The following is a 44,012-nucleotide window of genomic DNA, read 5'->3' on the forward strand; positions in this document are numbered from 1 at the left end:
ACCCCTGGGGTGGGGATCGCGATCCGGACGGGAAGCGCCGGATGAACATCTTCCCCGGCGAGTTCCCCGAGGGGGTGGCGGGAGAGATGGGGACCCGTCCGGCGGAGTCCTTCGCGCCGAACGGGTACGGGCTCTACAACACCACCGGCAATGTCTGGGAATGGACAGCCTCGGTGTTCAGCACGGGAGCAGCCGGAGGGCGGGAAGTCTCAGCGAGGGTCTCAGCAAGGTCAGGGACTGGGCGGCCGGGGGCTGATCCGGTGATGCGCGGAGGCTCCTACATGTGCCACCGCTCGTACTGCCGGCGCTACCGCACCTCGGCGCGGACCTCGGCCTCGGCGGACACCTCGCTGGGTCATACCGGGTTTCGGCTGGCGTTCACACCGGCCACGCCGGGCTGACCACGGCGTCGGGACGGGTGCGGCGCAGGTACTCCTGCAGGTCCGCGGACTGCCCGATCTTCCACCCCGCCTGGAGCCGGTGCAGCTCCGGAGCCGGGATCTGCAGCTGCGGGAACCGCTCCGCCTGTGCGCAGGCCACCTCCACGGCGGCCCAGGCGTCCGGGGTCGCCGAGTGGGCGGCCTCGAGCTCGACCTCGTAGTGCAGGCACATCTGGGTCAACGTGCGTTTGCCGCGACGGTATTTGTCCACCTGCTTGTCGATCACCAGCGGATCGATGACCCCGAGCGGCTCGGTGAACTCCACTCCGTGGCGCAGCGCCTCCTGCTGCAAGACGGTGAAGTCGTACGGGGCGTTCATCACCACGACGGCGCTGCCGGCGGCGAACTCCTGCGCCAGCGCGGTGGTGATCTGGGCGACCGCCTCCGCCGCAGGCTGCCCGTTGGTCTGGGCGTATTCGGTGGAGATGCCATGGATCGCAGTGGTCTCGGCGGGGATCTCCACTCCGGGGTCCACCAGCCATTCGCGGGTGCGCACGCGCTGACCCTGAGGCGCCGAGGTGTCGACTGCACCAGCCTCCACGTCGGAGCCGACCTCGGTGTCATCGAAGATCACCAGCGCTGCGGAGACGATCCGCGCCACCCGGGGATCCCTCGACGTGGTCTCCAGATCGAAGCCGACCCGGCGGCGGGTGTGCCAGGACTCGCTGCTGGGGGTGATCTCGAAGAGGGTGGGAGTCTCGGCCATGGCACTACGGTAGCGCGCAGGTGGGACATGACCGCGGACATCACCCTGCGCCGCTGGGTCGTGGTCGCAGGCGATTGCACCGAGTCATGTCCGGGGGCTCTGATTGAATGATCCCCATGGAGTTCGATCAGTCCCAGCATCAGGTGCTCGCCGCCGCCGAGCGCCCCGGACATGGGCCGATCCTGAGTTTCGGAGGTCCCGGCAGCGGCAAGTCGACGCTCGCGGCGGAGCTGGCGCTGCGCCACCTCGAGTCCGGACAGGACTCCTCCCGGCTGCTGCTGCTCTCACCCACCCGCGCCACCTCCGCGGTGCTGCGCGAACAGGTCGAGGCCGCCTGGGCCGCCCGAGACACCAGCTCCCGCGGAGGGTCCCTCTCGGAGCAGCCCTCCCGCTCCTTCGCCTCGTACGCCTTCTGGCTCCTCGGGGAGGCCCGACGCCGGGAAGTCCTCAGCTTCACCGCCCGCCGGCCGCGGCTGCTCTCCGGGGCCGAGCAGGACAGCATCATCCGTGAGCTGCTGGCCGCTGACCCTGCCAGCGGCCTGCCGCCGATCAGCTGGCCTTCCTCGTTGGAAGAGGCCGCCGGCACCGACGGATTCCGCAAGGAGATCCGCGAACTCTTCGACCGTGCCGCCGAGTACGGAGTCTCACCAGAACAGCTGCGCGGCCTGGCCGAGCAGTGCCGACGCCCGGAATGGGCCTCCGCTGCCGAGCTCTACCAGCGCTACCGCGAAGACCTTGACGCCGGGGCCAACGCCGACGCCTTCGACCCGGCGGGCCTGATCAACGAGGCCTGTAACCTGCTCGAGGAGAACCCCGAATTCCTCGAGACCGAGCGCCAGCGGTTGCGCCGCATCGTCGTCGATGACCTGCAGGAGGCCACCCCGTCGGTGTATCGACTGTTGCGCCTGATCGGGGCCGGGGCCGACGTGCTGGCGTTCGCCAGCCCCGAGACCGCGGTGCAGGGCTTTCGCGGGGCACGCCCGGACAAGCTGCGCAGCTGGACCGTGGCACCCCGCCGAGTCGCCGCCGAGAGCGTGCTCGGTCTGAATCCCGAGACCGACGCCGAGATCGAGGGCATCGTCCGGCGCAGCATCTCCGGCGCGATGACCCCGGACCCCCATGGCGGGCTGCCGGGGGTCGAGCCCAGCGTCATGGTGCTCGAGGGCAACCACCGGATCACTCCCGAAGTGGGCCGGGCCTACGCCCGGGCTCTGCGCCGGATCGCTCCCGCCGGGCCCCAGCAGCCCCGCCAACGCTGGCTGCAGCTGCTCAGCGAGACCACGACTGAACGGACCGGCGCAGCGCAGGGGTCAACTGTGCCGACCTCCACCGTTCCCCCATCCGCAGCGTCGACACCCAATGGGCAGAGTTCCGACGGCCAGGCAGCTCTCAGTCAACCACTGACCGAGCTGCCGGTCTCGACGCCGACGGGCACCGGGTCCTGCGCGGTGGAGATCGTGCCGGGGGACTATCTGGCCGAGCAGTTCGTCCTCCAAGAGGTTCTGGACCGGCACCATCGACACGGGGTGCCCTTCGATCAGATCGCGGTCATCGCCCGCAACGGCGCGCTGCTGAAACGACTGGTGCGGATGTTCCAGACCCAGGGCGTCCCGGTGCGCCAGTCCATGAGCGATGTGATCCTCAACCAGGAGTCCGCCGTGGCCCCGCTGCTGCGCGTCCTGCGCCTGGTCACCGTCCAACAGGACCCCGAGACCGAGCACCCCGTCGCGCTGCCCGAGGTGCTCGCGCTGCTGACCAGCCGCTACGGCGAGACCGACTCGATGACCCTGCGCAGCCTGCGCCAGGTGCTGCGCAGCCAGGAGCGTCGCCGGCTGCGTGCCGACTCAGACGTCTCCGACTCCGGCCCGGCGGAGCCGCGCAGCTCCGACGAGCTACTGGTGGCCGCCGCGAACAATGCCGACGACCCGGTCTTCGCAGAGGTCCGCGCCCAGTCGCGCTTCCAGCACCTCACCCGCGGGATGGAGCGAGTCGCCGCGATGCTCGCCGCTGGGCATGCCGCCGCGGGTCCCTCCAGCGGTCCCGAGGAGCTGCTCTGGGAGATCTGGAACGCCGCCGACGTCAGCCGGCACTGGGCCGGCCTGACCCGCTGGGCCAGCGCGGAGGGTCGCCGTGCAGACCATGATCTTGACGCGGTGATGGCGCTATTCCAGGCCGCAGAACGATTCTCCGACCAGAACCCCGGGGCCTCGGCGATCGCGTTCGTGGACCATATCGAACGCCTGGAACTGCCCATGGACACCCTGGCGAAGACCTCCGCCGCCGATGTCGCGATCGAGGTCCTCACCCCCGCCAGCGCGGCAGGCCGCGAATTCGACACCGTCATCCTCACCGGACTCCAAGAAGGCGCCTGGCCGAACCTGAACCCCCGCGGACAGCTGCTGGGCAGCGGACACCTGGTGGACGTCGTCGAAGGCCGCGCCGACGCCTCCGCCCAGTCACTGCTGGTCAAACGGATGAACGTGCTCCAGGACGAGTACCGGCTCTTCGCCTCCGCGGTCTCCCGAGCCAAGAACCGGCTCTACGCGGTGGCCGTGCACGCCCAGGAGGAGAGCCCGTCGATGCTGCTGGACCTCGTGGTGCCGCCCGGGGAGCGCGAGACCCGCAGCGGCGCCATCCCGCGCCCGATCACCGCCCACCGGCTTATCGCCGAGCTGCGCCGGCACCTGGAGATCAGCATCCAGACCGAGCTCGACGACGACGCTGGGTCCAGCGCCGCCGAGCCTCACAGCGATGGGACCACTGAGACCCAGCGCCGGGCGGCGGCCCGCGCGCTCGCTCTGCTCGCCGAGGGCGGACTCATCGGGGCCGCACCGAAGACCTGGTGGGGCCTGCCCGAGCTCAGCACCACCGCACCGTTGTTGGAGCCCGAGGACATCGTCCGGGTCTCCCCATCCTCAGTGCAGAGCGCCATCGACGCGCCGCTGCAGTGGTTCACCGGCGCCGCCGGAGGCGTCGAGGCCACCGATTTCAGCCGGATGCTCGGCTCCCTGATCCACGAGATCGCCGAGCACCACCCCGCCGAGACCGACCGCGAGGTCCTGTCCGCTGAGCTTGACGCACGCTGGGACAGCCTGGGACGCGAGGAGGGGTGGGAGACCGAGAAGGACCGCTCCCGTGCCCGCGTGATGCTCAAGAAGCTCGCCGGCTACTTCGGCCACGTCCAGGGCCAGGGCCGCCAGGTCATCGCCCGCGAGCTGCAGGTCGAAGCCAGTCTGGAGATCCCGCTGCCGCCGGAGGAACCCGGTGGGCCCGCGCAGACCCGGTCCGTGCTGATCCGCGGCGTGATCGACCGCGTGGAACGCACCGAGGCAGGCGAGCTCTTCGTCATCGACCTCAAGACCGGTCGGCACAAACCCGCTCAGATCGAGATCCCCACCCACGGGCAGCTCGGCTCCTATCAGTTGCTGGTCGCGCTCGGCGCAGTGGACCGCGCCCTGCACGAGGCGCAGGAGACGGCAACACCTGCGGCCGAGTCCAGCGTCGTCGCACCGTCTCCGGGTCGAGGGGCCGCGCTGCTGCACGTCGGCACCACCGTGGCGAAGACAGACCTCCAGGAACAGCCCCCGCTCGGACCGGATGACACCTGGCCGCTGGAACAGCTGACCCAGGCCGCCCAGGTGATGAGCGGTCGAGTGTTCTCCGCCTACCACTCACCGAATCAACAGCGTTGCCTGGTCGGCTCGCTCTGCCCGCTCTGCGAGAACACGAAACACGTGACCCAGCCATGATGACCCTGGAGACCATGCGCTACAGCGCCCGCGACATCGCCGACGCGCTCCAGCGGGACACTCCCGCCGAGGACCGGAATTACCCAACGGCCGAACAGCAGGCCGTGATCGAATCCGGGCTGGACCCGATGCTCGTCGTCGCCGGCGCCGGGTCGGGCAAGACTGCCACGATGGCTGACCGGGTGGTCTGGCTGGTCGCCAACGGGATCGTGCGCCCGGACCAGATCCTCGGGGTGACCTTTACCAAGAAGGCCGCCGGAGAGCTGCGCGAACGGATCACCCGGAAGCTCGAGCAGCTCCTGGAGGCGGAGCTGATCTCCCCGGCCGATGTGGTGCCCGTGGAGGTCTCCGACACCGTGGAACATGCCGACATCTCCGAGCTGCTCGCCCCGGCGGTCTCCACCTACCACTCCTACGCGAACACCTTGGTGACCGAATACGGTCTGCAGATCGGGCTGGAACCCGAGACCCAACTCATCGGAGAGGCCAAGGCCTGGCAGCTGGTGCACCGATTGGTCAGTGCCTATGACCGCGCCGAGGTGCTGGTGGAGGCCGAACAGTCGGCCGGTAACCTCGCTGGATACGTGATGCGCCTGGCCGGAGACTGCGCCGAACACCTGCAGACTCCGGAGGCGGTGGAGGCCCACCTCGACATCGAGCTGGCCCGGGTGGACGCCTGGCAGGAAGCCGGGGCGGCACTGAGCAAGGATCAGACCACACTGGTCCGTGCACTGCGGGTGCGCCGCGAGATGGCCGAGCTGGTCCGCCGCTACCAGGAGAAGAAGCTCACCGAGGGGCTCATGGACTACGGGGACCTGCTCCGCTTCGCCGCGCAGATCGCCCGGGACGTCCCCAGCGCCGGGGAGGCCGAGCGGGAAAAGTACAAAGTGGTGCTCCTCGACGAGTTCCAGGACACCTCCTACGCGCAGCTGGCGCTCTTCAGCAGCCTCTACGGCGCCGGCGGATCCGGCGGCGGGATGGGCCACGCGGTCACCGCCGTGGGAGATCCCAACCAGTCGATCTACGGGTTCCGCGGTGCCTCCGCCGGGCAGCTCTTCGACTTCCCCCAGTCCTTCCCCGCAGTAGATCCCGCCACAGATCAGCGCCGGCCCGCAGCGTTGCTGCAGCTCACCATCGCCTGGCGCAACGGCGAGCGGATCCTCGACGTGGCCAACCGGCTCGTGACTCCGTTCGCCCCGGACGCCGCAGACTCCCTCGACAAGCCGTGGCGAGGTCACAATGCCCACCTGCGCGGGCAGCTGAAACCACTGAGCCCGCCCGACGGCGCACACACCGCCACCGTGCGCTACGGCTGGTACACCTCAGACATCGAAGAATCCCAAGCGATCACCGAGCAGCTCCGCACCGCCCTGCAGCCGGAGACCCACCGAGACCCACAGCATGAAGCCCCGAGCTGCGCGGTGCTTGCCCGGACCCGTGCCCAGCTCGAGACCATCGCCGAACAGCTGCGCCTCGCGGGACTGGACTATGAGCTGGTCGGACTCTCCGGGCTGCTGAGCACCTCGGAAGTGGCCGAGGTGCTCGCCTACCTGCGGGTCATCGCCGACCCCGGACGCTCCGACGCGCTGATCCGGATCCTCGCCGGCGCCCGCTACCGGATCGGGCCCCGTGACCTGCTTCAGCTGCAACGCTCCGCCCGCGACCTCGAAGGCCTGCGACTGCGCGCGCCCATCTCCGCGCAGCATGAAAGCACCGTTGCGTCGGCGGACGGGGTGACCGACGCGGAAGACCGGTATGAGTCCACCGAACTGGAGATGGACGAACGTGCCTCCCTGGTCGAGGCGTTGGAGCGGCTCAAGGATTCCCCAGAGCACGCCGAGCAGCTCGGTCTGTCCGCTGAAGGGTACCGGCGGCTGCTGTTGGCCAAGGAGCAGATCCGCCGGCTGCGTCAGTGGGCGACCCTGGACCTCGGCGTGCTGATCCAACGCATCGTGAGCGACACCGGTCTCGACATCGAAGTCGCGGCCCGCCCCTGGGAGGAGCAGCACTACGCGGCCCGCCAGCTCGACGCGCTGATCGATCAGGCAGAGAGCTACGCGGCCACCGAGACCACCCCGGACCTGCGCGGCTTCCTGGACTGGCTGGACGCCGCTGAGGAGAAAGAACGCGGCCTGGAGCAGGCCGATGTCGAACCGACCCCCGGCGCGATTCAGCTGATGACCATCCATGCCTCCAAAGGACTCGAATGGGACGTGGTCGCCGTCGCCGGGCTGCGCGAGGACAAGTTCCCCAGCGCTAAGGCCGACCGGTGGACCGGCAGCAACGGCATGCTGCCAGCACGGCTGCGCGGAGATCGACGCAGCATCCCGCAGTGGGAGTCCGAACAGTCTGATCTGCGCTCCTGGGCCGTGTCGGCCGGCGTGGGCAGGTCTAAGCAGTTCACCGAAGACAACCGGGTCTTCACCGATGACGTGAAGGACTTCAGCCGAGAGGAAGAACGGCGCCTGGCCTATGTCGCGGTGACGCGCGCAAAGAAGCTGCTGCTGTGCACCGGCGCCTGCTTCTATGGCACCTCTGCCGGCAAGGAGCCCTCAGAATTCCTCGAGGAGATCCGCGAGGTGGCTGATGGCTTCGGCGACGCCTCGGCGGCGTTGGAGTGGGCCGAGGTCCTCGATATGAAGAACAACCCGGTGGGCAATGACCTCTTTGGCGCCCAGTGGCCCTATGACCCGCTGGCTCCGCTGCCGATCGGCCGCTACCGGCGGCAGGTAGCGGAGGGGGAGCAGACCACGCTGCCGGAGATCCATACGGTGGAGTCACCGAAGGAGCAGCCCGGTCGCCGGGCCGCTCTGACCCGGGCCGCCCAGCTGGTGGAACATGCCATCGCTGACCACGCGCAGCCCGATGCGCCGTCCGCCGAGGTTGGTGCGGCGGCGCTGCCGCTGACTCCGTGGGAGCAGGAGGCCGAATGGGTGGTGGACCGGGCGCGTGAGCAGCAGCGCGGGACCGGGAAGCCCCATTTCCCGGCGCACATCAGCGTCTCGAGCGTGGTGGGCATGGCCCGCAACGCCGAGTCCATGGCCGAGTTTGCTCGCCGGCCCGTGCCGGTGAAACCTTCGCAGGCCGCACGCCGCGGGACCGTCATGCACGAATGGATCGAGGAGTTCTACGAGACCCGGAGCAGGCTGCCCGGGATCGAGGAGCCGCACCGCGGCGATGAAGACCTCGACGATGCCTTCGACCTCTCCACGGTCAAGGAGCGCTTCACCCAGACCGAGTGGGCGCAACGCCGCCTGTACGCCGCAGAGATCCCGGTGGAGACGACGTTGGACGGTGTGGTGGTTCGTGGCCGGATCGACGCCATCTTCGGCAAGGACGACGCCGGCCAGGACCTCACTGCTGCTGACTTCGAGCGCTGGGAGCTGAAATCAGCGGAGGACCGGAATGCTCAAATGCAGCAGTGCACCTGGGCCCTGGTCGACTGGAAGACCGGCATGGTGCCTACCGGCAAAGACCTGCGCGAGAAGCAGATTCAGCTCGCGGTCTACCGGCTGGCCTTCCACCGGCTCTACGGGGTGCCGCTGGAACAGATCGGAGCATCCTTCTTCTACGTGGAGCACGGGGTGACCGTGCCAGGGACGGATCTTCCGGAGGAGGATGCGCTGGTGAATTATCTTCGGAACGCTCGTCAGCACTTCGGCGGGTGAACGAAGAAATTCAATAGGATGACTAGAACACTGTGGATGGTACTTAGTGGGGTCGTGTGAAAAAGGAAATCAGCGTTGTGGGCGCAGTCATCGTCAATGACGGCAAGATACTGTGCGCTCAGCGGAGTCCAGAGGGCAGCTTGCCCAACATGTGGGAGTTCCCAGGCGGGAAGATCGAGTCTGGCGAAACTCCACGCGAAGCTCTTCAGCGTGAAATTACTGAAGAACTTGAGTGCACTGTTGATGTCGGCAAGAAGGTCACCACTACGATTTACGAGTATGACTTTGGTGTCGTGACCCTGACGACCTTCTTCTGTGAACTCACGTCGGGCACACCGCGGCTGACAGAACATGCCGACGTTGTCTGGCTCAGGCCGGGTGACCTCGGAACCCTGAACTGGGCTCCTGCGGACATCCCAGCGATCGAGATCATTCGTGGGGCTCTGACCTCATGAGCACGCGCCCCGATCTGTTCCACGCGCAGAACCAACTTACCCGAGACATCAATCGGGGATTTATTAACGCGGATGGCACAGTGTTGGGGAGGTACTCTCCGGAACTGGTCCTGAATGATCGTCAAAAAGGAAGCACTATCCTTCGGACCATTCGGGAGCAATTACGCCTGAGTCGTTCGTTCTTCTTTTCAGTTGCTTTTGTTACCCCCGGCGCGTTGGCGATGCTCAAACAAGATTTGCTCGATTTTGACGGCCACGGACGCATCGTTACTTCGAATTACCTGAACTTCAACGCTCCCAACACGTTCGAGGACCTCCTGCACTTGAAGGATCTCGGGATCGACGTAGAGGTGGGGCTCCACAGATCGAGGGCATTCCATCCCAAGGGGTACGTGTTTCAGCATCGTCAAAGCGTGACGGCTCTCGTGGGAAGTGCGAATCTCACGGAATCCGCGCTGACTCGAAACCACGAATGGAACATGAAGGTTTCTGCCGGACCGGACAGTGAGCTAGCCGCACAGCTTTCCACCCTGGTAGCCAACGAGTTCGCTTCGACGAATCCCCTCAGTCCCGCCTGGATTGAGGCATATCGCAAGACGTTCGACGCGATAAAAGTGCAGGCACGATCCACCTCGCGGATCGAGCCTCGTGCAGACGAGGAAACAAGTGATTCTGAAACCACCGACGCTGGTCGCGCGGAGGTCCAGCCCAACGCCATGCAAACAGAGGCGCTGGAGGCGATTGAGGCAATGCGAGTGGCAGGGCATGACCGAGCACTCGTCATTTCGGCCACAGGAACCGGCAAGACGATCCTCTCTGCGCTAGATGTCCGGTCCGCGTCTCCCCGAAGGCTGCTATTCGTCGCGCACCGTGAACAGATCCTGGACAAGGCGATGGACGAGTACAAGAGAGTTCTCGGTGGACCTAGCGAGGACTTCGGAAAGCTCGCTGGGACCGTCAAACAACTGGACAGGCGGTACGTGTTCGCCACCGTCCAATCGCTCGCCAAACCGGATGCCCTGAGACAGCTTTCGCCCACCGACTTCGACTACCTCCTCATCGACGAAGTCCATCGAGCCGGTGCGGCGTCATATCGCCGGGTCCTCGAGTACCTCAAGCCAGATTTCGCGCTGGGGATGACCGCAACCCCGGAGCGCAACGATGGGACGGACGTTTACGAACTCTTCAACTACAACGTTGCTTACGAGATCCGACTCGACGATGCGTTAGAGGCAGACATGCTCAGCCCCTTCCACTACTTCGGTGTGCCTGACGCAGTCTTCCACGATGGTTCAACAGTGTCTGACCGAACTGAGTTGCACCGGCTCTCGGGAGCAGAGCGGGCATCGCACATTATCGATGCCATCGATAAGTACTCCCAGCAAGGCGTTCCAACCCGTGGTCTCATGTTCTGTAGCCGAAAAGACGAGGCGCATGCTCTCTCGGCAGAGTTGAACCAGCGTTCCATCCGGGGTCATTGCTTGCGAACTGCCGCATTGACCGGCGAAGACTCAATCGAGGCGCGCGAGAACGCCGTGACGCAGTTGGAACTGGGAGAGCTCGACTATCTGCTCACTGTCGACATCTTCAACGAGAGAGTCGATATCCCGTCCATTAACCAAGTCATCATGTTGCGTCAGACGCAGTCGGCGATTGTATTCGTTCAACAACTCGGCAGAGGTTTAAGAAAAGCGCCAGATAAAGACTACTTAACAGTCATTGACTTTATTGGCAATTACGCAAATAATTACCTCATCCCCGTCGCTCTATTTGGGGACAGGTCTCTGAGTAAAGAGTCGCTGCGAAAGAACCTGAACGCCGCCGAAGAGGGTGGCGTCCTGCCAGGGATGTCGAGTGTCCGGTTTGATGAAATTGCACGGGAGCGGGTGCTTCGCGCAATCGCTGACGCCAAGATGGATCATCTGCGGCGCCTGCGGGAAGAAATCGAGTTGCTCCAACAACGACTAGGTCGCATACCTCGGCTCTGGGACTTCGTAGAGAACGATTCCGTAGATCCGGTGGTCCTCGCTACCCGTCTGGAACACTTTCCGGCACTAGTTACTAGGACTCTAAAAGTGCCATCGGGGCTAACTTCAGCTGAGTCTCGAGCACTGCAACTGCTGTCTCACGAGGTGTTGCCGGCCAAACGGCTGCATGAGGCTCTATTGCTCCGCGAGCTTCTGGAGAAAGTGGAAGTCACTGAAGATGAGCTGCACCAAGTAGTCGCGGACCGGGAACTCCCGGCAGAACTCGCGGTACTACATAGCGCCCGGGCCACCTTGACTCTGGAGGGCTATAACCAGGGAGATCGAGCCCGCTACGGCGCCCCACTCGCAAAGCGCACCCCCGACGGAAGTTTGCGACTGCTCCCGGACTTCGTTGAGGCGTACAAGAGTGATTCGCCCTTCAGTGAATACGTGGATGACATCCTGAAGACAGCCACACACGTCAATCGGGCCTACCTGCCAAGTCACCCCTTCACGCCCGGTATGAGGTACTCCCGTCGGGATGTTGCCCGCCTGCTCGGATGGGATCGCAGCAGCGCGTCGACGATATACGGCTACCGCACTGATCTTGATTCAGGTCAGTGCCCCATCTTCGTCACGTTACACAAGGAGCACGACGTCCAGGAGAGCGTGGCATACGAGGATGAGTTGATTGACCCCAGTGTCATGAGGTGGTTCACCCGAAACCGTCGCTCGTTGGCCAGCAAAGAAGTACGTGCAATTGTCGAGAATTCTGTAGATCTGCACGTTTTCGTGAAACGCGACGACGCTGATGGGACCGACTTCTTTTACCTTGGTCAAGCTGAGTCAGAGGACGCGGAGGAAACAACCATGGCGAACAAGGCCGGTGCACCGTTGCCCGTGGTTCGAATGTTGCTGCGTTTTGGAGAACCCGTTCCGCGTAGCCTCTACGACTACTTCCATCCCACCTTGACGGCCTAGAACGCGTACGCCGCATCGAAGAACGCCCGCTCGATCGCGACAATCCGCTTCCACCGGGCGGATAGTCGCGCGCCGTCGTCGGACTCCAGGGGCGGGGCCACCCGGTTGAGCTCATCGATCAGGAACTGGGTCCACGCGCGGAAGTCCTCGCCACGGTGCAGGTCGATCCAGCCCCGGTGCTTCGCCGCCTCCGGAAGGGGCAGGTCGCGCTGTCCCCAGTCCAGATACAGCCACTCGGCGATCACCAGCACCACCAGCAGGTCCGCGTAGTTCCTGGACTGCGCCACCTCCCACATTTGGCCGATGAACTCCGCCGTGGGAGCGGAAAGTTTTGGGCTGACAACCTCAGACGCGGGCACGCCAAGCGCGGCAAAGCTCTCCTGGAAGTACCCGTCCTCATCAGCAGCGAGCATCCCGAGCTGCGCGGCGAACCGCAGACGGGCCGGCTTGGAATCGGTGGTGGCCACGCAGGCACCCAGCATCGCCACGAAGGCATCGAAGAACTGATAGTCCTGCACCAGATATCGAGCCAGCACCTCGTCGCTGAGCGTCCCGGCGAAGAGCTCTTCGACGAATCGGTGATGCACCGAGGCATCCCAGTCGTCAGTCGTGGTCAGCCGCAGCTGTCCTGCGAAACTGTCAGCGGCGACGTCGGCGGTGGTGGAGAACGTGGTGGGGGTGCTCATGCCAATACCTTACTGACCCCACACAACGTCCTTCAGGAGCGTGAAGCGATCAGATCGCGGTGCGCGGCGCCTTCATCTTCCGGGTCAGGTGGATCGCGTAGAGCGCCACGCCGACACCCAGCACGGCGGCACCTGCGCCGACGTAGCTCGGGGCGCGCAGACCCATCTCGGCGGCGATCACCTGGCCACCCACCAGGGCGCCCAGGGCGTTGGCCGCGTTGAACGCGGAGTGGTGCAGCGAGGCCGCTAGCTGCGGCGCGTCTGGGGCAGTGTCGATCAGGTGGGTCTGCATCGACGGGCCCAGCGCGCTGGCCGAGACGCCGACCAGGAAGAGGAATATCAGCATCAGCGCCGGGATGTGCGCGGTGGAGGCGAAGAGCACCATGAACACTGCCACCAGGGCCATGGCGATCACCACGGTGCCCAGCACGGATTTGTCCGCTGCCCAGCCGCCGACGAAGTTGCCGACCACCATGCCGGCGCCGAAGAGTCCGACCACCCAGGGCAGCGCACTCTCGGGGAAACCCGTGACCTCGGTGCTGACCGGGGCGATATAGGAGTACAGTGCGAACATGCCGGAGAAGCCGACCACGGCGAGCATGATGCCCACCCAGAGCCGTTTGTTCTTCAGGCCCTTGATCTCGGACCGCATCGTGGCCTTGGCCGGGGGCATCTGCCTCGGCGCGTAGCGGGCCACGGCGGCCATCGTGATCAGCGCGAGCACGATCACCGAGATGAACATCCAGCGCCAGCCGAACTGCTGACCCAGCGCGGTCACCACCGGCACACCAAGGACGTTGGAGATCGCCAGACCACCCAGGACGACGGCGATCGCGCGGCTGCGCTTGGCCGGGCCCGCCATCTCGGCCGCCATCAGCGCCGCAACGGCGAAGTAGGCGCCATGGGGGAGCCCGGAGAGGAACCTGGCGATCAGCATGGTCTCGTAATTCGGGGCGAAGAAGCTCAGCACGTGCCCGAGCATGAACACGCCCAGCAGCAGCAAGGCATAGGACTTGCGCTCCCGCTTGGCGCCAAGAATCGAGAGCACCGGCGCTCCGACCACCACGCCGATGGCGTAGGCGCTGATCAGCATGCCGGCCTGCGGGATGGTGATGCCGAGATCGGCGACGGCCTCGAGCTGGAGCCCCATGATCGCGAACTCGGTGACACCGACGGCGAACCCGCCGATGGACAGTGCGACGATGGCCAGCGCCACCTGTCGGCGGGTGTACTTGGGTCCCGAGGGGGCTGCGCCCGGGGTGGACGCGTTCGCTGAGGTCTGTTCCGCCGTGGTCATATCGTCATCCTGTGCTGCAGCCGGTCATGGGAAGGGTGCACCTGTCAGAGCGCGGGTGAAGCCTGCCAAATCCGGGAAGCCGGGAGAAGACACTCACCCGACAACTGCACGACGGCGGGGATCATTCCCGTGTTGGCGCAGCACCTCGACGTTGAGGGCCCTGATGGAGGCGTCCTGGAGATGCGGCTCCTCGGCGGTGAGGAGGCCGGACCAGGAGATTCAGGCAGTCGGTGGGCGCAGGCCCGGGTGCCGCTGATAGATCGACTCGTGGCCGCCCTCGTGAGTCTCCGGGGAGGGGTCCGACTCAGCAGATCCATGCGAGTCCGGGGTCTCTGCTGAAGCAGGGGAGCCATGAGAAGCAGGAGCCTCCGGCGAGGCCGGTCCGGCAACGGGTTCCGGAGAATACTCAGCGACGGGCGCCTCCTGCTGCGCAGAAGACGCTGACTGGGCCGAGCGTGCCGACTGGGCCGAAGACGCAGAGCCCGTGGAGGCCGCCGAGATGGCCGAGCCGACGCTGGGGAAGAAGTGCTTCTCCTTGGCCCGACGCTCCGAGGCGGCATCGGGGTGGATCGGGAGGTCGTCCTCGTCCTCCTCCTCGAAGATGCGCTCGGGAAGCGGCTGCTCGAGAGGTGTCTCATCGGTGATCACCGGGATCGCGCCGGTGGGTTCATTCCCGGTGACCACCGGGATCGCACCGGTGGGCTCATCTCCGGGCAGCGGACGCGGCGCGAACGCCGGGACCTTGCCGGTGGCGTGTGGATCCTCGGTGGCGTATGGATCCTCGGTGACGTCCTCGTGGTTGCTGGTCCCCGCAGCTGCCGCATCGGTGATCACGGCGGGCTCGTCGTCGTCCTCGCCGGAATCAGCCCACTCGCCGGTGTCAGCCACGGTCGCTGCGGCACCTGCGCGGGCCACCGGCCGCGAATCCTGGACCTCGGCGGGCGCAGCGGGCTCATCGCCCTCGGTCGGGGTCAGCGCGATCGGCTGCCCGCCATAGGTCTCGATGTCGGTCTTGAGCTGCTCCAGGAGCCCCTTCGCCTCGGCGATCATCTCCGGGTTCTCACTGGCATGCCCGCGGACCAGCCACTGGGCCAGCGCGAACTCGGCGGTCAGCGCGGCCCGGCGCATCAGGTGCTCGTCGACCACGCCGGTGCGGTGCCAGCGGTAGGCGGCGAGGACCTTCTCCGTGAACTCGGCGTCACCGGCGGCGGTGAGCCAGGCGAAGTCATCCGCCGGGTCTCCGCTGTGCAGGTCGGTCCAGCCGGTGACCGCCATGACGCGCTCACCTTCGATCAGCAGCGAATCCTCGTGCAGGTCCCCGTGCGTGACGGCAGGGGTGAAGCGCCAGAGGTCGCGGTCCTCCATGGCGTGTTCCCAGCGACGCAGCAGCAGGGCCGGGATCTCCCCAGTGGTGGCAGCCTGGTCCAGCTCGTTGAGCCGGCGCTGGCGGTACCGCTCGGCGGAGTATCGGGGCAGGTCGGCGTTGTCCACGACGGCCTCGTCGAGGTCATGGATCGCCGCGATGGTGCGCCCGATGTCTTCGATGACGGTGGGGGACTGCTGGGAGAGCTCGCTGAGCTCCAGCGAGGTGCCGGGCAGGTGGTTGTAGACGAAGGTGCGCATTTCCCCGCGGCGCACGGCGCCGGCGACGGAGGGGACGCGGAAGGGCAGCTCGGCGCGGATGCGGGTGGAGAAGCCGCGCAGCACCTGCAGTTCGGTCTCCAGGCGCATCGCCGCCTCCTGGTGCTGGGGAGAACGGATCCTCCAGCGGTGACCTTCAGAGTCGATGACGACGGCGGACGTGAAGTCGCGGGCGTCATCAGCCGCCGCAGCCACGCCGGTGGGGGAAAGCCCCGGCACTGCCGCGGTCGCTAGGGCCGCAAGTTCCATCGATGTCCATCGCACCACACAAGCGTATGGGGTCAGAGCCCTTGCCCGGTGCCGAGGCACGCTGAATTGATGAAATCACGCGGGATTCACGTGCTAGGGCTGCCGTCGATGCGGTGATGCTCATCTCTCCACATCGGTCCTGCGGGTGCTCGCGGGGGTCCGCGGGCCCGGTACGGTGGAGGGTATGCATACGCACCTCCGGGACCCTGCTGACGGCCTGCTCGTACTGCCCCAGGACGGGGCCCGGATCGACCGCCGCGACGCGGAGCGCAAACGCCCCGAGTGGCTCAGCGAGATCTGGTCCACCCCCGGCACCCGGGTGCTGCGCCTCTACGGCCGCCGTGCTCGACTGAGCGGAAACCGGCTGGAATATGAATCCGCCTCCGGACCACTGCCGGAGGGCGCTGTGGCGCTCGGCGCGGTGGATCCTGCCGAGCTGCCCGATGCCGCCGCCGCCGCGGAGCTTGGCGCGGCCGCGCCGGTGCATGTGGTCACGGTCGCGCACCCGAAACCCGCTGATGAGCAGGCCGCCGCCGGGACCACCGGCACCACCTGGGCGGATCTGGCCTTCGCCGGATCCCAGCTAACCCCGCTCGACGCCGCCCTGCTCACCCAGGCGCTCGCGATCACCGCCTGGCACGCCCGCACCCCGTTCTGCGCCTCCTGCGGGACCGCCACCGAGGTGGAGGTCTCCGGCTGGCGACGCGTCTGCCCCAACTGCGGCGCGCAGACCTTCCCGCGCACCGACCCCGCCGTGATCACCGCGGTGCTGGACACCGATGACCGGATCCTGCTCGGTTCGGCGCACCGCTGGGAGACCCACCGGTACTCCACCTTCGCCGGGTTCGTCGAGGCCGGGGAGTCGGTGGAAGCCGCACTGGCCCGTGAGATCGAGGAGGAGGCCGGCGTCGTCGTCTCCGATATCCGTTATATGGGCTCACAGTCCTGGCCGTTCCCGCGCTCGCTGATGCTCGGGCACTTCGCCGTGACCCAGGATGCCTCCGTGGCCCGGCCCGACGGTGATGAGATCCGCGACGTGCGCTGGTTCACCCGCGCCGAGCTCGCCGAGGCGGCCGAGGCCGGAGAGGTCAGCCTGCCCACCCGCTCCTCGATCTCCCGGGCGCTGATCGAGCGCTGGCACGGATCGATGATCGACGCGGTCTCCGATGCCAAGCCGCGCCCGGCCGCCCGCGGTGCAGCGAACGGCCAGCCCGGTCCACGAGGACAGCAGCCCCGATGAGTCAGCCCGCCTTCACCTCCAGCTCCTCGACCGGACACACCATGTCCGCCACCCAGCTGGCCGCCGCCCCGCCCGAAGCCATCCTCGACGGCCTCGACGAGGAGCAGCGCCTGGCCGCCTCCACGTTGAAGGGCCCGCTGTGCATCCTCGCCGGTGCCGGGACCGGCAAGACCCGCGCCATCACGCACCGGATCGCCTACGGGGTCCGTGCCGGGGTCTACGACCCGCACCGGCTGCTCGCCGTCACCTTCACCGCCCGCGCCGCCGCCGAGATGCGCTCCCGGCTCAGCGCGCTGGGCGCCCCCGGGGTCCAGGCCCGCACCTTCCACGCCGCCGCGCTGCGCCAGCTGCAGTACTTCTGGCCGGTCGCGATCGGCGGGACCATGCCGCAGATCCTCGACCACAAGGTCCGGCTGCTCGCCGAGGCCGCGCGCCGGCTGCATGTGACCACCGACCGGGCCGCGCTGCGTGACCTGGCCAGCGAGATCGAATGGGCGAAGGTCTCCACGCTGACCCCGGAGTCCTACCTCGAGGTCGCCACCGCCGAGGGCGCCGGGCGGCCCGCGCCCGGGGGAGTGGACCACCGCACCTTCGCGAAGCTGTACCAGTCCTATGAGGACGTGAAGCTGGACAAGCACCTGATCGACTTCGAGGACGTGTTGCTGCTCAACGTCGGCATCCTCGAGGACGACGAGCGGGTGGCCGCCCAGGTGCGCCAGCAGTACCGTCACTTCGTGGTCGACGAATACCAGGACGTCTCTCCGCTGCAGCAGCGGATGCTCGACCTCTGGCTCGGCGGACGCGACGAGATCTGTGTCGTCGGCGATGCCGCTCAGACCATCTACTCCTTCACCGGTGCCACCCCGGACTACCTGCTCGGCTTCAAGCGCCGCCACCCCGAGGCGAACCTGGTCAAGCTGGTCCGGGACTACCGCTCCACCCCCGAAGTGGTGAAGCTGGCGAACTCGCTGCTGGCCGACCGCACCCGGGAGTCCGTGAAGCTCAGCGATCCCGCGCCCTGGCCCGAGCCGTTGCAGCTGATCTCCCAGCGCGAGCGCGGACCGGTCCCGAAGCTGATTCAGCATGCCGATGATGACACCGAGGCCGGCTGGATCGCCTCCGAGATCAAGGCGCTGCAGGAGCAGGGGGTCCCGCTCTCGGAGGTGGCGATCCTTTACCGCACCAACGGACAGTCCCAGGCCTTCGAGCAGAGCCTGGCCACCGCTGGGATCTCGTATCAGCTGCGGGGCTCCGAGCGGTTCTTCTCCCGCCGGGAGGTCCGTGAGGCGCTCGCCGCGCTGCGCACCTCCTCCCTGGTCGACGACGCCGGGGACACGGTGTCCAAGAGTGTGCGCGACATCCTCTCCTCCCACGGCTATTCCGCGAAGGCCCCCGAGGCCACCGGCGCGGTCCGCGAACGCTGGGAGTCCATGGCGGCGCTGGTCGCGCTGGCGGACCAGCTCTCCACCGAGCGCGAAGACTTCACCATGCGCAGCTTCATCACCGAGCTGGAGGAACGCTCCGCCGCGCAGCACGCCCCCACCGTGGAGGGCGTCACCCTGGCCTCGCTGCACTCCGCCAAGGGCCTGGAGTGGGAGGCGGTGTTCCTCGCCGGACTCTCCGAAGGCCTGATGCCGATCACCTTCGCCAAGACCCAGAAGGAGGTCGACGAGGAGCGCAGATTGTTCTACGTGGGCATCACGCGCGCGCGGAAGTTCCTCTTCCTGTCCTCCGCGGCCTCGCGGCACACCGGCGGTCGCGGCCGGCGCACCCCGTCACGGTTCCTGCGCCCGCTGCGCAAGGAGATGGGCATGGAGGAGCCGGGCCGGAAGATCATCCCCTCAGGGGGAGCGCTGAGTCCGAATGCCTCGGCACGGAAGAAGAAGGCGTCCACCTGTTCCACCTGCGGGAAGGTCCTCACCAACGGCACCGAGGTCAAGCGGCGCCGATGTGAGACCTGCCCCGCCCGCTACGACGAGGCGCTCTTCGAGAAGCTGCGCACCTGGCGGTCCGACTACGCCAAGGAGCTCGAGGTCCCGGCCTTCGTGATCTTCACCGACGCGACGCTGGAGGTCATCGCCGAGCGCAGGCCCACCTCCGACGAGGCCCTGTTGAAGGTCCCCGGGATCGGCGAGCGGAAGCTCGAGAAGCACGGCGAGCGGCTCCGCGAGATCCTCAAGGAAGCCTGAGACTCACTCCTGGTGGCTGGCCGTGGGCTCGGCGTTGTGGTCGGCCCAGCTGACGCCGGCCAGGAAGGCGTCGGCCTCCCCGGTGCGCGGATACTTCGCGGTCAGCGCCTTGAAGCGTGGCCCGTGCCCGGGTTCGATCAGGTGCGCGAGCTCGTGGACCAGCACCGAGTCCTGCACCCAGGCCGGCATCTCACGCAGCCGGGCCGAGAGTCGGATGGTCCCGGTGGTCGACGTCGTGGACCCCCAGCGCTGGTGCTGCTGGGTGGACCAGCTCACCGCCTCGGGCTGCGGGATCCCGTCCAGATACCGGGAGGAGAGCGCGCGAGAGCGCTGCAGGAGCTCCTCGTCACTGCGCGGCCGCCGGGCGGCGCGGTGGCTGAGCTTCTTCTGGAAGGCCCGGGCGTGCTCTTCGATCTCCCGCCGACTCAGCCGGACCGGGACCCGCAGCCGCAGCGTCCCCTGCACCTGATCCGCGGTGACGGTCCGGGTGCGTCGCGCCGAGCGGATCACCAGCACCTGCTGGCCATCCACCGTGATCTGCTCCTGAAGCTGCCGCGACGCCATGCAGAGGAGCCTAGCCCGGCCCAGGACTGTGGAAAACTCCGCAGAGCCCTGGGACCTTGGCACCATGGGTGCATGGCGGCGCGGGTGATGCTCAGGGACTGGCAGGAGCTGTTCGTGATCGACGAGCACACGGTGCAGCTCGGCGCGGGGGACCGGGCAGTCCGGATCATCGGCCCGGCGCAGCAGACGCTGAGACGACTCCAGGAACACCTGAGCAACACTGCCACCCAAGAGACCGAAGCCGACGACGACGCCCCGTCCGATGACCACGCCATCCGCGTACGGGCCCGCCGGGAGCTCGCGGCGGTGCTGCTCGACGGGCTGCCCCGACCGGCGGCGCTTCTGGCAGGGCAGTTGACCTACCTGCACCTGGGCATGCTGCTGCTGCGCGATGATCACCCTGTAGATCGGGATGACGTGGCCGCGGGCTACTCTGCGGCGGCGGTGGGGCTCTCCCGTGCCGCCGCGGTCCGACGTGCCTGCCTGCGGCATCACCCGGAGGCGACAGTCAGCTGCTCAGCGCCAGCCCTCCTCACCTCGCCCGGCGGGCAGGCCCAGCCGGTGCAGCCCCAGACGGTGCAGGCCCAACCGGTGAACCCCCAGCCCGTGCAGCCTCACCCAGGGACACCCCAGGAGCCTGTGGACATCCAGGTGATCTTCGCCCAGCGCGCCGTCGCCCCTGCACGTCTCGCCGCTGCGGCCACTCGGGCCCAGTTGGTGCTGCCGGTCGTCCGACACCGCACCCGCTGGGAGATCGGTCCGCTGCTCAGCCGCGACCGCGGACCCTGCCCCCGGTGCCTGCTGCTCCACGGCGCCGCAGCCGACCCGCACTTTGAAGCCGCGCAGACCGCGCTCGCCGAACAGGGCAGGACCCGGGAGCAGGCCACGGACTCCCGGCTGCCCCGAGATGAGCCGCAGTCCGCTGCGGTGCTCGCAAGCCTGCTGGCGCGTGAGATCCAGCTCGCCGTCGATGGTGAGTTCACCCCACAGACCGCCTCCCGGATGATCGGGCTCTCCACGCGCACCGGAGAGCTCACTCTGGTGCCGGTGGCTCCACACCCGGAATGCGACTGCAGGCTGCACGCCACCACCGACACGTGAAGGGCCGGGCGACGAGACCGGTGAGGGGACCCGTGACCAGACAACTGGAGACCCGCAGAACCAGCGTCAACACGGAAGCGACGACTTCATCCTGTGGCGAACGGACGGCGTCCATGCAGACAGCAGCGAGCCGTGCTGGATACGCTGGAGTCTCTCAGGCCGAACCAGGATCACCACAGGGAGCGTCCGATGAGCCAGAACAACTCCGGCAACAACGACCAGGGCAACGGGGAAGACCCACGTGACCCCATGGAGGAGTTCTTCAAGCAGCTCTTCGGCGGGCAGATGCCCGGGCAGACCCCCGGCGATGACACCGATAAGGACGACGCCGCCAAGCGCGGCCCCAGCATCGGCTTCACCGGCACCCCCGGTGCACCCGGCGCCACAGGTTCCGGCGACCAGGGCGGATTCCCCGGCTTTCCTCCCGGGTTCGACCCCTCACAGATCCCCGGCATGGCCGATATGAACCCGCAGATGATGCAGCAGATCATGGGACAGGTCCAGTCCATGTTCTCCGCCATGCAGAACCCCTCCGAGGAGGACAAGGGTCCGGTCAACTGGTCCATGGCTCGCCAAGCCGCCCGTCAGGCCGCCGCGGGCGATGACCCCAGCGTCTCGGCCGCCGAGCGCAAGGAGATCGACGACGCCCTGCGCCTCGCCGACATGTGGCTCGACGGCGCCACCACCTTTGAGACTGCGGGGCAGATCGGACAGGCCTGGTCCCGCGCGCAGTGGGTCGAGGAGACCTTCGACTCCTGGAAGCGGCTGACCGAACCGGTGGCCGAATCGGTCTCCAAGGCGCTCTCCGCCGCGATCAAGGATCAGCTCGGCGAGGAGGGCTCCGGCCTGCCCCCGGAGCTGGAGTCCATGATGGGCGGCGCCGGCGCGCAGCAGATCACCGGCATGATCGAATCCATGGGCGGGATGGCCTTCGGCATGCAGCTGGGCCAGGCCGTGGGCGCGCTCGCCAAGGAGGTCGTCTCCTCCTCGGACACCGGACTGCCGCTGGCCGGCAACACCACCGCGCTGCTGCCCAAGAACGTGACCGAGTTCGGCAAGGGCCTGAGCGTGGACAAGCGCGAGGTGCTGCTCTACCTGGCCCTGCGCGAGGCCGCCCGGATGCGCCTGTTCAACAACGCCCCCTGGCTGGAGCAGGACCTCTTCAACGCCGTCGGCCAGTACGCCGCCGGGATCCACATCGACATGAACCGGATCGAAGAGGCCGCCAGCCAGATGGACCCGAACAACCCCGAGGCGATGAACTCCATCCTCGGCGAGGGCCTCTTCCCGGAGGAGCGCACCCCCATGCAGGAGGCCGCGCTCAAGCGCATCGAGACCACGCTGGCGCTGGTCGAGGGCTGGGTGGACGACGTCGTGACCCAGGCCGCCGAGCACCTGGAGTCGCTGTCCCGGCTGCGCGAGACGATGAACCGCCGTCGCGCCTCGGGCGGACCGGCGGAGGACACCTTCGCCGCCCTGGTCGGACTCGAGCTGCGTCCCCGCCGGCTCCGCGACGCGGCCGCACTCTGGGCGCACCTGCGCGAAACCGAAGGCATGTCCGGCCGCGATGATGTCTGGGGCCACCCCGACGTCCAGCCCGACGAGCAGGACCTCGACGATCCCACCGGCTTCCAGCAGCGCCGCGCGGAGCGTCAGGAAGAGACCGCGAAGATCGATGAGGAGCTGCAGAAGCTGCTCGACGGCGGCTATGACGGCAAGTCCCCGGAGGTCTGACGTCATCTTCCTGTGCCGCCGGTCTCAGATGAGATGATGGGTGACGATCATCATGACTGAGCGCCCCCTGAAACCGAAGAGGCCGAGTCTGCGGAGAGGCCTGCAGGCGGCGGCCGGCACGTCAGCGCTCATCATCGGGCTGCTCAGCCTGTTGCTGCCCAGCCCTTACCTGGTGGAGAGCCCGGGGCCGATGTTCAACACCATCGGTGAGATCGAGGACCAGGCCGTGATCTCCGTCAGCGGAGAACAGACCTATCCCACCGAGGGCTCGTTGAACCTCACCACGGTGTTCGTGGCGGGGGCGCCGACCTCCACGGTGCGCGTCCCCGAGGCCGTGACGGGCTGGTTCGACTCTGGCACCGACATTCAGCCGCATGAGCTGATCTACCCCTCGGGCACCACCGCCGAACAGGTCCAGCAGCAGAACACCGCCGCGATGACCAGCTCCCAGGACCTCGCGGTGGCCGCGGCGCTCAACGAACTCGGCATCGACTATGACCAGGAGCTCTCCGTCCTTGACTTCACCGCCGAGGCGGTCGAGGTCGGCACCGATGAGCGGCTCCAGCCCGGCGATCAGGTCACCGCAGCCGCCGGCAGCTCCATCACCGGGCTCGAAGGACTGCGTGACGCAGTCAACACCGCCGCAGGTCAGCCGGTAGCATTGACAGTGCTTCGCGATGGTGAGGAACTCGACTACGAGGTCCCCACCTACCAAGAGGCAGATGGCGACTACTACGTGGGAATCATGCTCGAGAACGAGTTCGCGTTTCCCGTCGACGTCGACATCGAGCTCGACGGCGTCGGCGGTCCCAGCGCGGGGCTGATGTTCACTCTCGGCCTCGTGGACTCCATGACCGAGGAGTCCATGACCGGCGGCGAGAACTGGGCCGGCACCGGCACGGTGGACCCGGACGGCACGGTCGGGCCCATCGGCGGCATCGCCCAGAAGGTTGCCGGCGCACGGTCCCAGGGGGTCGAGAACTTCCTGGTCCCGGCGGCGAACTGCGTCGAGCTCGACGGGCGGGTGCCCGACGGGCTCGCGACATACGCCGTCGACGACGTCTCTGAAGGACGCGCGATCGTCGAGGCGGTCCGCGACTCAGACGAAGACTTCCTCGCAGGGCTCGAGCCCTGCGGAAGCTGAACCGGTCCGCCGGTCCAGCCGGGTCAGCACGCTGACCCACCAGCAACAGACGAGAATCCAAGCACATATATAGAGACGAGGGTTTATCCGTGAGTTTCTCTCAGGGATTCGGGTCCGCGAACCCGTTCGGCGGGGGCCTCTTCGGCTCCGGTCCGGGCGGGGACGACGGCGACAACTCCGGCGGGTCCGGTTCCGACCGGCCAGCGAGGAGCTCCGGACCGCGGCGGCCGTCAGCACTGGTGCTGACGATCATCATCATCGCCGCGCTGATCGGCATCTTTGTGGCGTCTTCCGGCTTCTACGCCGAGATCCTCTGGTTCAACCAGCTGGGGTATCAGGACGTCTTCTGGACTGAGCGCATCGCTCGCGGTGTGATCTTCGTGGTCGCGTTCCTGCTCATGGCAGGCCTGGTCTGGTTCAGCCTCTTCCTGGCGTTCCGGAACCGCCCGCAGATCCTGCAGAACCAGATGAACGAATCGGTGGTCCGGTATCAGCAGACGCTGAACTCCATGCGCCGCCTGTTCATGATCGGCCTGCCCGCGCTGATGGGCCTCTTCGCAGGCACCGCGGCTCAGGGCAGCTGGGAGAACGTGCTGCTGTTCATCAACCAGCAGCCCTTCGGCATGACCGATCCCGAATTCGAGATGGACTTCGCGTTCTTCGTCTTCACCCTGCCTTTCCTGGGGTTCATCAACGGCTTCCTCATCTCGGCCGTGCTGGTCGCCGGCATCGCCGGCATCCTGACCCACTACCTCTTCGGCGGCATCCGGATCGAGTCCAACGGCAAGTTCGTGGTCGAGAAGGCTGCCCGCTGGCACATCGCGGTCACCGGCGCACTGTTCCTGCTGCTGCAGGGCGCGAACTGGTGGCTTGACCGCTACGCCACCCTGCAGAACCAGAGCGGCAACTGGGCCGGCGCGCTCTACACCGACGTCAACGCCGTCATCCCGGCACAGGCGATCCTCGCCGTCGCCGCGATCCTGGTGGCCTTGATCTTCATCGTCACCGCGGTGACCGGACGCTGGCGCTTCTCGATCATCGGTTCAGCGATGCTGCTGATCACCGCGATCATCGGCGGCGGCCTCTACCCGTTTCTCGTCCAGGAGTACCAGGTCCAGCCTTCGGAGCGGACCCTGGAGACGCCCTACATCGAGCGCAACATGGAGCTCACCCGCTACGCCTACGGCCTGCATGAGATCGAGCAGCAGAGCTACGACGCCGACGCCTCGGCCACCCCGGGCGCACTGGCGGAGGACGCGGCCAACACCGAGAACATCCGCCTGCTGGACCCGAACTTGGTCTCCGCCGCGTTCGGCCAGTTCCAGCAGTTCCGCCAGTACTACTCCTTCCCGGACACGCTGAGCTTCGACCGTTACGAGATCGACGGCGACGAGCGGGACACGGTCATCGCGGCCCGCGAGCTCAACGTGCCCACCGACGCCTCCTGGGTCAACCGGCACCTGATCTACACCCACGGCTACGGCCTCGTGGCGGCGAACGCCAATGAGGTGACCCCCGAGGGTCGCCCGGTGTTCACCCTGCGCGGCATCCCCACCCGCGGTGCGCTGGCCAGCGACGAGGACTACGAGCCGCGCATCTACTTCGGTGAGAACTCGCCCGAGTACTCGATCGTCGGTGCACCTGAGGATGCCGAGCCGCTGGAGCTCGACCGCCCGGCGGCGGCAGACTCCGAGGCGGAGACCGTCTACACCTTCGAAGGCGACGGTGGACCCACCGTGGGTGGGCTCTTCAACCGCCTGGTCTACGCCATCCAGTTCCAGTCGCCGGAGATCCTGCTCTCCGGGGACATGAACGAAGAGTCTCAGATCCTCTACGAGCGCCAGCCGCGCGAGCGCGTCCAGGAGGTCGCCCCGTTCCTCGAGGTCGATCAGAACATCTACCCGGCGATCATCGACGGTCGGGTCAAGTGGATCGTGGAGGGGTACACCACCTCCAACGACTTCCCCTACTCCGATCAGCAGCAGCTGGAGCAGGCCACCACGGATGCGCTGACCCAGGGGGCCCCGACGCTCGCCGGGCAGGTCAACTACATCCGCAACTCGGTCAAGGCCACCGTCGATGCCTATGACGGCTCGGTGGAGCTCTACGCCTGGGACACCGAGGATCCGATCCTTCGCGCCTGGCAGCAGGTGTTCCCCGACGCGCTGCAGCCCTACGAGAACATGTCTGCGGAGCTGATGGACCACATCCGCTACCCCGAGGACATGTTCCGGGTTCAGCGTGAGCTGCTCGGTCGCTACCACGTGACCGATCCCGGCACGTTCTACGAGAACAACGACGCCTGGTCCGTCCCGTCGGATCCGACCGCCGACGACGAGGGTGCGATGGCGCAGCCGCCGTACTACATGACGCTGCAGATGCCGGACCAGGAGGAGCCTGCCTTCTCCCTGACCGGTACGTTCATACCGCAGATCGCCGAAGGCGCGCAGCAGCGCAACGTGCTCTACGGCTTCCTCGCCGCGGCGGGTGACGCCGGCACGGGCGAGGACGGAGTGAAGGCGGAGGACTACGGCCAGCTGCGGCTGTTGGAGCTTCCGCGTGACACCGCGGTGCCCGGCCCCGGCCAGACGCAGGCGAACTTCGACTCGAACTCGCAGATCTCGCAGGAGCTGAACCTGCTGCGCCAGGGCGCGTCCGAGGTGATCAACGGCAACATGATCACCCTTCCGGCCGGTGACGGCATCCTCTATGTCCAGCCGGTCTACGTGCAGTCCACCGGCACCGCAGCCGCCTACCCGGCGCTGCGGAAGGTGCTGGTGGCCTACGGCGAGGAGGTCGGCTTCGCCGACACCCTCGACGAGGCGCTGGACCAGGTCTTCGGCGGCGACTCCGGAGCCGCCGTGGCCGAGGGTGCAGGCGTCACCGGTGACGCGGTGGACTCCGAGATCGACGTCCCAGAGGGTGAGGCTCCTGCAGAGGACGACGCCACCACCGAGGACGAGGCCCCTGCTGAGGACGAGGCCACCACCGAGGACGAGGCCGACGCGGAAGAGACCGAAGGTCCCACCGCGCCGACCGGCCCCGCTCAGGAGCGTCTGAACGACGCCCTGGATCGTGCAGGCACTGCGCTCCAGGATTCCGAGGCGGCGCTCGCCGAGGGTGACTTCGCCGCCTACGGCGAGGCTCAGGAGCAGCTGCAGCAGGCCATCGATGATGCCCTGCAGGCAGAGGCTGACCTGGAGGAGTGATCCTCAAGAGCTGATCTGAGACCCGCAGAGTCTCCCCGTCCGGACCCTTGAGGCCCGGACGGGGAGGCGGGTGTCGGAGCTCACACACCCAGTCGTTCATTCTGATTTTGCACTCAGGAAATGTGTGCGTAGACTAAACAAGTCGCAACGCGGGGTGGAGCAGTTCGGTAGCTCGCCGGGCTCATAACCCGGAGGTCGCAAGTTCAAATCTTGCCCCCGCAACGGATGCCTCGCAGGAGGCCGAGAACCCCCAGCACTCCGGTGCTGGGGGTTCTTTCGTGCGCCCTGCGAGCTCCTCGAATCTCCGTGTCTCGCCCGCAGGAAGCCAGGCATCGACATGGCCGATCCTGGAGTGCCAGCATTGAATAGTTACTACCGGTGGATCCGGCGTCGGGGAAGGACGTTGCCCATCTCGCGGATGGCACGTCCGTGATTGCGGGGGAGTGATTGTGATGGTGCGTCGAGGCGTTCTGGCTACATTCTTAGCAGCGGGGATCTTCGCAGGAAGCGTGACGAGTGCACAGGCCATGCCGATGAGAGCGGACATCCCCTTGATCACCATCGGGTGCGCCGACGGCGAGGGTGGCTACGAGATGCTGAACGTGCGCCGTCACGGCGCTGTCGCCTTCATCTACGACGACGCCGGAGTTGCCACGGGTGAAAAGCTGTTCCTTCGCTCGATCGACGCCGCCCTCTTCGCCGACTCTGGCCAGCTCCTCTGGGAGTACAACAAGACCTACGGCAAGCGGACCGGACATGGTGAGCCAGTCTCCTGCAGCGGCTCCTTCAGAAAAGGCACTCATGGGACGGTCTTCTTCGACGTCCTGGTGACACGGCGGTAGAAGGACTCACCCGCTCTCAGCTCTGGTGCAAGACCGCCGCCTTCCGGCGGTGATCCGGTCACACCGGGCCGCGGTCTCGGACGGTCGACCTCGGGATGAAGACAGCACCGGCATGACCGAAGGGACAGATGCGACGCGAGACCCTTGAACGCCACCAGGTGTGGCTCTATCTCGGCGCCGTCTCCATGGGGCTCGCCCTCGGCAGCCTCACACCCGGGCTGGGCAGCACCGCCGATGCGCTGCTCTGGCCGGTGCTGGCGCTGCTGCTCTACGCCACGTTCACCCAGGTGCCGATGGCCGCGCTGCCGACGGCGTTCACCGAGGGTCGGTTCATGGCGGCGGCGCTGCTCGGCAACTTCGTCCTGCTGCCCGCAGCGGTGTGGGCGCTGATGCAGTTCATTCCCGAGAATCAGGCGCTGCAGCTGGGACTGCTGCTGGTCCTGCTGGTGCCGTGCACCGACTGGTTCATCACCTTCAGCCAGCTGGGCCGCGGCGACGCCACTCGGGCGACCGCGCTGACCCCGGTGCTGCTGGTGCTCCAGCTGCTGCTCCTTCCGCTCTATCTGTGGCTGATGTCAGACGCTGACCTGCGCGTGGTGTTCGCCCCAGCGGATATCTGGCCGGCCTTCGTGGTGGTGCTGCTGCCGCTGGCGCTGGCCGTGCTGACCGAGGTCTGGGCCGGCCGCAGCCGAACGGGTGCCGCCGTCGTCCTCCGCCTCGGCTGGTGGCCGGTGCCGCTGTTGGCAGCGGTGGTGCTGCTCGTCGCCGTCGCGCATGTCGGCTCGGTCCTGGCCGACGCTCAGCTTCTGCCGATCGTGCTCGGCGTGGTCGCCCTGTTCCTGGCGATCAGCCTGCTGCTGTCGAGAGCAGTCGCCAGCGCTGCCCGGCTGAACCTGGCGCAGGGCCGCACGTTGGCGTTCTCGATGGGCACCCGAAACTCCTTCGTCGTGCTGCCTCTCGCGCTGGCGCTGCCCGCGGGCTGGGAGACGGTGGCGGTCGTCGTGGTGATGCAGTCCCTGCTCGAACTCTTCGGGATGATCTTCTGCCTCTGGTTCATACCCCGCGTGCTCTTCCCCGACCCTCGGGCATCGACGGGTGAGAAGCCCTCACGCGCCAGGTGAAGCGTGCCGAGCCTGCGGGTACGCTCGGACCATGGAACCGGTCACAGACAGCGTGGAGGACTACCTCAAGGCCGCGGGACGCTCGGCCGAGATGACCGTGCTGGACGGCTGGATCACCGCCGAGCTTCCCGGACTGAGCCGGGTCCTCTGGCGCGGACGCATGTGGGGCGGCACCGATCAGACGATCATCGGCTACGGGAAGCTTCGCCAGCCCAGGCCCCGCGGGGCCGCTGTGGACTGGTTTCTCATCGGCCTCGCCGAGCAGACCAAGCACCTCTCCGTCTACGTCAACGCGGCGGAGGACGGCAAGTACCTCATCCAGCAGCGCGCCGACCGGCTCGGACGAGTGAAGGTGGGCGCCGCCGCCCTGACCTTCACGACGCTGGAACACCTGGACGAAGCCGAGTTCCTCAGCCTCATCGCTCGCGCCGGTGCGCTCAACCCCGAGGTGGTCTGAGCACTCCTCGCCGACGCGGGTGAGCGGACCGCTCAGTAGGTCCAGTTGCGGCTGGCGGAGAGGTTGATGCCTTCGCCGGTGAGCTGGTTCCAGCAGGACATCTGCGACTGGAAGGACGTGCAGGCGAAGAACTCGTTCGAGGCGGTCTGACCATAGCCGAGCACCTGCTGGCCCTGCTGCAGCACCGGGTTCTCGCAGTCCGGCTCCGCGGGGCGGTCCACTTCGATGGCATAGGTGACGCCCTCGGTGCACCCATCGGGGGCAGCGAAGCTGTGCTGCAGCACCCGGCAGCGCATCGTGTCTGCGAGTTCGCAGAGCACATTGCCGTCGGGGGAGACGAAGGAGGCCAGCGCCAGGCCCTGGGCGGGGGCCGCGGCCTGGATCCAGTCGGAGCCCATGTCCTGGGCGGTGCCGCGCAGAGCGGTGGCGGTCTCCTCCGACCCGCGCAGGTCCAGGAACAAGGCCGCCGCGTGGGAGCTGTCACAGCTCTCCTGCAGCCCTGTCAGTGCGTCTTGGACCAGGGTCCCGTCCTCGGACTCCACCCAGCTGCCGTCCTGCGAGGTGGCCGAGGCGAGCGCGGCCAGCACCTCACCGTCCTCGGCGGGGGAGTCACAGCTGGACTCTTCTGGCAGCGCGGCCACCTCGGCGCGCAGCTCGTCCGGGGTGGGAGGCTCCGGGGTGGGGCTCGGCTCCGGCTCCTCCCCGGACTCGTCCTCGGAATCATCCTCAGCCCCCTCCGAAGGCTGAGCCTGTGCCGGGGCCTCTGCGGCGGTGAAGTCCTCGGCGGACCTCCCATCCAGCATCGACAGGGCCAGAGCGGTCAGGGCGACCAGCACCAGGACCGGCAGCAGCACAGCCAGCACGAACCTCGGCGCCCTGGACGTGCGCCGCTGGTAAGGGGCAGGCCGGGCGGCGGGGGAGTGGGCGGGTGAGGCCATCGTGGAATACCCGGCCGGAGCGCCGTCGAAGGACCCGTTGGCGAACCAGGGGCTCTCGGCTGCTCCTGCGGCTGCCGGCTGCGCCGGATCAGCGGCGGGGGACGCCTCCGGTTCGGCGGCCTCCGGTTCGACAGCCGCCGGAGCGGCCTCGCGCCGGGCGAGCGCGGCGTCGATCTCGGGGTCTCCCAGGGAGGCCAGCGCCTCGAGCAGCTCGGGGTAGGTGGCAGGATTCTCCGCGATGGCTGGGCGCAGCGACGGGTGGTTCTCCGCGAGCCAGTGCAGAGTGTCCCAGTCGGTGCGGGGATCCGCGGCGACGCCGCCGAGGTCGTCATCGATCGAAGCCATGCGTACCTTTCCCGTCCCGACGGCGGCGAACCAGGCCAGCCGTGCAGCGCGAACAATGCGGTTCGACCGAAGTTTACTCCCGTCACCGAATCCGGGTGCGGCTGATCAGCGCAGAGGCCGCTCAGTTTCGCAGCTGGTAGCTCTCCCGCGCCATGAAGAACCCGTTGCCGGTCTCGGTGTTCCAACATTCGACGCCGGACTCCGAGGAGTTGCAGGCGAACCTCCCGTTGGTGGCGGACTGGCCGTACTGCAGGGTCGCCGAGTCCTCGCCACCGGTGCTGCCGCAGTCGAGCTGCGGGTCCTCGGAACCGATCGAGAGGCGCGCCGGCCCCTCGCAGTCCTGCGGGGTCTCGAAGCTGTAGTCGAGGATGCTGCATGCAAGCTCGTCCTCGCCGATGGCGCAGTTGATGTTGCCCGAGGGAGCGGTGAAGGCGGGAATGTCCTGGGCGCCCTCAGGCGCCGGACGGACGGCCTCGGCGTCGTCCTCTGCGGTGCCGTCTTCGGGGGCCGGGGTCTCGTCCTCGGCCTGACCCTGGTCCTCGGTCTGTTGCTGAGCTCCCTGCTCGGAGACTGAGGTCTCGTCGGCAGGGTCCTCGTCCCCGCTGAGCAGTCCGTTGAAGAGCAGGAAGTAGGCGGCGACGGCCCCGGCGCCGACGATCAGCAGGAGCAGGAAGAGGATCGCGCAGATCCCGCCGCCTCGACGGCGCGGCTGACGTTCGGGCTCGGCGTACGACGAGGGCGCGGCCTGCGTCTCCCTGGGCGTGGGTCCGGTCGGGGCGGCCGGGTAGTAACCGGGACGCGGCTGCGACGGGGGGTGGCTTTGCCGGGGAGGGTGCACGTAGTGCTGGTTGTATCCCTGGACCGACGGGTACTGGGTGTCGCGGGGCGCATACCTCCGGTCGTGGTCGTCACGCACGGCGGAGAACTCGTTGGTCTCAGAGCCTGCCCTGGCGGATCGACGGGCCAGCGCGGCGTCGACCGCGGGGTCGCCCAGCTCGGAGAGCCACTGCAGCAGCGCAGGGTAGGTGTTGGGGTTCTGCGCGATCAGGGGACGGAGCTCGGGGTGGTCACCGGCGAGCATCTGCAGCTGGACCTGGGGCGTGTTCGGATCGGCGGCGCGGGCGTCCGGTCCGGTGGAGCTGCGCCCGTGATGTGGTCCGTCAGTCATGTTCTCTCCAGCGTCGAAGGTCCCGCGGGCGGCGTTCTTGGGACATCATGCCCGAACCGGGCCCGATTTCTCAGATCAGCTCACGGTGCGCTGCGCGCTGATCTCCACGAAATACTGATGCAGCCGGTGATCCGCAGTCAGTTCGGGATGGAAGCTCGCAGCCAGGATCCGGTCCTGCCGGACCGCGACCGGCCGGTCCTGCCAGGAGGCGATGACCTCGACGTCGGCGCCGAAGGATTCGATCACCGGGGCGCGGATGAACACGGCCTGAAGCGGAGTCGGATCATCGCCGGGGAGCCCGGAGGTCTGCAGCGGACCGATGAAGGACTCCAGCTGGCTGCCGTAGCCGTTGCGCCGGACCACCACGTCGAGACCGCCGATGCGCTCGAAGCCGGTGAGCGCCTCGGCGTCGAGGATCTGATCTGCCATCAGGATCATGCCGGCGCAGGTGCCGAACATCGCCATGCCCTCGGCGTGCCGCTCCCGGATGGACTCCATGAGTCGCACCGGGGCGGCAAGCCGAGCCATGGTGGTGGATTCCCCACCGGGCACGATCAGCCCGTCCAGGCCCTCGAGCTCGGCGGGGCGGCGCACGGTGGAGACCTCGGCGCCGGCGGAGCGCAGCGCGCGGGCGTGCTCGGCCACGGCCCCCTGCAGCGCCAGGACCCCGATGCGGGGTGTGCTCACCAGCCGCGCTCGGCCAGACGGTGAGGTGCCGGGAGGTCGGCGACGTTGATGCCGACCATCGCCTCGCCCAGGCCCTTGGAGGCCTCGGCGACGACGCCCGCGTCGTCGTAGTAGGTGGTGGCCTTCACGATGGCGGCAGCGCGCTCGGCGGGGTTGCCGGACTTGAAGATGCCCGAGCCCACGAACACGCCGTCGGCGCCCATCTGCATCATCATCGCGGCATCGGCCGGGGTCGCCACGCCGCCGGCGACGAAGAGGACCACCGGGAGGCGGCCTTCGCGAGCGATCTGCTTGACCAGCTCGTAGGGGGCCTGCAGGTCCTTCGCGGCCAGGTAGAGCTCATCCTCGGCCAGCGAGGTGAGCCGGTTGATCTCACCGTTGATGGTGCGGATGTGCTTCATGGCCTCGGAGACGTCGCCGGTGCCGGCTTCGCCCTTGGAGCGGATCATCGAGGCGCCCTCGGTGATCCGGCGCAGCGCCTCACCGAGGTTGGTGGCGCCGCAGACGAAGGGCACCTTGAACTTGGACTTGTCGATGTGGTGGATGTAGTCCGCGGGGGAGAGGACCTCGGACTCGTCGATGTAGTCGACCTTGAGGTGCTCGAGGACCTGCGCCTCGACGAAGTGACCGATCCGGGCCTTGGCCATCACGGGGATCGAGACCTCGTCGATGATGCCGGTGATCAGGTCGGGGTCTGACATGCGGGCGACGCCGCCGGTGGCGCGGATGTCGGCGGGCACGCGCTCGAGGGCCATGACTGCGACGGCACCGGCGTCTTCGGCGATGCGGGCCTGCTCGCGGGTGACCACGTCCATGATCACGCCGCCCTTGAGCATCTGGGCCAGTCCGGTGTTCACAGCGGTGGCGCCGGTGGCGGCAGCAGTGTGCGAGGTGGACTCAGTGGTCACGGAGGTCTCCTGAAAGGTTGGGTTGCTGCGATGACAATGGGGAGTGAACATCGCGTTCACTCCCCATTGTTTCATCACTTCAGCGTGACCGCTGAACCGACGTCATACAGCCTCGCTCAGGCGCGATCGCGCTCCTCGGCCTCGAGCTGTGCGGCGTAGTCCTCGGTGGCCTGGCCGTCGAAGGATCCGCCGTCCGAGCGGCCGGCGCCCAGGGCTGCCGGTGCTGAGCTGCCGGACTTCAGCGCGGCGAGGCGGGCGTCGACCTCGGCCTGCTCGCCGAGGTCCTCGAGGGACTCGAACTGTGCGTCCAGGGAGGAGGCGGCGAGCTCGTTCTGCCCGCGCACCTTGGCCTCTTCGCGGCGGATCTTCTCTTCGAAGCGTCCCACCTCGGAGGTCGGGTCCATCACGTCGATTGACTTCACGGCGTCGTGGACCTGGGACTGGGCGTGCGCGGCGCGGGAGCGGGCGATCAGCTCGTCACGCTTGGACACCAGCTGCTGACGCTTGGTCTTCATCTGCTCGAGACCGGTCTTGAGCCGGTCCACGATCTCGCGCTGGGAGGAGATGGTCGGCTCGGCGGACTTCGCCGAGGACTCAGCCTCCATCTGGCGCTGGATGGCGACCTTGGCCAGGTTGTCGAACTTCTGCGCATTATCGGTGTTGCCGCTGTCGCGGAACTCGTCGGCCTTGCGGGAGGCGGCGAGTGCCTTCTGGCCCCAGGACCGGGAGTTCTCGAGATCCTCGCTGTAGTCGTCCTCCATCATGCGCAGGTTGCCGATGGTCTGGGCGATCGCCTCTTCGGCCTCCGAGATGTTGTTGGTGAAGTCTCGGACCATCTGGTCGAGCATCTTCTCCGGGTCCTCGGAGCGATCCAGCATGGCGTTGACGTTCGCGCGGACCAGCTGGGACATGCGACCTAAAATGGACTGCTTGCTCACAGTGTTCACCTTTCCTTGTGCATCAATGTCTATCGATTGCTCACGTTGTCGATACTAGTCACGGGTTCTTCACACGGCCATGGCAGGGACCCGATGCAGACTCAGAACATCCGACGACGACGCCCGAACCCGCCGCCGCCCATATGCCCGTAGCCGCCCGGCATGCCGAACCCTCCGAACCCGCCGCCGTAGCCTCCGGCCCCGCCGCTGAGAGCGTCCTCGGCGGATTCCTGCCGGGCGATCTGAGCGGCCTGCACGGCCAGGGTCTTGGCCTGGGTGGCCAGTTCGAGGGCCTTGGCCGGCTGCCGGTCTCCGATGGATTCCGCCTCGGCGAGGGTGCGTTCGGCCTCGGCCATCCGGGTCCTGGAGGTCGCGCCGCTGCGCTTGGAGCGCAAGTAGTCCCGTGAGGACTGCACCTGGTGCCGGGCGGTGAGGATCTCGGTCTGCAGCACTTCCCGGGCGCGTCGGTCTCGGGCCTGCTGGTCGCGGACCGCGTTCAGCGGTTCGTCGAGTTCCCGGTGGGCGATCTCCAGCGAGTTCAGCAGCTCCAGCGGGTTCGTCTTGGTCCCGGAGTCCAGCGCCCGGCGGACCTGGGTGACCGCGGCCTCGGCCGCGGCGATGGGTCCGGCGAGCTCTGCGGACTGTCCCGCCTGCATGGTGGCGCGGGCCTGGGCGATGTCCTGCTCGGTCTGGTCCAGGCCGATGCCGAGGTTCTGCTCGGCGCTGCGCAGCCGCAGCTGGGTCTCTTCCAGGGAGTCGATCAGCTTCCCGGCCTCCCCGGCTGCCTCCTCTCCGGCATGGATCGCGACGACGGCGTCGGAGGCCGTCGAGCCGGTGAGCGCCTTCTCGGCGTCCTGGGCTGAGCCTTCGGCGTGGTCGAGGCTGCGCGCGGAGTGTGTCAGGCCTTCGGTGAAGGAGGTGAGCGCGTCGTCGTCATATTTGGACTGCAGATCCGGCAGACGCTTCTGGGCCTGTTCCCGGCGGGTGTGAAGCTCACTGATCCGGGTGCGCAGCTGCTCCAGCGCGGGGCGCGGGTCCAGCTCGAGGCTGCGCAGAGACTCGAAGTCCTGCCGGTGCGACTCGAGGGTCTCGTTGACCCGCTGGCAATTGGCGATGACCTTGCGCAGCAGCTCGCGGGCCTGCTGCTCGTCCTCCGGGGGGTCCCGGTCCACCTGGTGCTGCATCCGGAAAGATTCTTGGAGGTGCTCCCGGGCCTCGTCCACGTCCTTCTGGAAGGGGGCGACCTGGTCATCGCCGTAGGCGGCGCTGGCGAAGAGGATCTCCTGCTCGGAGGAGTTCACGGCGTTGTCCGCGGCGATCAGCAGGGAGCCGGCCTCGCGGCGCAGCTCCTCGAGGCTCAACCCGGCCAGCCGCCGGTCCTCCGCGGAGCGTGGTCCGGAGGCCTGGCCACCGGTGAGCCGCTGATTGTTCGCGAAGCCCTGGAGTCGGCGGTCCTGCTTCTTGCCGCCGGAGAGCCACACCGCTCCCAGGCCGATCAGGCCGAGGATGACGGCCCCGATCAGCAGCGGGCCGATGACGATCATTCCGAGCGGGATGGGTGGACTGAGGACTGCGTCGGGCACCATGGGCCGAGTCTATAAGTGGCCTATGACATCGTCTATCAGCCAACGGTCAGCTCGTCTGAGAGCGTAGGCGGGGTCTCGGGGTCTCCTGGAATCGTCCAGGAGGCATCCAGGCCGTTATCGTCGTCGATACAGGATGGGCGCAGACAATGGCTGTCGAGCCCGGCGAGAGCATGCGTGTCACGCTCCGGCCGCCACACTATTGCACCGCAAGACCACAGAGGCAGGTTCCACTATGAGTTCAGATCCGCACAGCAGTCCTCGCCGGGACGACGTCGACCCTCCGGAGGACGCCACCGGGCGGATCGATCCTGTGCCGACTGAGTCTGCGCCGCCCGGTCCTGTCCCGCCCGGTCCGAACTCTGCCCCGCAGCACGCAGCTCACGCTCAGAGCGCACCCACTCCGCAGAGCGCGTCCGGGACGCAGCCCGGGGTGGAGTCCTACTCCGCCGGCTGGCCCGTCTCCCCCTCCGGGGCGCCCAGCTCCCAGCAGGCCCCCTACGCGCAACATGGCTACGGCCAGCGTGAGCACGGTCAGCATTCCTACGGTCAGGGTCACTCCGACCAGACCCAGCACGGTGAGGGCCACTACACCCAGGGCCAGTACGACAATGATCTGCAGGGTGCCCACTATGGCGCTCAGTACGGTGCCCAGCACGGGGCCCAGTCCGGCCAGGGCGAGCACGGCCACGGGGAGTACACCCAGGCCCAGTACGGCCAGCAGGGGTACTCTCCCTATAATCAGGACCCCGCATACTCCGGGCAGGGCCATGACTCCTACGGCGGGTTCGGCTCCGGGGCGGCGTTCGGCCAGGCCTCCCAGCAGCCGCGGGCCAAGCGCACAGTCGGCGTCGGAGGCCTGGCGCTCGCGGTGCTGCTGGCCGGACTGCTCGGCGGCGGCGTCGTCGCAGGCTCTCAGGCGGTGCTCGACGACGGAAGCATCAGCACCTCCTCCTCCACCGGTGGCATCGAGATCAACAACCCCGACTCCGCCACCGTGGTCACCGCCGCGGCGGCGAAGGCCTCGCCCTCGGTGGTGACACTCGCGGTCAGCGACGGCGGACAGGGCGGCTCGGGCTCGGGCATCATCCTCGACGATCAGGGCCATGTCCTCACCAACACCCACGTCGTCACCCTCGGCGGAGCCGCCGCAGACCCCGAGATCCAGGTCCGGATGAACGACGGCTCGGTCTCCAGCGCCGAGATCGTCGGGACCGACCCGCTCAGTGATCTCGCGGTCATCCGGCTGGAGAACACCGAGGGGATCCAGCCGGCCGAGCTCGGCTCCTCCGGCGATCTCAACGTCGGGGACCAGTCCATCGCCATCGGTGCCCCGCTGGGCCTGTCCGGAACCGTCACCGACGGCATCGTCTCCACGCTGAACCGCACCATCTCCGTCGCCTCCTCCGCAGTGGAGGACGAGGGCGCGGACGCCCCCGAGGTGCCTGACGAAACCGAGGAGGGAGATGGCTTCGAGTTCTACTTCCCCGACATGGAGGGTTCCCCGACCCAGGGCTCGATCCATCTCAATGTGATCCAGACCGACGCCGCGATCAACCGCGGCAACTCCGGCGGAGCGCTGGTCGACGCCGAGGGCCGTGTGATCGGGGTCAATGTCGCCATCGCCTCCTCCGGCGGCGGAGCCGAGACCGACGCCGGATCAATCGGTGTGGGCTTCGCCGTGCCGATCGACTACGCCGAGCGGGTGGCGCAAGAGCTGATCGAGACCGGTGAGGTCTCGCACGGGCTGCTCGGCGTCACGGTCGCCGCCGCCGGCTCCCAGGAGACCCCGGAGCAGGCTGAACCCGGACTTGCGCCGGTGATGCCCGGCTTCACCGTGGGCGCACTGATCGACGACGTGCCGGAGAACACTCCCGCCGCCGAGGCGGGACTGGCCAACGGCGACATCATCACCGCGGTCAACGACCGTCGGATCGAGGATTCCCTCGCGCTGACCGCCACCATCCGCGAATACGCCGCGGGGGAGACCGTGACGATCAGCTACATGCGCGACGGCCAGCAGGAGAACGCCGAGGTGACCCTTGGCGCGACCTGAGTCTGAGTTCGGCCCTGAGGCTGGCGACCCTACCGGACGAGTGATGGTCACCCCGGCGCGGCTCGCCGCGGAGCACGGCATCACTCGGGTGCTGGCCTTCGGCGCGCACCCCGATGACATCGACTTCGGCGCGGCGGGCAGCATCGCGGCGTTCACCGCAGCGGGGGTGGAGGTGACCCTGTGTCTGCTCACCGCCGGTGACGCCGGGGGCTTCGAGCCTGGGCGCGACGCCGCGGAGATGGCGCGGGTGCGCGAGGCCGAACAGCGCCAGGCCGCCTCGGTGCTCGGCGTGGATGAGGTGATCCTGCTCGACGAGCGGGACGGCTTCGTCGCCCCCACCGCCGAGCTGGTCGGGAAGATCGTGCGGATCATGCGTCAGGTCAGGCCCGAGGTGGTCATCTCTCCGCACCCCGAGCGTGCCTGGGACCGGCTGCAGAAGTCCCACCCGGATCATCTGGCCTGCGGGGAAGCAGTGGTGCGAGCGTCCTACCCGTATGTGGAGAATCCCTTCGCCTACCCGGAGCTGGCCGCCGAGGGGCTTGAGGCCTTCAAGATCCGGCACCTGCTGCTCACCACGGCGCCGCAGGAGCGGGTGAACCTGCGGCTCGACGTCTCGGGCCAGGAATCGGTGAAGATGACGGCGCTGCGCGCGCACTTCAGTCAGCACCCCGACGCGACCCGGATGGAGGGCTTTGTGCTGGATCAGATGCGCGAGATCCACGGTGGCCGTGGCTTCGCGGAGGAGTTCCACTGGGTCACGGTCAACGCCCCCGACACGATCAGCGGGTTCTGAGGCTCAGCCGGGGGTGACCAGCACGCCGTCGGCGTCGGACCAGAGAGTGGCGCCGGGCACGAAGGTGACGCCGCCGAACTGGACCGTCACATCGACCTCGCCGACCCCGTCCTTGACCGACTTCCGCGGGTTCGAACCCAGCGCCCGCACACCCAGGTCCATCTCCGCGAGCTGTTCCCGGTCCCGGACCGCACCGTGGATGACCACGCCGGCCCAGCCGTTCTCGATCGCGGAGGCGGCGATCATGTCACCGATCAGCGCCGAGTCGAGTGACCCGGCGCCGTCGACGACGAGCACGGATCCGGCGCCGGGGGAGTTCAGCAGCTCCTTGACCAGGCCGTTGTCCCGGTAGCAGCTGACGGTCCGGATCGTCCCGGTGAAGCGGGACCGACCGCCGAGGTTCAGCAGCTGCAGCGAGAGCGACTGCAGCGACTCATCCTCGTCGTAGAGGTCGCAGGTCGCGAAGACGGCGCTGCCCGCAGCACCTGCACCGGGCTCGCCGTGGTCGTTCTGGGCAGTCATGGATTCTCCGCTCATTCGTCTTCTTCCTGATCCTCGTCGACGGATCCGCCGTACTGCGGGCCGTCGGTGACGCGTTCACGCAGCTCGATCTCTCCGGCGGTCTCACCCATCGGGCGCTCCTCGCCGCGGATCCCCTCGACGGTGATCTGCAGGGCCCGGTTGGCCTCGATGTCACGCAGGGTGACGATCTCCTCCTCCAGCTCCGAGGCGGTGAAGTTGCCCAGCGAGCTGGGCTGGCCCTCATCGCGGGGCATCAGCCACAGCTGGTAGGTGGTGTCGCCCTCGAGCTCCCCGACCTCCGAGAAGTCGACATAGCCGACCCCCTCCGCGTTGGAGATCACCGCACGTGCGGTGCCTCCCTCGCTGAGCTCGATGCCGTCGACGACGCGGGCCTCCGGGTCGCCGTCGGCGGTGGCCTGGATGTCCTGACCCGAGGTGAATCCCCAGATCAGTGCGATGGCGGCCAGCACGACGACGGCCAGCCCGGTCATGATCATCCAGCGCTTGACCACGGGCTCACGCTTCGGGGCCACTTCGGTGTGGCTGGAGATGGATTCCACCATGCCCATGCCGACCTCCTGGTCGGAGAGGTTGTGCAGCACCTCGTCGAGCAGGTGGCTCGGCGGGACCACCGGGTAGGCGGTGAAGATCTCCGCGAGGGTCCGCCGGGCGGCCAGCACCCGGGTGTCCCAGGCGCGCGCCACGGCGTCGTTCGCGTTCAGCGCCGCCTCGTCGAGCACCGCCCGCTCACGGTTGTCGATCGCGTCCAGGGCGTGGATCTCGGCGAGCTCCACCAGCAGACCGTTCTCCACGTCGGTGGCGATGTCCTCGGTGAAGTTCCGCTTCACGGCGCCGGAGCGCTCCACGTCCTTCTTCGTCACTGCGGCGCGCAGGATCGGGTCCAGCTCAGCCTCCCGCGTGGTGCGCCGGGAGTGCATCCGGGTCATGCCGTCGCGCAGCCTGGACTTCACGGCCGGCACGGCGGAGCCGACGGACGCCGCGACCTGCTGGTGGGTGCCGCCGGCGAGATAGCTCAGCGCCAGCACCTGAGACTGCGAATCCGAGAGGACGCTGATGTCCTCGATGATCTCCTCGGGGAGACCTGCGATGCCTCCGCCCTCCGCGGCCGGAACGACGGTGAGTCTGATCGGTGTGGCGAGGCCCTCGCGGAAGCGTTCCACGATGATCCGATGCGCCAGCGGCACCAGCCATTCCAGCACCAGCTCGTACTCGCTGGGTCGGAAGGCGTCGTCAGGGACTTGTTCGTCGGCGGCATGCTCGTCGGTGAGCAGCTCCGAGGCCCGGGACTGCAGCCGCAGGTCCTGGGCCCTCTCGTCCGCCTGCTCCCAGAGCTGGTGGTAGACCGCCAGCGTGGAGTCCAGGGCCCCCTCTGCGTCCTCGTGCATGAGCAGCGCCAAGCCGTAGACCACGTCGGAGGTGGCCTCGTAGAAGGTCGCGAAGGAGGGCTGCTCGCCGCGGGCCGATCCGGCGAGCAGCTCGCTCAGGGTCGGGTCGCGCCGCGTCGCGCCGTAGTGCCCGGCGGCCTGGGAATCCTGGTGGTGCGCGGCACCGTGGGAGCCCGAGTCGGCGGACTCATCCGCGCTGGGACCGACGTCGGCGGAACCTGCCTCGCTGTACCCTGCCTCGTCGTATCCTGCCTCGTCGTGCTCGGTGCCGGTGTGCTCGGATCCACCGTCGTATTCTGCGCGGCTCCGGCCGCCGTCGGGAAGGTCATCGGGGCGGTCCGATGCAGGGCGATCAGAGGCGGTGTCCATGGTTGGTGAGTGTAGCCATCCCCGGCGCTCTCCAGCGCCACCAACACCCTGACGAGGCTCAGACAGCCCCGGTGAAACCGTCCTGCCGCCACGCTTCGTAGACGGCGATCGAGACGGAGTTCGCCAGGTTCAGCGATCGGCGGGAGGCGAGCATCGGAATCCGCACCCGCTCGGTGATGCGCGGGTCGGCCTTGACCGCGTCGTCGAGCCCGGTGGATTCGCGGCCGAAGAGCAGCACATCGCCGCCGCGGTAGGTGATCGAGGTATGGCCGACCGTGCCCTCGCCGGTGAAGGCGAAGATCCGCTCCGGAGCCAGCGCGGCGTAGGCGGCCTCCAGGCTGGGGTGCACGGTCATCACCGCCAGATCGTGGTAGTCCAGGCCGGCCCGGCGCAGCTTCGCGTCGGCGAAGTCGAAGCCCAGCGGCTCGGCCAGATGCAGCTCCACCCCGGTCACGGCGGCCAGTCGGATCAGGTTGCCGGTGTTGCCGGGGATCTCGGGCTGGTCCACCAGGACGCGTATCGGATTCTTCACGCCGGTCATCCTACCGGCGCGGACCCCGGGCAGAGATCAGTTCATCGGGTTCTGCAGCTGCCTCCGCAGCGCGGCGAGCAGGTGCCGGTCGATCACGTTGGCCTGCTCGGAGGAGGCGAGTTGTTCGCGGATGCTGCGGAAGGCGCGCGCCGGGGCCAGCGGAGCGCGTCCGGCGCCGCCGCGGGACTCGACGACAGGACTCTGCATGCCGCCGTCGGGGGAGAGCAGCACGAGCTGCTGACCCAGATTGAGGCTGGTCTCGCGCCCCGTCTCCCGCATTCCGGCCTCCAGGGTGGCCCGCAGCAGCCGGGACTCCCCGGCGAGATCGGGCAGGGACAGTGAACGGCCCGCGGCGTGGAGGCGACCCCCGTCCCAGGAGGCGGCCGCGGCGGGCACCTCGAGAGAGGTGACCACGACCAGGGTATCGCCGCAGACCAGCACGTGATCCACGGCCGGACCGCGCGGGGGCCGGCTCGCTCCGCGGCGATCTTTGCCCGCAGGTTCGATGGCGACGGCGTTGAAGAGTCGCGCGGTGGGCAGCTCGGCCAGCACATGCTTCTCGAGCAGGCTCGCCATCCGCTCGGCGCGGCGCGTGCGCCCGCCGCCGAAGAGGCCCCGGGAGGCGAAATGCCCATGGCTGCGCTGGCTGGTCAGCGGCAGCGAAAGAGGTTCGGGCTGGGAGAGGTCCGGGACGTACACCGGTGCCAGGTGGGCGGTCCCGGAAGGTGATCGTGCGGAATCCGTGCTGGAGGATCGCGCCGAGGTGCTGCCCGAGGCGGTGGTCCGGAACGCCGCTGCCGAGGCGCCACGGCCGTAGGTGGGGCGGGCGCTCTCGGGGTCGTCCTCGGTGTCTGCTCGCTGCGGCTGGCGCAGCCTGCGGTCGTAGGAGGCGCGGGCAGCTTCATCGCCGAGGACCTCCCAGGCTGACTGCACCTGGTGGAACGCCTCGGCGGTGCCGCCGGCGTCGGGGTGGGCGCGTCGGGCCTGCTTGCGGTAGGCGGCGCGAACGGCCTGGGCGTCGGCGTCGGGGCCGATGCCCAGCACGCTGTAGAGATCTCCGGAGTCACTGCTCATCGAGGATTCACGATAGTCCCAAAAGCGTAGAATCGTTGACACGATGTCATCTGCAGCCGACGCCCTGCCCGGCGGATCCTATTTCGACCACGCCGCCACCACCCCGATCAAGCCCACCGCCATGCGTGTGCTGAACGAGGTGATGCCTGCCCTGTCGAACCCCTCCTCGTTGCACGGCTCCGGCCGTCGCGCGCGGCTGGCCGTGGACTCCGCCCGGGAGCAGCTCGCTCGCGCCGCGGGCGCCCACTCCTCCGAGGTGATCTTCACCTCAGGCGGCACCGAGGCGGACAACCTCGCGGTCAAGGGCCTCTACTGGCAGCGCCGCGCGGAGGATCCGGCCCGGCGTCGCATCCTGCTGCCCGGGATAGAGCATCACGCCGTGCTGGAGCCCGCTGAATGGCTCGAGGCCCACGACGGCGCCGAGCTGGGGATCATCGCCGTCGATGCCCACGGGATCGTGGACCTGGCTGCGCTGGAGGCGACTCTGGCGGAGTCTGCGGAATCGGCCGCCCTGGTCACCGTCATGTGGGCCAACAACGAGACCGGCGCGATCCAGCCGGTGGCCCAGATCGGCGAGCTCTGCGCCCGCTATGGCGTGCCGCTGCACACCGACGCGGTCCAGGCCCTCGGCTCGCTGCCGGCCGGCTCGGCGCCGATGAGCTTCCGCGACTCTCGCGCGGCGACGCTGGCGATCAGCGGGCACAAGATCGGCGCCCCGGTCGGGATCGGCGCGCTGCTGGTCCGCCGAGACGTCAAGCTGACCCCGGTGCTCCACGGCGGCGGTCAGGAGCGCGACATCCGCTCCGGCACGCTCGACGTCGCCGGGATCTGCTCCTTCGCCGCGGTGGCGGAGGAACTGGTCGCCTCCCAGGCCCAGGAGGCCCAGCGGCTGGCGGGGCTGCGTGATCAGCTGCTGGACGCCGTCGTCGGACTCGACGGGGTGACGCTGCGCGGACCGGACCCACGGACCCACCCGGAGCTGCGGCTGCCGAACAACCTGCACATCACCGTGGACGACGCCGAGGGCGATTCGCTGCTCTTCATGCTGGACATGGCCGGCTTCGACACCGCGACCGGCTCGGCCTGCACGGCAGGGGTCCCGCGCCCCTCCCATGTGCTGCTCGCGATGGGCCTCAGCGAGGAACAGTCCCGCGGCGCCCAGCGCTTCACCCTCGGCTGGACGACGACGCAGCGCGACGTCGCCGCACTCGCCGCCGCGCTGCCCGCGGTGATCGCCCAGGCGCGGAGCGCCG

At 68.0% G+C, this 44,012-nt stretch carries 32 protein-coding genes and 1 tRNA gene (1 of these 33 running past the window's edge); 18 read left to right on the forward strand and 15 right to left on the reverse strand.

Features of this window, described 5'->3' with window-relative positions:
- Positions 1 to 401: the end of a formylglycine-generating enzyme family protein gene (locus ACHAA4_RS10820; RefSeq protein ID WP_435774183.1), read on the forward strand. The gene continues 637 nt to the left of window position 1, outside the view; only the last 401 of its 1,038 coding nucleotides appear in the window; the start codon falls outside the window, past its left edge; its stop codon occupies positions 399 to 401.
- Here ACHAA4_RS10820 and ACHAA4_RS10825 read toward each other — a convergent pair.
- Positions 379 to 1,146: a 3'-5' exonuclease gene (locus tag ACHAA4_RS10825; protein ID WP_435774184.1), complete on the reverse strand. Its 768-nt coding sequence runs from the start codon at positions 1,144 to 1,146 to the stop codon at positions 379 to 381. The genes ACHAA4_RS10820 and ACHAA4_RS10825 overlap by 23 nt on opposite strands.
- Positions 1,147 to 1,262: 116 nt before the next feature.
- On the opposite strand from ACHAA4_RS10825, the gene ACHAA4_RS10830 reads away from it, so the two are divergent.
- From ACHAA4_RS10830 to ACHAA4_RS10845, 4 genes are read left to right on the forward strand one after another with little or no spacing between them, the layout of a single operon-like run.
- Entirely contained in the window at positions 1,263 to 4,895 is a 3,633-nt protein-coding gene (locus ACHAA4_RS10830; protein WP_435774185.1) for a PD-(D/E)XK nuclease family protein, read from the forward strand.
- Positions 4,895 to 8,563, forward strand: coding sequence for an ATP-dependent helicase (locus ACHAA4_RS10835; protein WP_435774186.1), 3,669 nt, complete (start codon positions 4,895 to 4,897; stop codon positions 8,561 to 8,563). The genes ACHAA4_RS10830 and ACHAA4_RS10835 overlap by 1 nt, the downstream gene beginning before the upstream one ends.
- A 56-nt stretch (positions 8,564 to 8,619) precedes the next feature.
- Positions 8,620 to 9,018, forward strand: a complete 399-nt coding sequence (locus tag ACHAA4_RS10840; RefSeq protein WP_435774187.1) for a (deoxy)nucleoside triphosphate pyrophosphohydrolase — start codon at positions 8,620 to 8,622, stop codon at positions 9,016 to 9,018.
- A complete protein-coding gene (locus tag ACHAA4_RS10845; RefSeq protein ID WP_435774188.1) occupies positions 9,015 to 11,966 on the forward strand; it encodes a DUF3427 domain-containing protein in 2,952 nt (983 codons plus the stop codon). The genes ACHAA4_RS10840 and ACHAA4_RS10845 overlap by 4 nt, the downstream gene beginning before the upstream one ends.
- Here the strand turns inward: ACHAA4_RS10845 and ACHAA4_RS10850 are convergent.
- The 3 genes from ACHAA4_RS10850 to ACHAA4_RS10860 all read right to left on the reverse strand — a co-directional run bounded on the left by ACHAA4_RS10850 (position 11,963) and on the right by ACHAA4_RS10860 (position 15,854).
- Positions 11,963 to 12,652 (reverse strand): TenA family protein, encoded by a 690-nt coding sequence (locus ACHAA4_RS10850; RefSeq protein ID WP_435774189.1) that lies wholly within the window; start codon positions 12,650 to 12,652, stop codon positions 11,963 to 11,965. The genes ACHAA4_RS10845 and ACHAA4_RS10850 overlap by 4 nt on opposite strands.
- A 49-nt stretch (positions 12,653 to 12,701) precedes the next feature.
- Positions 12,702 to 13,949 carry an MFS transporter gene (locus ACHAA4_RS10855; RefSeq protein WP_435774190.1) on the reverse strand — a complete coding sequence of 416 codons (1,248 nt, stop codon included), beginning with the start codon at positions 13,947 to 13,949 and terminating at the stop codon, positions 12,702 to 12,704.
- A gap of 219 nt (positions 13,950 to 14,168) precedes the next feature.
- A complete protein-coding gene (locus ACHAA4_RS10860) occupies positions 14,169 to 15,854 on the reverse strand; it encodes a phosphotransferase (protein WP_435774191.1) in 1,686 nt (561 codons plus the stop codon).
- A gap of 169 nt (positions 15,855 to 16,023) precedes the next feature.
- Here ACHAA4_RS10860 and nudC point away from each other — a divergent pair, with 169 nt between their 5' ends.
- Both nudC and ACHAA4_RS10870 read left to right on the forward strand, forming a co-directional pair.
- Positions 16,024 to 17,079 carry an NAD(+) diphosphatase gene (gene nudC / locus ACHAA4_RS10865; RefSeq protein WP_435774192.1) on the forward strand — a complete coding sequence of 352 codons (1,056 nt, stop codon included), beginning with the start codon at positions 16,024 to 16,026 and terminating at the stop codon, positions 17,077 to 17,079.
- A gap of 41 nt (positions 17,080 to 17,120) precedes the next feature.
- Positions 17,121 to 19,268 (forward strand): ATP-dependent DNA helicase UvrD2, encoded by a 2,148-nt coding sequence (locus ACHAA4_RS10870; RefSeq protein WP_435774218.1) that lies wholly within the window; start codon positions 17,121 to 17,123, stop codon positions 19,266 to 19,268.
- A 3-nt stretch (positions 19,269 to 19,271) separates the two neighbouring features.
- Here the strand turns inward: ACHAA4_RS10870 and ACHAA4_RS10875 are convergent, their stop codons facing one another.
- On the reverse strand, positions 19,272 to 19,832 hold the full coding sequence (locus tag ACHAA4_RS10875) for a SprT-like domain-containing protein (RefSeq protein ID WP_435774193.1): 561 nt from the start codon (positions 19,830 to 19,832) through the stop codon (positions 19,272 to 19,274).
- A gap of 72 nt (positions 19,833 to 19,904) precedes the next feature.
- Between ACHAA4_RS10875 and ACHAA4_RS10880 the strand changes: the two genes are divergently transcribed.
- From ACHAA4_RS10880 to ACHAA4_RS10915, 8 genes are all read left to right on the forward strand, one after another.
- The gene (locus ACHAA4_RS10880) at positions 19,905 to 20,933 is read left to right on the forward strand and encodes a hypothetical protein (protein WP_435774194.1); all 1,029 of its coding nucleotides are present in this window, start codon (positions 19,905 to 19,907) and stop codon (positions 20,931 to 20,933) included.
- A 189-nt stretch (positions 20,934 to 21,122) separates the two neighbouring features.
- On the forward strand, positions 21,123 to 22,667 hold the full coding sequence (locus tag ACHAA4_RS10885; protein WP_435774195.1) for a zinc-dependent metalloprotease: 1,545 nt from the start codon (positions 21,123 to 21,125) through the stop codon (positions 22,665 to 22,667).
- A 52-nt stretch (positions 22,668 to 22,719) separates the two neighbouring features.
- Positions 22,720 to 23,811 carry a YlbL family protein gene (locus tag ACHAA4_RS10890; protein ID WP_435774196.1) on the forward strand — a complete coding sequence of 364 codons (1,092 nt, stop codon included), beginning with the start codon at positions 22,720 to 22,722 and terminating at the stop codon, positions 23,809 to 23,811.
- Between the two features lie 89 nt (positions 23,812 to 23,900).
- Positions 23,901 to 27,020, forward strand: a complete 3,120-nt coding sequence (locus ACHAA4_RS10895; RefSeq protein ID WP_435774197.1) for a UPF0182 family membrane protein — start codon at positions 23,901 to 23,903, stop codon at positions 27,018 to 27,020.
- A 148-nt stretch (positions 27,021 to 27,168) separates the two neighbouring features.
- Positions 27,169 to 27,242 (forward strand) — tRNA-Met (locus ACHAA4_RS10900).
- A gap of 287 nt (positions 27,243 to 27,529) precedes the next feature.
- Positions 27,530 to 27,862, forward strand: a complete 333-nt coding sequence (locus ACHAA4_RS10905) for a hypothetical protein (RefSeq protein WP_435774198.1) — start codon at positions 27,530 to 27,532, stop codon at positions 27,860 to 27,862.
- Between the two features lie 128 nt (positions 27,863 to 27,990).
- A complete protein-coding gene (locus ACHAA4_RS10910) occupies positions 27,991 to 28,983 on the forward strand; it encodes an arsenic resistance protein (RefSeq protein ID WP_435774199.1) in 993 nt (330 codons plus the stop codon).
- Positions 28,984 to 29,014: 31 nt separating this feature from the next.
- A complete protein-coding gene (locus tag ACHAA4_RS10915; protein WP_435774200.1) occupies positions 29,015 to 29,440 on the forward strand; it encodes a hypothetical protein in 426 nt (141 codons plus the stop codon).
- Between the two features lie 32 nt (positions 29,441 to 29,472).
- On the opposite strand, the gene ACHAA4_RS10920 is transcribed toward ACHAA4_RS10915, so the two are convergent.
- The 6 genes from ACHAA4_RS10920 to ACHAA4_RS10945 all read right to left on the reverse strand — a co-directional run bounded on the left by ACHAA4_RS10920 (position 29,473) and on the right by ACHAA4_RS10945 (position 36,010).
- Positions 29,473 to 30,723 (reverse strand): variant leucine-rich repeat-containing protein, encoded by a 1,251-nt coding sequence (locus tag ACHAA4_RS10920; RefSeq protein WP_435774201.1) that lies wholly within the window; start codon positions 30,721 to 30,723, stop codon positions 29,473 to 29,475.
- Positions 30,724 to 30,844: 121 nt separating this feature from the next.
- Positions 30,845 to 31,891 (reverse strand): variant leucine-rich repeat-containing protein, encoded by a 1,047-nt coding sequence (locus tag ACHAA4_RS10925; protein WP_435774202.1) that lies wholly within the window; start codon positions 31,889 to 31,891, stop codon positions 30,845 to 30,847.
- Between the two features lie 75 nt (positions 31,892 to 31,966).
- Entirely contained in the window at positions 31,967 to 32,578 is a 612-nt protein-coding gene (pdxT, locus tag ACHAA4_RS10930; RefSeq protein WP_435774203.1) for a pyridoxal 5'-phosphate synthase glutaminase subunit PdxT, read from the reverse strand.
- Complete coding sequence (pdxS, locus tag ACHAA4_RS10935; protein WP_435774204.1) at positions 32,575 to 33,486, reverse strand: pyridoxal 5'-phosphate synthase lyase subunit PdxS; 912 nt, start codon at positions 33,484 to 33,486, stop codon at positions 32,575 to 32,577. Before pdxS ends, pdxT begins: the two co-directional genes overlap by 4 nt.
- A gap of 116 nt (positions 33,487 to 33,602) precedes the next feature.
- On the reverse strand, positions 33,603 to 34,424 hold the full coding sequence (locus ACHAA4_RS10940) for a PspA/IM30 family protein (protein ID WP_435774205.1): 822 nt from the start codon (positions 34,422 to 34,424) through the stop codon (positions 33,603 to 33,605).
- Positions 34,425 to 34,525: 101 nt separating this feature from the next.
- Positions 34,526 to 36,010: a coiled-coil domain-containing protein gene (locus ACHAA4_RS10945; protein WP_435774206.1), complete on the reverse strand. Its 1,485-nt coding sequence runs from the start codon at positions 36,008 to 36,010 to the stop codon at positions 34,526 to 34,528.
- A 232-nt stretch (positions 36,011 to 36,242) separates the two neighbouring features.
- Between ACHAA4_RS10945 and ACHAA4_RS10950 the strand changes: the two genes are divergently transcribed.
- Positions 36,243 to 38,063 carry a S1C family serine protease gene (locus ACHAA4_RS10950; RefSeq protein ID WP_435774207.1) on the forward strand — a complete coding sequence of 607 codons (1,821 nt, stop codon included), beginning with the start codon at positions 36,243 to 36,245 and terminating at the stop codon, positions 38,061 to 38,063.
- A gap of 43 nt (positions 38,064 to 38,106) precedes the next feature.
- Positions 38,107 to 38,856, forward strand: coding sequence for a PIG-L deacetylase family protein (locus tag ACHAA4_RS10955; RefSeq protein ID WP_435774208.1), 750 nt, complete (start codon positions 38,107 to 38,109; stop codon positions 38,854 to 38,856).
- Between the two features lie 3 nt (positions 38,857 to 38,859).
- On the opposite strand, the gene rraA is transcribed toward ACHAA4_RS10955, so the two are convergent.
- The 4 genes from rraA to ACHAA4_RS10975 are packed head-to-tail and all read right to left on the reverse strand — an operon-like array spanning position 38,860 to position 42,759.
- Positions 38,860 to 39,378 carry a ribonuclease E activity regulator RraA gene (rraA, locus tag ACHAA4_RS10960; protein ID WP_435774209.1) on the reverse strand — a complete coding sequence of 173 codons (519 nt, stop codon included), beginning with the start codon at positions 39,376 to 39,378 and terminating at the stop codon, positions 38,860 to 38,862.
- Positions 39,379 to 39,389: 11 nt separating this feature from the next.
- Positions 39,390 to 41,153 carry an anti-sigma factor domain-containing protein gene (locus ACHAA4_RS10965; RefSeq protein WP_435774210.1) on the reverse strand — a complete coding sequence of 588 codons (1,764 nt, stop codon included), beginning with the start codon at positions 41,151 to 41,153 and terminating at the stop codon, positions 39,390 to 39,392.
- 58 nt (positions 41,154 to 41,211) lie between these two features.
- Positions 41,212 to 41,685 (reverse strand): tRNA (cytidine(34)-2'-O)-methyltransferase, encoded by a 474-nt coding sequence (locus ACHAA4_RS10970; RefSeq protein ID WP_435774211.1) that lies wholly within the window; start codon positions 41,683 to 41,685, stop codon positions 41,212 to 41,214.
- Between the two features lie 36 nt (positions 41,686 to 41,721).
- Positions 41,722 to 42,759 (reverse strand): J domain-containing protein, encoded by a 1,038-nt coding sequence (locus ACHAA4_RS10975; protein WP_435774212.1) that lies wholly within the window; start codon positions 42,757 to 42,759, stop codon positions 41,722 to 41,724.
- Positions 42,760 to 42,802: 43 nt separating this feature from the next.
- On the opposite strand from ACHAA4_RS10975, the gene ACHAA4_RS10980 reads away from it, so the two are divergent.
- A partial coding sequence (locus tag ACHAA4_RS10980) for a cysteine desulfurase family protein (RefSeq protein WP_435774213.1) occupies positions 42,803 to 44,012 on the forward strand: 1,210 nt, incomplete at its 3' end.

The organism is Nesterenkonia maliinae (genome assembly GCF_051262655.1).
GTDB lineage: Bacteria > Actinomycetota > Actinomycetes > Actinomycetales > Micrococcaceae > Nesterenkonia.

Excerpts from the sequence above, each read along its gene's own strand:
- ACHAA4_RS10825 (WP_435774184.1), bottom strand. The coding sequence starts at position 1,146 with ATGGCCGAGACTCCCACCCTCTTCGAGATCACCCCCAGCAGCGAGTCC.
- ACHAA4_RS10830 (WP_435774185.1), top strand. The coding sequence starts at position 1,263 with ATGGAGTTCGATCAGTCCCAGCATCAGGTGCTCGCCGCCGCCGAGCGC.
- ACHAA4_RS10835 (WP_435774186.1), top strand. The coding sequence starts at position 4,895 with ATGACCCTGGAGACCATGCGCTACAGCGCCCGCGACATCGCCGACGCG.
- ACHAA4_RS10845 (WP_435774188.1), top strand. The coding sequence starts at position 9,015 with ATGAGCACGCGCCCCGATCTGTTCCACGCGCAGAACCAACTTACCCGA.
- ACHAA4_RS10850 (WP_435774189.1), bottom strand. The coding sequence starts at position 12,652 with ATGAGCACCCCCACCACGTTCTCCACCACCGCCGACGTCGCCGCTGAC.
- ACHAA4_RS10855 (WP_435774190.1), bottom strand. The coding sequence starts at position 13,949 with ATGACCACGGCGGAACAGACCTCAGCGAACGCGTCCACCCCGGGCGCA.
- nudC (WP_435774192.1), top strand. The coding sequence starts at position 16,024 with ATGCATACGCACCTCCGGGACCCTGCTGACGGCCTGCTCGTACTGCCC.
- ACHAA4_RS10870 (WP_435774218.1), top strand. The coding sequence starts at position 17,121 with ATGTCCGCCACCCAGCTGGCCGCCGCCCCGCCCGAAGCCATCCTCGAC.
- ACHAA4_RS10875 (WP_435774193.1), bottom strand. The coding sequence starts at position 19,832 with ATGGCGTCGCGGCAGCTTCAGGAGCAGATCACGGTGGATGGCCAGCAG.
- ACHAA4_RS10880 (WP_435774194.1), top strand. The coding sequence starts at position 19,905 with ATGGCGGCGCGGGTGATGCTCAGGGACTGGCAGGAGCTGTTCGTGATC.
- ACHAA4_RS10885 (WP_435774195.1), top strand. The coding sequence starts at position 21,123 with ATGAGCCAGAACAACTCCGGCAACAACGACCAGGGCAACGGGGAAGAC.
- ACHAA4_RS10890 (WP_435774196.1), top strand. The coding sequence starts at position 22,720 with ATGACTGAGCGCCCCCTGAAACCGAAGAGGCCGAGTCTGCGGAGAGGC.
- ACHAA4_RS10910 (WP_435774199.1), top strand. The coding sequence starts at position 27,991 with ATGCGACGCGAGACCCTTGAACGCCACCAGGTGTGGCTCTATCTCGGC.
- ACHAA4_RS10915 (WP_435774200.1), top strand. The coding sequence starts at position 29,015 with ATGGAACCGGTCACAGACAGCGTGGAGGACTACCTCAAGGCCGCGGGA.
- ACHAA4_RS10920 (WP_435774201.1), bottom strand. The coding sequence starts at position 30,723 with ATGGCTTCGATCGATGACGACCTCGGCGGCGTCGCCGCGGATCCCCGC.
- ACHAA4_RS10925 (WP_435774202.1), bottom strand. The coding sequence starts at position 31,891 with ATGACTGACGGACCACATCACGGGCGCAGCTCCACCGGACCGGACGCC.
- ACHAA4_RS10945 (WP_435774206.1), bottom strand. The coding sequence starts at position 36,010 with ATGGTGCCCGACGCAGTCCTCAGTCCACCCATCCCGCTCGGAATGATC.
- ACHAA4_RS10950 (WP_435774207.1), top strand. The coding sequence starts at position 36,243 with ATGAGTTCAGATCCGCACAGCAGTCCTCGCCGGGACGACGTCGACCCT.
- ACHAA4_RS10955 (WP_435774208.1), top strand. The coding sequence starts at position 38,107 with ATGGTCACCCCGGCGCGGCTCGCCGCGGAGCACGGCATCACTCGGGTG.
- rraA (WP_435774209.1), bottom strand. The coding sequence starts at position 39,378 with ATGACTGCCCAGAACGACCACGGCGAGCCCGGTGCAGGTGCTGCGGGC.
- ACHAA4_RS10965 (WP_435774210.1), bottom strand. The coding sequence starts at position 41,153 with ATGGACACCGCCTCTGATCGCCCTGCATCGGACCGCCCCGATGACCTT.
- ACHAA4_RS10975 (WP_435774212.1), bottom strand. The coding sequence starts at position 42,759 with ATGAGCAGTGACTCCGGAGATCTCTACAGCGTGCTGGGCATCGGCCCC.